The sequence below is a fragment of the Chryseobacterium echinoideorum genome, from assembly GCF_007474535.1.
In the GTDB taxonomy this organism is placed as follows: domain Bacteria; phylum Bacteroidota; class Bacteroidia; order Flavobacteriales; family Weeksellaceae; genus Chryseobacterium; species Chryseobacterium echinoideorum.
Map to the genome: position 1 here is coordinate 1 of NZ_VKNW01000011.1, position 57671 is coordinate 57671.

A 57671-nucleotide genomic window follows, 5' to 3' on the forward strand; every position below is an offset into this window, starting at 1 on the left:
TGAGCCTGCGATACAGCCATGGTGCATACAAGAAATGCACCCGAATAGAGTTTTTTCATAGCCGTGTTTTTTTAATAGTTTATTTTTTTAATTTTTCAAATATAAATGAATTTTTTGAATGCATAATTCACCGTTTTTTTTACTGGTTTAAGATTATTTCACGCAAAGATTTATTTCAAAACGTTTTGTTTTAAGATGCAAAGGCAGTGAATTGCGTTGCAAAGCGTGAAAATATTTTGCGTTTAAAATATCGTCATTAAGTCTCCATATAATAAGTTTTTATTGTTACCTCTGCAAAGCTAAATCCTTAATGCGACAAAACTTGACGGGTTTGGAATGAAATTTAGAATTTTATTCAATAAAAAAAACTTCTCAAAAAAATATTCTGGTGAATACTGATTTTTGAGAAGTGCAGATATTTTTTCTAGTGGTTTTTGTGTTTGCTCTGCTGCTTGTAATTTAAACTTTGCTACAGAAGATTTTATTGTATTGCACAGAGTAGTATTTGGTATTCGGTAAAAGATTTAGTTCTATTCCACAAGTTTTTATTTTACTACACAAGATTCATAATATAAATTTTCGGTTTTTTTTACTTCTTTGGAAGGAAAACTTCGGCAAGCATACATCTTGCACTTCCGCCGCCATTCACTTCAATGGTATTTAGGTCTGAATAAATAATTTCACAATATTTTTCTATACTTTCAACCTGATTTTGGTTTAAAGCTCGATAAGCGGTCTGGCTCATTACCAGAAATTTTTTACCTTCTGTATTCTGTACCTGAAGCATATTTCCGGCAAACTGCTGCATTTGTTCTTCAGTGATTTCGATGATTTCTTTACCTGAGTTTTTGATGGTTTCTATAACTTTACTTCGTTCTAGTTCATCGTCAATACACTCTAAACAAATCACAACAAATCGGTCTGCAACACACATCATTACATTGGTATGATATATGGGAAGTCTTTCGTTTCCAACTGTTTGAAAAGAGTGAAACACAATAGGTTGAAATTCATACTTTGCACAAAACTCTCTGAAAAGATTTTCATCCAGCCTCAAAGAAATAGAACCATAAGCAATTTTGTTGTCATGATCGAAAATCATACTTCCTGTTCCTTCCAGAAAATGTCCCTGAGTTTCAGGTAGAGACCAGTCATCTAATTCGCTTACCTCAAAACCTTGTTGTTTGATGGTTTCAATAATGTCTTCTCTTCGTTCCACCCGTCTGTTGGAAGCGAACATCGGATATAAAACAACTTTTCCGTCTCTGTGAAAGCTGACCCAGTTATTTGGAAAAATCGAATCCGGAGTATGCGGATCTATAGTATCTTTAATGGTGATAACATTAATTCCCTTGTTTTTCAACTTTTCAACAAAAACTTTAAATTCTGCCAAAGCTTTCGACTGAATATCTGCTTCTTTTTGTTCGATCTGAAAATAGTTGTTCTCTGCCGTTTCTGCATTATATCCAAACGCAATCGGCTCTATCATTAGTACGGTATCTGTTGTCTGCATTTTTTTATTTAAAATTTGAATTATAAAATAGTAAGCAGTCTTCAATTATTCTCTCACAAGCGGAAGTGTAGAACATCTCAGCAAGCCGCCCATTTTAGAAATTTCACGATATGGAATTTCCTCAACAGTCATTCCCCATTCGTTTCTCAGGTGATTGTTCATCCTTGTAAAAGCTATGTCAGATACAACAACTTCAGGGGAAATAGAGAAGATATTCGGGAACATTTCAAACATTTCTTCATCTGTCACATGAAAACAGTTTTCTTCCCCAAAAATATCAATGATTAAATTGTAATCGCTTTCATCTACAAAACCATTTTTGTAAATAATACATTTATCATTTCCAACGGGGTTAAAAGTACAGTCCAGATGCAAAATTCCCTGATAAGGTTCCTGATCGTTTTTTTTCAATTCCAGATCTATAATTCTCTTTTTTGGAAAATATTCCTTAAGAATTTCGATGGCATATTCGTTGGTTCTCGCAGTTTTATAATTTCTGTAATCTTCACTAAAGCATGTTCCTACGAAGAGAAAATCGTTCCAGACAATTACATCGCCTCCTTCAATGTGAGCTGTTTCCGGCAGATTGATGATTTTTCTCCATTCTACCTCTTCAAAAACTTTTTTGTAGGCATTCTGCTCATCTGCTCTGTCTGCAATTACATTGGAAATAATCATCTTATCGTCAATCACAAAAGCAACGTCTCTTGCAAAAACCTGATTGTAATCTTCAATAATTTCTGGACGAAAAACCTGCACATCATATTTTTTCAGCACTGCTTCAAAAGCATTCATTTCATTGATGATATCTTCTTCTTTCGGATAGATATTGTGCTGTATTGTATGATAGGATTTTGCGTCATAACTTTCTTCCAGAGTAGGAATCATCCCCATAGAATTGGGCTGTCCCAATACAACGGATTTCAGTCTTCCTGTTTCGTTTTTGATGTTTAATTTCATAAATAATGAGAATTAAGCAAATATAAACAAACGCAGGCGAAGGGAAAAGTTTTTGTCATCCTCAAAATTAAAGAATGTTTGTTGTGTTTTGTGAATGCTGATATTTTTGTTTAATTCATCTGATGTATGTGGAAAATTCAGATATATTTAGTGGAATGATCGGTTTTTGTAAGGATAAAATCTTTTAAAAATACTTGTTAAAACAGTCTATTCTCTGTCAAAACGAGCCAGTTTTTTATCAATCCATATAGTGGCAAACGGGAAAAATGCAGAGATGATCGTAAATACAGTGTCCTCGTCATCCCATTGGTAAATCTTTCTCATCGAAGGAAGAAATAGCAGATAAAGTGTAAAAAATAGCCCATGAAGATTCCCTATTATAATGATATAGATCGTTGGTAAAATACTTTCTTTATCAGATCGGATCCAGATCATAGCGGTGAATAAAAAAAACCATGAAATAGCTTCGGCAAGACAAACTTGCTTAAACCATCTGATCATCTGCTCTTGAGAATATTTTGAGAAAAATTTTTCTATAAAATTCATTATTCTAAATTAAGAATTAAGTTTGCATCTAACATCTAACATCAAGACTTGTAAAAGCTGCTTCCATCCAAATAATCAAAAACTTCCGGCGGAAGCATGGGTCTTACGTTTTTTCCTTCTTTTATCATGCTCCTGATTTCTGTAGCAGAAAGTTCAATGACAGGTGCTTTTATCAATGAAATGTTTTCATGCTGAGAAATTTCATTTTCTTTGTTGGGTTCATTATTAATTCTCGGATATACAATGATATGGTGGTTTTTGATCAAAACATCAGCGTTTTTCCACTTATGAAGACTTTGCAGATTATCTTCACCCATGATAAGACTGAATGAATAATCAGGATGTTTTTCTTTAAGATAAGTAAGCGTATCAATGGTGTAACTAGGCGTTGGCAGAGCAAATTCTACATTAGAAGCCCGCATAGACGAGTAATTTTTGATCGCAAGCTCAACCATTTCGAGACGGTTGTGATCTTTAAGCAAAGATTTTTTTTCTTTAAAAGGGTTTTGAGGACTTACAACAAACCACAATTCCTTCATGTCAGAGTTTTCCAGAATATAATTCGCCAAAATCAAATGACCAATATGAATAGGATTAAACGAACCGAAAAATAAACCGATTTTTTTCAATGTTATGGGATTTTATTGCCAATTATTATATAAAACAATTGCTTTACAATTTGATACTTATCCTTAATTCAAAATTTTACTTTCTAGTAAATTTGTTACTTAATTTTCATGAAACTTCACATCTTTAATATTCAGACAGTGGGTTACATTTCCTTTCCAGTGATTTTCTTCCAGAGTAAAGGCAATGTCAAAGCTTTTTGTTCTGAAATCATCTGCAAACTGCCCCAGTTTAAAACCAATACATTCCACATTTCTTCCTGTGGATTCTTGCTTGATGTAGAATTTCAGATGATTATTATCTTTCCCCATCGTTTTCACATATCCCGAAATTTTCTGATTTTTTAAAACCAAGTTAGGCTTCATGTTTTGAGGTCCGAAAGGAGCCAGTTTTCTGTGGAAATTGATAAAATCACGATTGATCTCGTCAATATGCACTTCAGAATCTATGGTAATTGATGGTTCTTTCTGATGATCCTGAATTTTTTCGGCAACTATTTTTTCAAATTTAATTTTAAATTCCTCAAACTTGCTTTTTTCCATAGAAAGCCCTGCTGCAGCATGATGCCCGCCAAATTTCAGGAAATATTCCGAACACATATCAAGCGCTTCATGCACATCAAAATCTGAAACTGATCTGGCCGATGCAACCATTTCGCCATTATTTCCGTCGGTAAAAACCAGAGTAGGCTTGTAATAGGTTTCCGTAAGACGGGATGCGACAATTCCGATCACTCCTTTGTTCCATTCCGGATGATAAACAATGGTAGAAAATTTTGTTTCCTGTTGAGATTCTATAATCTGATTAAGTGCAGAAAGAGTAGAGTTCATATCCAGTTCGCGTCTTTCATCATTCAGATTCATGATGTCACTTACAATTTGGTGCGCATGTTTCAGATTGTCAGAAACCATGAGTTCAACAGCTGCTTTTCCATGAGAAATTCTTCCTGCCGCATTGATTTTAGGAGCAATTTCAAAAACGATATTCGAAATTTCAAAATGGGAAAGTTTATCTTCAGGAATGAGCAGTCTCAGTCCCATATTTCTTGTTTTGCGCAGTGTCTTGAGCCCCATTTTGGCTAAAACGCGGTTTTCTCCGGTCATCGAAACAATATCTGCAGCAATAGAAATTGCTAAAAGATCGGTGAGTTCAAAAAGCTCAGCTTCAGGAATTTTATAAATAGTATTAAGCCCTTGGCAAAGTTTAAAACCTACACCGCAGCCCGAAAGTTCTTTGAAAGGATATCTGCAGTCACTTCTTTTAGGATCCAGAACCGCAGCGGCATCCGGAATTTCCTCACCAGGTAAGTGGTGGTCACAGATAATGAATTCTATATTTTTGCTTTTGGCGTAATTAATCATGTCAATTGCTTTTATTCCGCAGTCTAAAGCAACAATTAATGTAAAGCCGTTTTCTTTGGCAAAATCTATACCTTCGGTGGATATTCCGTATCCTTCAGAGTTTCTGTCGGGGATGTAAAAATCAAGGTATTTTTTCTGAACTATCTTGCTCAGATAAAGGTACATCAGCGCAACGGCAGTGGTGCCGTCTACATCATAATCTCCGTAAACCAATATTTTCTCACCATTTTCGATGGCTGTTGCAATACGCTCTACAGCTTTTTGCATATCTGCCATCAGAAACGGACTGTGAATATCGGTCATATTTGGTTTGAAAAATTCTCTCGCCTTCTGATAATTGTCAATTCCTCTGAGAACTAATAGTTTGGATTCAAAAGTTCCGAAACCAAGCGACGAACTCAATCCATCAACAATTTCTTCATCAGGTTCTGGTTTATAAATCCATTTTTGACTCATTTCACAAAAATAGGCAAAATTTATTTTAAAATCCATTGAAATTTTAAGTCTTGATAAAATTACTTTTCATCATTGAAGGGTTTATTTTTAACATAATCTATTGAATGTGAATAATATTTTAATAAAATTTAAAAAAAATTAGCATTTATTAAATCCAAACAAAATCATGCTTCGTAAATGATTATAAATACTAAACCTATTTTAAAATAATATTATGAAAAAAACAATTCAGGTTTCCAGTAAGGGAGCGACCCTAGACACAGGAAGACGAAACTTCCTAAAATTGAGTGGTATTGGTATTGTTGCGGCAGGTCTTACATTAGTAGGCTGCGATGACGACAATTTTGAGTTTGTAGATAATAAGGTATTCGATTTGGGTACGGGTGATGTAGGTGTTTTGAACTATGCTTATGCATTAGAACAGCTCGAAGCAGATTTTTATACTAAAGTGGTTAATAACTTTTATTCAGGGATTTCATCGGTAGAGCAGCAGATTTTCACAGATTTGTATCATCATGAAGTAATTCACAGAGATTTTTTCAAAGCGGCTATTTCTGGAGCAACGTCTAATGTTCTCCCAACCTTGGAATTTCAGTATCCTAATGTGAATTTTAATGACAGAAATTCTGTTTTGGCAACAGCAAAAGCTCTTGAAGATACAGGTGTAGCTGCTTATAACGCAGCTGGAAAGTATATCTCTAATCCTGATTATCTGGTAATAGCCGGTAAAATTGTGTCTGTAGAAGCAAGACATGCTGCGGCAATCAGAGATTTGATTAATCCGGGTACAGCAGCGTTTTCCGGAGATGATGTGATTGATGCCAACGGACTTGATGTTGCCAAAGAGCCATCTGATATCGTCATGGCAGCAGGCGGATTTATTAAAACCAAATTTACCTGGAAAGAGAGAGGCATTAACTAAATTATCAAATTTCAAAATCTTATTATTATGAACATTCTTAAATTATTAGATAGATTATCAGACGATTCTTTTTTTACAAAACAAACGTCCAGATCAGAAACGCTTTCAGACCTTTCGGCTTTTGGTAAAAAGGCAGCAGTTGCAGCTTTACCGTTAGGATTAGGAAGCTTCATGGCCACATCGGCAAAAGCTGAAACTACGAATACAGAAAACCCGACATTTGCAATGAAGAATGCTCTTACTGATGCTCTTCAACTGGCATTGACTCTGGAGTATCTGGAAGATGAATATTACAGAATCGGACTCAATTCAGGAACTTTGATTCCTAATGCAGATCGTGTTGTTTTTCAACAGATATCTAAACACGAAGCGGCTCACGTAACTTTCCTTAAAAATACACTTACATCGTTGGGTGTAACTCCGGCTGCAAAACCAACTTTTGACTTTACAGCAGGTGGGAATTTTACACCTTTTACCAATTATCAGCAGTTTTTAATCTTAGCACAGGCCTTTGAAGATACAGGAGTGAGAGCTTATAAAGGTCAGGCTGGAAACGTAATGTCAAATAAAACGGTTCTTCAGGCTGCTTTGCAGATCCACTCTGTAGAAGCAAGACACGCTTCTCAGGTAAGAAGAATGAGATCAAATAAAGGCTGGATTGAAAATGCAGACGGCGGAAATATGCCTGCAGCAACCAATCCGGTATATGCAGGAGAAGGGGTTACTTTACAGGCAGGATTTAATACGGCCTCTGCATTTGGTGCGGCTGCAGGATCAGCTGCTTATGATGAGGTTTTAAGCGGATCAGATGCAACTGCTATTGCATCATTGTTTATCGTGTAGTATTATTATAAATAGAAATGTTTTTCGATCCTTTTCATGTATGTGAAAAGGATTTTTAACTAAAAATCCCTAAACTGACTAGCTTAGGGATTTAGATTTTAATCAAGAATTAAAAAATTAAGAATACATTTTTTCTCTTAATTCTTTTACTTTTTTATCAGCAAGATATTCATCGTAAGTCATCTCTCTGTCGATGATTCCTGTTGGAGTCAGTTCGATGATTCTGTTACAGACAGTAGAAAGCATTTCGTGGTCATGTGAAGCCAATAAAATGTTCCCCTTGAAGTTAGATAATGAGTTGTTTAAAGTTGTAATACTTTCAAGGTCTAAGTGGTTAGTAGGCTCGTCCAGTAAAAGAACATTAGCCTTTTGAAGCATCATTCTGCTGAACATACATCTCATTTTTTCGCCTCCGGAAAGTACTTTGCATGATTTTAAAGCTTCATCACCTGAGAAAAGCATTCTTCCTAAAAATCCTCTTACGAATTCCTCGTGACGCTCTTCATCATTTTTGGTGAATTGTCTCAACCAATCAACTAAACTTAAATCTTCCTGAAAGAAGTTGGTGTTATCTAAAGGCATGTGAGACTGGTTGGTAGTAACTCCCCAGGCAACAGTTCCTTTATCTGCTTCTGTATTTCCGGCTAAAATTTCGAAAAACTCTGTGATTGCCAATGAATTTTTAGAAAGAACAGCAACTTTATCTCCTTTTTTAAGATTTAAATCAATGTTTGAGAACAATAATTCTCCATCTTTTGTTTTTTCAAGACCTTTTACATCCAAAATCTGATCTCCAGCTTCTCTTTCCATTTCGAAAATAATCGCAGGGTATCTTCTTGAAGAAGGTTTGATATCATCAATGTTCAGTTTGTCGATCATTTTCTTTCTTGCAGTCGCCTGTTTAGCTTTTGCAACATTTGAGCTGAATCTCGCAATGAAATCCTGAAGTTCTTTCTTCTTTTCTTCCGCTTTTTTGTTTGCCTGTGCTCTTTGTCTTGTCGCTAATTGGGAAGCTTGGTACCAGAAAGAGTAGTTACCTGTATAAAGATTCAGTTTTGCGTAATCTAAATCACCGATGTGCGTACAAACCGTATCTAAGAAGTGACGGTCGTGAGATACAACAATTACCGTGTTTTCGTAGTCTGCCAAGAAATCTTCTAACCAGGAAATTGTATCAATATCAAGGTCATTCGTTGGTTCATCCAAAATCAACACGTCCGGATTTCCGAAAAGTGCCTGAGCCAAAAGAACTTTTACTTTGTCCTTGTTCTCAAGTTCGCTCATCATTTGCCAGTGCATATCATCTTTGATTCCTACATTGGAAAGCATGGTCTGTGCATCAGATTCTGCAGTCCACCCTCCCATTTCATCATAGATCACACCCAATTCTCCTGCTTTGATACCGTCTTCATCAGAGAAGTCTTCTTTCGCATAAAGCGCATCCATCTCTTCTTTTATCTCGAATAATTTTTTATTACCTCTCAAAACCGCTTCAAGTACCGTATACTGATCGTAAGCAAAGTGATCCTGCTCAAGAACTGACATTCTTTTTCCAGGCTCCAAAGATACGTGTCCTGTTGTTGGGTCTTGTTTTCCGGTCAATATTTTAAGGAATGTAGACTTTCCTGCACCATTTGCTCCGATAATTCCGTAGCAGTTTCCTTTCGTAAACATAATGTTTACTTCGTCAAAAAGAACTCTTTTCCCGAATTGTAAAGATAAGTTAGATACTGTTAACATATAAGTTTGTAAATTTGGCGCAAATTTACGAAAATAATCCCCACTATGCAGACACTCTTTAGCAAAAAAGGAAAAGTATCAACATATTGATAGTGTATGTCGTACTAAATTTTAGTTAAAGAAATCCATAATTCAGCCATTAGAGACTAAAACAATGTTTTTTTGTGGTGTTTCTTATGGGTTTTTCCAAAATTTTCCGTAATTTTTTACGAATATTTTAGTTAGTATTTTATTAAACACAAATAATTATTGATGAAAAAGATTTTTATTATCTATAAGCATATACTCTCAAAAAACATCCCTCTCAAAAGAGGAGCTGGAGATTGATAAGCTTATAAAACAAGATCAATGGGAATTGGTGCATTTTAAATTGCTTAATAAAAATAATATCAGTTTAATAAATGTATCGAAATACCCACTGCAATATCAGCTTTTGCTAAAGCTTAATGATGCAAATTATTTATACAATAATGGAAAATATCAGGAAGCAAAAAAAGCTGTTCTGTCTTCCTTAGCCCTAATACAAAATAATAAAAAAAACCTTCGCTTATATCAATATGAGTCATTGAAACAAATAGCTATATCAAGACTATTCTATACTGAGAAAAGACTGGGAAATATTGCCGAAGGATTAAAGCAAGTGAATGTTTTTTCTAAAGATATGAGTGTAGGATATAAGAAAAAGCAGATGATATTCTTTGCCGTTGCTTATATAGAATTGGGGAACTATAAGAAAGGAATTGAAATACTGAACACCCGTCTATATGATCTTCAGCATGACCCAATAGTAATTTGTAATAAATTGTCAGAAGAACTAGAAACAGCAGCAACATATAATACCAAAGGAGATACATTTATTAAATGGTACAAAAATATAGGCAAGCAAAGTTTTTTAGACTCTGCCTATTATAACTACAAGAATGCCTATCATGTCATAAAAGATGTACCTGATTTTGCTGAATATTCTAAATCTCTCTATCATGTAAGGAATGCCAATATAGCTCTTCTTAAAAAACAATACAGCTATGCTTTGTCTTTATTTAACAAGTGCGAAAAAGATTCGGTTCTAATGAGTAAAGTTCTTTCCCGAGAAACAGTCTGGATGGGAAAGTCGGAAATTTATACAACTTTAAAAAAGACAGATTCTGCATTTTATTACATCGGTAAAATGTACAAAGGCAATGAAAAAATACAATGCACCTATGAAAATTTATTGAAGATATACCATTTATTAAGTATTAATTATGAAAATACGGGTAATGATAAAAAAGCATATTACTTTGCTAAGCTTAGTTTGTCAGAAATAGATAAGGTAAAGTCAGAGAATGTATCCGGTAACTTTTTATTAGGATTATATGAAAAAAAAGAAATAAAATCATATTCAGAAGAAATGATCAAAAAGCATACACGAAAAGCATTTTTCAAAGTATTCTTAATCGTGTTTTTTCTTATAATAATTGCCTGTTTTTTCTTTTTGATAATAAATAAGCGTAAAAAGAATACCTACCTCGGGTTGCGAATAGAAGAGATACCACAAGCAAAAGACAGTCACCCTGTAATAGAAACAAATCTCAGCGCTTCAGTTATTATAGAAGAGAAACTGGTCACCCAAATTCTTTCAGAATTACAACAATTGGAAAATGGAAAAAGATTTCTACATCATGATTTCAAGCTTATTCATATAGCTAAAGAGCTTAATACCAATACGACTTATTTATCTCAAATAATCAATGAGTATAAAGGAAAGTCATTTTCGGAATATGTTCATGATTTAAGAATCAATTATGTATTAAAAGAGTTACAGGAAAATTCTATATTTAGAAAATATACCATTCAGACAATTTCCGAAGAAATCGGATATAAAAGTGCGACCACTTTTGTTAAAGCGTTTAAAGAAAGAGTACAGATAACCCCATCTGATTACATCAAACAGCTGACAGATCAAAACAGGTCATCGTAAAAGTAGCGTTTGACCAGTCTTATTCTCCTTCATTTTATAAAATTGCGAAACTTCTTCTTTCTTTAATAATTGACAGAAAGATAACGTGTACCCAAATGTTTGATTGTCTATGTATGGCATCTTAGCACCTTATTTACGAATAACATAATACCATAAATTATAAATTTTAGGGCATTAAATTTATAAAATTGGGGAATATTATATTTTTATCTACGTAAGGATTAAATAAGTTTGAAGAGTGAAAAACCTTAAAAATTCAACTTATGAAAAAAAGAATCTTTCTTTTTCTGCTCTTTTGCACATTAATTGTTAATGCGCAAACTCCCGTAGTAATAGATCTAAGTACGGGAAGAAATGATAATGACTCTTTAATGAATGCTCCCCCTCCTGATGTAACAGGCGGATTTTCTGTACCAGATCCGGATTGGTCTGTATTGCGTCCGGGAGAAACTACCCCGGTGAGCACGAAGACGAGACATACCTATCCTGGTTGGTCTTACCCTCAATTATCCATAACAGGAAGCTCTTTAAGGAGCCGATGGATCACTGACAAAGATGGGTGGTTCTACGTGGGAGATGGCTATTACTATTATTATAGCAAAAGTTTTACAATACCCAATGGGGTAACCGATGCGGTTCTTAATCTAAGGGCGTTAAGCTTTGTAAGAAACTGGACCTATCTGGTAAGAACTGATGTATCTCCCAACACGGAAGAACAAATCACCCGAACCTTATGGCTAAGTGATGGGGCTATAGGATGGTTAAACTCCAGAAACACGGAGGTGATTAATAGACCACTTGCTCCGGGAACATACACGATAAAAGTAAAAATATATACTAATAATGGTAATGTGACTAATGCCATAAATGTCAATAGTCAAGTTCGTTATACACCTGCTGGATGTGTGCCTCCAACAACTCCAACAATAGGTACCATTACCCAGCCTAGCTGTACCACTCTAACAGGAAGTTTTATCATTACAAATTATGATGTTAATAATACCTATACAATAACACCCAGTATTGGTGTAACGTAGTCTGGCAATACAATTACAGCGCCTGCAGGAACTTATATTGTAACAGCTGCTTCAAACGGATGCACATCATCTGAAACCTCTGTGATGATAAATTCCGCCCCAAACTGTAACTGGGAAAAAGCTCCTAACAGTTATATTTTTGACCCTTCAGATAACACCAAAGACGGATTGTATATTCCTGTGAAAAAAGCATTTTCCGTTTGGGGATCTAATGAATATCTTAAAGACGGAGGCGTTAGTACTCCCATCCCTTCAGGGACAGATACTGCGGGATTGGTTTGGGAAGATGTTCCGGGGCTGATAAAATCAGTAACGCTTGAAGGCAACGGAGAAAATGCCAAATTGAAAGTTTTAGTTGATAAAGCCAAAGGCAAAGGAAATGCTTCTGTTGCCTATAAAGTTAACGGTCAAATCTACTGGAGCTGGCACATTTGGGTAACTGATGACCCTACTCAGAATGGTTCCACATATTCACAAGGTTTTGAAACCAATATCAATAATGAACCTACTCAAATAAAATATCTGGATAGAAATTTGGGAGCTACTTCCAAAGAATTCTTAGGGAATGAATGGAATAAGTCCGGCGGTCTTATGTACCAATGGGGGAGAAAAGACCCAATCCCTACATTTGTTTACAAAGATTTTTCTTTTTATGAAATCTATACAGAAAATGGAACGATAAGACATAAGGATACACCTACCGTTCCCAATTCTACAAAATTTATAGATAATACAGCCAGACCTTATGATGAAATTGGTAAAAACATAAGATACTCTGTACAAAATCCTTTAACAATTCTTCACAATACTGACGCTGGAACTTGGTTTTCAAAAAACGAATACCGAAATAGTACTACAGCATGGGATTTGTGGTCAGATAACTATAGAGGAGGAAATGGTAATGCAAGTGCATCTGATCCAGCTGTTAACGCAGATAGTAAATCCTATGAATTAAAATCCTCTTTCGATCCATGTCCAAATGGATGGAGAGTTCCTTCTCACTATGGAAGTAAGACGATCAATAATATGCACAATCCTTTTGGAAGATCTGATAGTGGAAACAGTGATGATCGTTCTGCTTGGGGTACATTTGTCCCGGATACATTAAATAATGTACTCTCTGGTGTTAAAGTATATCCGGGATTAGGCTATGACTTTAGGGGGAACTCAAATAGAGATCTTGGAATTATATCTGTTTCCGGTAATTATGAATATTACTCTGGTAATCCTCATTTAGAATTCCAGGACGAAGCGTCGGATGGTGTGCTTTGGGAAGCAACGTATGGAGAAGGCGGAGTCAAAAGCTTTAAATATATATCTGACCCCTCAAGAAGTACCTATGGTTTACATGAAATCTTTGTTAATGAGCTTCCAGGTTCACAAGAAGGAAACGCTGTAAGGTGTATGAAAGACCCCAATCTTTTCAGCATAGGATCAACTCTGTCAGGCACGTATGGAGTTACTGATTTTCCTACAGAATTTGTCTCCGCTACCGAAGTTCCAAACTATTCTGAAGACGAATTAGAACTACCCAATAGTTACATGATCGCCAATAATACAGCAGATCCAAAAACAGTTAATATACCTGTTAAAAAAGCCTTTGTTGTTAATGCCAAGCATTTTCCGGAGAATTATGCTGCAAATTTCAATTCAAATGTTTTATCTGACTTAAAAACGGCTGTACTATGGACAGATAATCAGCAGCTTATCAGCCAGCTGAGTTTTGATAACTCTACCGTAAGCAGAAATTCTGAACTGGTTGTAGATATTACCCCTCAGCAATATGGAAATGCAGTTGTGGTTTTATATAATGGAAATTTAAGCGATCCTAATGTATTATGGTCTTGGCATATATGGGCTACAGACGAAGAAGTAAGCACGTATACCTATACTAATGATGCTGTTTTGCCGTCCACTTATCATATAATTAATGCAACACCTAGTAAGAAGCCACCTCTTACCACTACATTTATGGACAGAAATTTAGGAGCTGTATCGGCAATGCCAACGGCTCTGAAAGATAATCCTAATGATCCTGCTTTGTTGAATATAGCTAAAGAATCCGGAGGATTACAGTTCCAATGGGGAAGAAAAGATCCTATTCCAAGTTTTGCTAAACCAGGCGGTGAGGCATACTCTATTTATAAAGGAACCACAGAAATCACCCCTTCAAGTACTTCTTCATTAGCTTATACAACAATTAATGGAAGCGGCTATCTTTCAAATTATACAGAAAGTTATAATAATTACAGTACTTCCGCAGGAGTGCTGGCTACGGACAAGAAATATGTAAAAACAAATAAAGTAATGCAGTATTCTGTAAAGAGACCTCTTTCGTTTTTATATCACAGTAATGCAAATGCGACCGGTATTTATGACTGGATATCGGATGAAAACGGCTTGGAGCCTGACAGATGGGGACATGCAGATAAAAAATCAGTATTTGATCCATGTCCGAGCGGGTGGAGAGTTCCGGATGCCTTGGCTGTTTTACAGGAAAAGGGTACTTCTCCGTGGTTTAACGGTAAGATATTAGTAGAATCCCAACAAGGGGTCGAACAACACAACTTCCAATTAATGAGTACGTATTATGGAGGTCTCCCTATCATTAATTCCGGAATAACCTATGGATGGGTGCTTAATGATCCAAGATATAATATAGGAAACTTCCCTAACACAAGTTACCGTGGAGATAATGCTACTAATATCATGTACGCAGGAAAGCCATATACTGGGGTGTGGAGTGCAGGAGCAGCCCAAAGATTGTCTGGTAAATCTATTGCTATGATGATTAAAAATGAAACTAATAATACTGGTATGCTTGCCTCAGGAAATGTAGTATCTCCTCAGATAGCCATGAATGTAAGATGTGTAAAAGATGAACCAAGGTATTTGGGCGTAACTCCGCCTGCAGATTCATATAATGCTTCCGGGTCATCATCGAACAGAATGTCACAAGAAAGCTCTATGATTACATCCAAAAAATCGGGTGAAGATCTTTTCATATACCCTAATCCTGTGATGGATGTTCTCAAGGTAACGACTAGTGAACCATTTGATTATGTGATATACAGTATAGAAGGCAGAAAAGTATCTTCAGGGTACACTACAAAGGCCTCTATAGATGTTAGTAATTTGGTTCAAGGTAACTATATCATTAATATCAACAATAAAAAAGACTCTGTAAAAAGTTTCAAATTCATCAAAAAATAGGAAATTAAATTTTTTATAGATCATAATAGGGCAGTCTTAAGAATTTCTTAAGGCTGTCTTATTATTAATGTTTACTGAAGATGTTCTGCAATTTAACTGTATTCTTCATTGACAATCTTATTAAAGAATAAAGAATGTTTTTTGATTAAATAAAATTCAGACCCCAAAATGCTGATGAATAAAGGATTGGTGTATTGAGAATTTTTGGTTAGATTTGCACTAAGTGTGAGTTACGAAAAAGGTCAATATCCTTTAATTAACATTAGTGCAGGAAATACTTTAAATCGCACAGTCTTAATTAAAAGCACGTTAAATATTAGTTAGCAATGTATCATTTCGTGATTTTTGAGCCAAATTAAAAAGGAAAGAAATTGAACGATATATACATATTATCATATTCCAACTTTTTATCAGAAAGAAGATTTTATACATTTAAGGATTAAAACTATCAAAATGAAGATTGAAAAAACAGTCAGAATTCTAAATAAAAAAGCCCGTTTTGAATATGAAATTCTCGAAGAATTAGAAGCCGGAATGGTTTTAACGGGAACAGAAATTAAATCCTTGCGTTCTTCGAAAGCATCCATCACAGAAGCATTTTGCCAATTTATTAACGGAGAATTGTATATCATTAATATGATGATAGACGAATATAAGCTGGGTACATTTTATAATCATAAAACAAAAAGGGAACGAAAGTTGCTCTTGCACAAAAGAGAATTGGCAAAATTCGAAAAGAAATTAAAGGATGCAGGGAATACTATCGTTCCTTTGAAGCTTTATATTAATGATAATGGTAAAGCCAAGATATTAATAGCATTGGCAAGAGGTAAAAAACTCTTTGATAAGAGGGAAGCCATTAAAGATAGAGAAAATAAAAGAAACCTCAATAGAATATTAAAGAAAAGTTAAAAATCATCCTGAAAACTTTGTTTATAAAGAAAAATTATATTTATTTTGCAATATCAATTATTTAATCATTTAATTCTATGAAAAATCTAAAATTAGGAATTTCAGCATTGGCGCTTACAGTTGCCTCTACTGTTTTCGCTCAGACGACCAACAACCCGTGGTTAATCGGGGTTGGTGCGCATGCGGAAAACCATACAGCACAACGTAGCAATTTCAGCAATACGTTCTCTGCTACTAATTTGACGAAGAACATGTTCAATGTGAACAACTTCTCAATTACACCTCCATTATCAAAATTAACTGTTGCAAGAAATGTTGGTAAAGGTTTGGTAATCGACTGGCAGACTACTGTAGGTAATGTTGAAAACAAAAGATTCAACATGGGTAAGGAGTTTTTCCTTCAAACAGGTCTTGGTTTCCAATTTAAGGCAGCTGGTCTTATTTGGGATGAAGAGTCTTGGTTTGACCCATACTTAAGAGTTGGTGCTAACTATTTAAGACACGACTATACAGGTCTTTCTTTCCCTAGACAGGCTTTAATCAACGGTAACCCTGCTGAGATGATCAGTAATGGGGATAACGGTAACGAAATGGGGAAAGCTAATTTCTTAACTGTTTCTACTGGTGCAGGTCTTAATCTTTGGTTGACTAAAAATTTCGGTCTTGGTGTACAAGGAGATTATGTGTCAACTCCAGGTGATAAATCTACAGTTGCTAACTTCTGGCAAGCTTCAGCGACATTGAACTTCAGATTCGGAAACAGAGACAGAGATAAGGATGGTATCTTAGATAAAGACGATTTATGTCCTGATACTCCAGGTTTACCAGAATTCCAGGGATGTCCTGATACAGACGGTGACGGAGTTCCAGATAAAGACGATCAGTGTCCAGATGTTCCTGGTCCGGTTGAAAACAATGGTTGTCCTTGGCCAGATACAGACGGTGATGGTGTGATCGACAAAGATGACGCTTGTCCTACAGTTGCAGGTCCTGCTGAAAACAACGGTTGTCCTTGGCCAGATACAGATGGTGACGGTATCTTAGATAAAGATGATGCTTGTCCTACTGTTCCAGGTGTTGCTGAATACAACGGATGTCCACCTCCACCACCAGCTAAGCCAATTGATGTAATTGTTACTGAAAATCTGAAAGACATTTTATTTGATTTCAACAAAGCTACAATCAGAAAAGAGTCTAGTGAAAAATTAGATACAGCTGCTAAAATCATTAAAGAAGCTCCGGCTGAAAACTTCTTGGTTGTTGGTATGACTGATAAAAAAGGAAGCGATACTTATAACTTGAATTTATCAAGACAAAGAGCTGCTGCTGTAGTTTCTGCTTTAGAAGCTAGAGGTGTAAATCCAAATACTTTGAAATCAATCGGTATCGGTGAGCAAGAAGCTACAGTTCCTGAAAGTGCTTCTGACGCTGAAAGAATGGCTGATAGAAAAGTAATCGTAAGAGCTATCTCAGGATCTGAATGGGAAACTATGAAGAAAAATGATATGACTGTTACTTCTCCTAAAAAGAAGAGTACTAAAAAAAGAAGATAATTAGTTTCTTTTAAATAATAAATGCCTCCGGTTTTTCCGGAGGTATTTTTTTTATTGCTGATTTTAAGTAATTTTGCTAAAATTTAAAAAAATAAAATGGGAAGAGCGTTTGAATATAGAAAAGCATCTAAAATGGCGCGTTGGGATAAAATGGCCAAAACTTTTTCTAAAATCGGAAAAGATATTGCATTAGCTGTAAAAGCAGGTGGCCCTGATCCCGAATCTAATCCTGCGTTGAGAAGATGCATTCAGAATGCAAAAGGCGCAAATATGCCAAAGGATAATGTAGAAAGGGCAATTAAAAAAGCTAGTGGTGCAGATGCCGAAAACTACGAAGAAGTAACTTATGAAGGTTACGGGCAAGGTGGTGTTGCATTTTTTGTAGAATGTACTACAAACAATACAACAAGAACTGTAGCTAATGTGAGAGCTGTTTTCAATAAATTTGACGGTAATCTGGGCAAAAACGGAGAGCTTGCTTTCATCTTTGACAGAAAAGGTATTTTTACCATTGAGTTATCTAAAATTACAATGGATTGGGATGACTTCGAAATGGAAATGATTGATGGTGGAGCTGAAGATGTTGAAAAAGATGAAGAGGAAGTAATGATCACCACCGCTTTTGAAGATTTTGGTTCTTTATCTCATAAATTAGATGAGCTGGGAATTGAAGCGAAAAGCGCAGAATTACAAAGGATTCCGAACAATACAAAAGAAGTGAGCGAAGAACAGTTTAAAGCCAATATGAAAATGCTTGAACGTTTTGAAGATGATGATGATGTACAGAATGTATATCATAATATGGAAATGACAGACGAACTTCTGAATTCTTTATAAAAATAATATTACATTCATATACAATTCATTTTCAATTAGTTTCTTTGTCTAAAATTATGAAAAGAAACATTGAATTGGTTGTTATTTCGGATGTACATCTTGGAACTTACGGATGTAAGGCTAAAGAACTTTTGAAGTATCTGAACTCTATTCACCCCAAAACATTGGTTTTGAATGGTGATATTATTGATATTTGGCAGTTTAAAAAGTCTTACTTCCCTAAGCCTCATTTAAAAGTAATCAAAAAGATTCTTTCTTTTGCTACAAAAAACACCGATGTATACTATATTACCGGAAATCACGATGAAATATTCCGGAAATTTACCGACTTCGAATTAGGTAAATTAAAAGTCTGCAACAAACTCTGCATGAATATTAATAACAAAAAGACATGGATTTTCCATGGTGATGTTTTTGATGCTTCCGTACAACATTCCAAATGGATTGCAAAACTAGGAGGTAAAGGATATGATCTTCTTATTATCATCAATAATCTGGTCAATTGGATTTTAGAGAAGGCAGGCAAGGAGAAATATTCATTTTCAAAAAAAATTAAAAACAACGTCAAAAAGGCGGTAAAATATATTGGAGATTTTGAACTGACTGCTTCAGAGCTTGCCATTGATAATGAATATGATTATGTAATCTGCGGGCACATTCATCAGCCTCAAATGCGTGAAGTTAGTAATAAAAAAGGATCTTGCATTTATCTGAATTCCGGTGATTGGGTAGAAAATCTTTCCGCTCTGGAATATAATCATGAGGAGTGGAAAATCTTTTATTATGATGACCATAAAGACTCTCTGCAGGAAGATAATTCTGAAGAAATTTATGATATCAATCACTCTGATTTGATGAAACTTGTAACTCAATTTACTTAAGATGAAAGTTCTTTACGCTTTTCAGGGAACAGGAAACGGGCATGTAGCAAGAGCACAGGAAATTATTCCGATTTTGAAAAAATACGCTTCTGTAGATACATTGATCAGCGGTCATCAATCACAGCTAAAAGCAGATTTTCCAATCAATTTTCAACATAAAGGAATTTCATTGTTATACAATAAGCGAGGCGGAATTTCATATAAAAAAATCCTGTTTGAAAATAATTTTTTAGAAGCTTTCAAAACTATAAAAGATATTGATCTCAGTAATTATGATCTGATTATCAATGATTATGAACCCATTACAGGTTGGGCTTGTAAACTTCAAAACCTGAATATGATTGAGCTGAGCCATCAGGCTTCAATGAGCTTTATAGAAACTCCAAAACCTGAAAAAAAAGATTTATTTGGTGAAATGATTCTTAAATATTATGTACCAAGTAAGCGTAAAATAGGTTTTCACTTTGAAAATTATCATCCACAGATCAAAAAGCCTGTTATCAGACAGAAAATAAGAAATCTTAATCCGGATAAAAAAGGATTTTATGTAGTATATCTTCCAAGTTTTTCAGATGAAAATATCATTAAAGTTTTAAATGATATTCCTGTTGAATGGAAAGTTTTTTCAAAAAATACAATGGCTCGTAAGAAAGCAAAAAATGTTGAAGTTTACCCTATTGATGAGGTTGAGTATTTAAAGCATTTTGAAACCTGTGAAGGGATTTTATGCAATGCCGGCTTTGAAACACCGGCAGAAGCATTGTTTATGAATAAAAAACTATTTGTAATTCCTATTCACAATCAGTACGAGCAGGAATGTAACGCAGCTGCTTTACATCAGATGGGAATTCCTAATTCTAAAATCCTTGACAAAAAACAAATCGAAAACTGGATTGATTCTGATCTGCATTTCAAAGTCGACTATCCTTATGATATTGAAGAAATTTTGCTGAAAGAAGTTTTACTGCTGTAAAAATACATCTTCTACATCATTCATTCTTCTCATCACAGCTCTTGCATACGAACAATGCGGATATACTTTCCAGTTGTTTTCACGCGAAAATTTAATGGCTTCCTCAACAAGAAACTTTCCCATTCCCCGACCTTCAAACTCTGGATGCACCAAAACAAAAGAAATAATCAATTTATTATCGTTCGGGAAAATGGTATAGGTAAGTCTTCCCACTTCTTTTATTTCATTATTGAGTGTGATGACCCCGCCGTTTCCTGATTTATTATTTTCGAATTTCATAATCTTTATTTTAATTAAAATTAAAAATACAAAAACTGCACCGTGGAGGTTTGGCAGATGAAGTATCAACTTATTATCAACTGCAAAACTCAAATGGGAGAGTGTTATTAATTTTGTCAGTAAAAAGAAAATCTTCAAAAAAACAGAATATTTTAAAAAGAAAATACAGAGTTTTCCGTTTAATTCTTAAATTTGACTAATGCGAAAGAATTTTTACCTTATAATTATATCATTTTGTCTTATGAGCTGTTATACGTATCAGGTTAAAAAACCGAACGATACGTCAATTAATAATGATCAGGATCCAAAGGAAAGAGAAGCTCTTGCCATGCAAACAAAAAACAATACTGCTGAATCACAAAAGCTGAATTCGCAGCTAACTTCTGCTCCAGTAAATATTCAGGAAAAACTTGCTCCTAATAAAAATTTTAAAATTGACGTTGAGGGAAGGAAATATAAAATCATTGTTGACAGATGGGAGAATGACAGTCTTGTTGCACATCCTGTTGGTAAACCAGATAGAATTCTGAAATTCCACAAGAATCAGATTGATGGAGAAAAAATTGCTGAAAAACGCTTTTCGCAACCTATTGCTGATATTATTACAGTAACCGTCTATGCCGGAATTGGCGTTGCCATATGGTCTCTTCTGCAGTGATTTTTAGTTTGTCAGATTAAGTATAATTGATTACAAATAAATTTAGAATTAACTATCCTTTCCTGTATAATAATTATAGTCTTTGATAATAATCCCGATAAATTGTCTTTCTGTCATTTCTCTGGGATCTACTTCCAGCTTCAAAATGCTTTTAATTTTATCCGAAAGCCTCGAAATGACGTGTCTGTCATCAATTCTCACTGCTTTCAGATAATTGTCTTTAATGATTCTCATATCATTGTCGGTAAGTGCGATTACCTGAGGAAAAGTCGGAATATAATCTTCCTGAATATTTTCTAAAATCGTATGCGAAATATTGATTTGATTTTTCAAAGAAATAACGGCAGTTCCTGAAGCAATATCGCCCAATCTCTGGTTGTTTTTTGAGATAATCATTGAAACTAAGCCTACCAATCCTAATAATGTGGTATCAATTAATCTGAAAACCCAGCGAATAAGATAATCTCCAAAACTTGCCTGATAGCCATCAATTTTTACAACACGGATTTTCATGACTTTTTTTCCGGGAGTCTGCCCTTCCATCAGGCTTTCAAAAACAATAGGATAGATAGAAGCAGGCAATGTCAAAACAATATAAACAGCACCTTGAGACCAGTCATCCATCCCATCTAAAATATAGCCTAAGTTTAAAACGCTAAAAAAAAGATAAAAAATAATGATAAGGTAAGCAATCTTAATGACGCCATCAATCAGGTATGCCAATATTCTTTCCCCAATGCTTGATATAGTGAAATTAATATTTACATTTTGAGAAGTATTTATCGCAATTTGAGACATATTTTTTATTATTTTAGCCTTACAATATGAGAGAAGTTTATTTTATCAAACAAAATAAAGAAAAATGGTTGGGAATTGAGCAGGTTATTCAGGGGAAAATCAAAAAAAATCCTGATGATTTGTCATCTCTGTATATAAACCTTATTAATGACTTATCTTTTGCGCAGTCTTATTATCCTAAAAGCAATACAACGATTTATCTGAATCATTTGTCGTCACAGATTTTTCAGAAGATTTATAAAACGAAACGCATTGAAGAGAACAGACTTCTGTATTTTTTTAAAACCGAAGTTCCGATGATTGTCTTTGAATATAGAAGGTATTTGATGTATTCCTTTATATTTTTCTTTTCCTTTATGCTGATTGGTGTGCTTTCGGCGAGTTACGATAAAGATTTTGTTAAGATCGTACTGAGTGAAGGATATGTGAATATGACGATTGAAAATATCAAAAACGGAAATCCCGTAGGTGTTTACCAGAGCGGATCGACGTGGGGAAGCACCATAGGAATTACCTTCAATAATATCATTGTTGGAGCCAAGCTGTATCTATACGGAATCTTTTTTGGCATCGGGACATTTTATGTATTAATGCAGAATTCTATTATGGTAGGAACCTTTCAGTATTTTTTCTACGAACATGGAGCTTTGGCAGACAGCGCAAGAGGAATATGGCTTCATGGGGCATTTGAGATTTTCAGCATGATTGTGGAAGGGATGTGTGGTTTGATTTTAGGCACCTCTATTTTGTTTCCCAAAACATTCTCACGATTCAATTCTTTCAAAAACGGATTCAAAAATTCATTCAAAATATTTTTAAGCACGATTCCTTTTACAATATGTGCCGGAATTATTGAAGGTTATGTAACGAGACATGCTTTAGATATGCCTTTAGTTTTAAATCTCATCATTATTTTTGGCTGTTTGGGAACCATCAGTTTTTATTATTTTTTTTACCCAAAAATCGTAAACCAGAGAATTAAAAAACAAATTCACAATGCAATTATATAAAAAAAGGGATTTCGGAGCCTTTATCAGTGATACATTTACATTTTTTAAACTTTATGGAAGAAATTATTATAAAAATTATCTTCTGCTCAATGGACTTTTGCTGATTCTTCTTGTTGTACTTTTTATATTCGGTTACAAAGAACTGTTCATGCAGGCTTTCGGATCTAATATCGGCGGGCAGAGTTATTATTTTGAAAATTATTTTCAGGAAAATATAGGAATGTTTATCACGACTGGTATTCTTACATTCATACTTTTTATGGCATTAATGATTGTGAATTACCTGTATCCCGTTTTCTACATGAAAAAACTGAATGAAGGAAAACAAAAGATCAAAGCAGATGATATCATGTCAGAATTTAAATCGAATGCAGGAAAAATAGGAAAATTAATATTGGGTTTGGTTTTTATTGTTGCTCCATTAGCTGTTATCGTTTTAGGAATTTCTTATGCAATGATATTAATTGTCATAGGTTTTTTTATTCTGTTTCTGGTTGCTCCCGTTGTGGTAAATATTGTCAATTTTTTGATGTTTGATTATTTTAACAGTTCAAGAGGTTTTTTCGCAAGTTTAAGCTATTGCATTCGTTCGCAGTTTTCTTATCCGAGTGCAAGAGAAGGTTCTCCATTCTGGAAGTATTGGGGAGCAACATTGGTTATTTACATCATCATTTATGTAATTACCCTAATTTTTACTATGATACCCATGATTCTTTTTATGATTAAAATTACGACTTCTGCACCCGATGGAAATTTTGAGCAAAATCCTTTTGCTGGCGGATTTGGAGTTATTTTATTTGTTACTTATGGTGTGTCATTACTTTTCTCATTTATTCTTTCTCATTTAATGTACGTAAATTCCGGACTGATGTATTTTGACAGCCGCAGAGATCTGCATCAGCAGCTTGATTTGCAGGAAATTGAAACTATTGGCGTTAATGAATAAGTTTTTTTTCTTACTGATCGTTTTTCTGAATCTTGGTCTTGTAAAAGCTCAGGAAGATTATACAGAAGAATATACCGAAGAAATTGTTGTAGATTCTGCGGTAACTTCGCATTATAGAAATATGTATGTTGCAGATTCTGTGTTGAAGACCAATCCTGTTACCGAGAATAATGTTTTTCAGAAAAAATTTAAAGAAAAATTAGGTTCCAGATATCAGGAAAAAGATTTCGATTATACGACTTCCAAGCCAAGAGAATCTTTTTTTGAAAAATTACAGCGGAAAATTGCTGAGCTCATCAGAAGCATTTTTGGAGAGACAAGTATAGAGACATCTTCACAGATTACCGCAGTTATTATCCGTCTTTTTGCGATTGTTTTGGTAGGATTTCTTTTGTATTTTTTAGTTAAATTTTTAATAAGGCATAACGGAAATCTGTTTTTTGGTAAAAAGAACAGAAAAGTAGAAATTAACGAAGAAGAGCTTTATGAGAATATTCACGAAATAAATTTCTCTCAAAGTATCGCCGTTTTTGAAAACGATAGAGATTACCGTTCGGCGGTAAGATACCAGTTTTTATTCATCCTCAAAAAGCTGAGTGATAAAAAACTGATCCAATGGAATCCCGAAAAAACCAACAAAGATTATGTTGCAGAATTGAAAACCGGAAATCTTAAAAATGACTTTGATGAGCTTTCTTATATTTTCGATTATGTGTGGTACGGAGAATTCAGCATTGATGAGGAGCATTATGCAAAATTCAAAAAACAGTTTCAAAATTTTAATGCCTAATTCAGGATGAACAGAACTTTCAAAATATATGCTGTAATTTTCATCATTATCATGGTGATTCTGGCGTTGTTTGAATTGAACAAGAAGGAAGTGGTAGACTGGCGGAAAAATTTTGATGTCAATAAAAAATCACCTTTCGGACTGTTTGTTTTCAATCAGGAGTCCAAAGATTTGTTTAAAAATAAACTCACAAAAGTAGATCTTTCCCCCTATAATTATTACTCGCAAAACAATCCTGCAAAAGATAAAAAACACAATATCTTAATTATAGAAAGTGAAATTGATGCAGAATCTTGGTATAAAATTTTGGAACAGGCAGAGAAAGGATCTAACGTGATGGTTATTGCTGGCAGAATTCCAAAAAAAATTTCAGATTCTATCGGTTTTTATATGTCGCAAATTTCTTTTGAAGAGAAAAACGTATTGAAACTCACAGATAGAAAATACATAGATGATTCTATAAAACTGGATAAGTTTCCTTCAGGAAAAGGCTTTTCTTATATTAAGCCTAAAGTGCAGGTTTTAGGAAAAACAGTTGAGGACGAAAATGATGATCAGGCTAATTTTATTAAAGCTCCTTTTGGAAAAGGTCATATTTTTGTTCACAGTGAGCCGCTTTTTATTACCAATTATTATCTTTTAAAGCCACAAAATTTAAAATACGCAGAAAATATTTTTTCTTATCTGGATGAAAATGAAACTTTATGGTTTACGGAAGCCAATACCAAAGAATCAACTTGGTCATTACGATTCATTTTATCAAACCCGTCTCTTAAATATGCTTGGTGGGTATTCTTAGGAGGTATGGTTTTATTTATATTTTTCAATGCGAAACGAAAACAGCGCATCGTTCCTGTTATTGAACCTCTTAAAAACACTTCGGCTGATTTTGTAAAAAGTATAGGAAATCTCTATCTTCAGGAAGGTGATTTTCATGATATGATGGCAAAAAAAGTACAGTATTTTCTAAATAAGGTAAGGATTGATCTTTTGATAGATACTCAGAATCTGGATGCTGATTTTGCGAAAAAACTTCAGCTGAAAACAGGGAAACCAGTGGAGATGATTGAGGAAGCGGTTGCTTTAATGAAAAAAGCAGAGAATCCTTATGCAAGTGTGATGAAAGAGGATTTGGCAAAAATGAATAGTCTTTTGGATGCGATTTTAAAATAAAGGTTTTATTCAAACAATTAAAAAACAAAACAATATGGAAGATAACAACGAAAATTCAGAATATCAACCTTCTGGAAATTTAGATATACAACAAGAAGAGCAAGAGCAATTTCAGTCAAGAATTGATATGATTGAGCTTCGTGAAAATTTAGATAAAGTAAAAACAGAAATCGCAAAAGTAATTGTCGGACAGGAAAAAATGGTCGAACATCTTTTGGCGGCATTGCTTTCTAACGGTCATGTTCTGATAGAAGGAGTTCCGGGAGTTGCGAAAACAATTACGGCAAAGCTACTGGCAAAAACTATTGATGTAGATTTCAGCAGGATACAGTTTACGCCAGATCTTATGCCTTCTGATATTTTGGGAACATCAGTTTTCAGCATGAAGAATTCTGAATTTGAGTTTAAAAAAGGACCCATCTTTTCAAGCTTTATTTTGATTGATGAAATCAACCGTTCTCCGGCAAAAACGCAGGCGGCTTTGTTTGAAGTAATGGAAGAAAAGCAGATTACCATAGACGGAAAACGCTATGAAATGGAAGAACCGTTTCTTGTGATAGCAACCCAAAACCCAATTGAGCATGAAGGAACGTACAGACTTCCTGAAGCTCAGCTTGACCGATTTTTATTTAAGATCAATGTAGGGTATCCTAATCTGGAACAGGAAATCTCAATCATCAAAAACCAGCACGATAACAGACTGGAAGATAAAACGGAAGCTGTAAACAAAGTTATTACTGCACAACAGCTCAATACTTATCAGAAGTTGGTGAAGGAAATTATTGTTGAATCTCAACTTATAGAATATATTGCAAAGATCATCATCAATACAAGAGAAAACCAATTTTTATATTTAGGAGCTTCACCTAGAGCGAGTTTGGCATTATTAACGGCTTCAAAAGCATTTGCCGCATTAAGAGGAAGAGACTTTGTAACTCCCGAAGACATTAAGGAAGCAAGTTATGCTGTTTTACGACACAGAGTCATCGTTTCTCCGGAAAGAGAAATGGAGGGATTAACTGCAGACGAGATTATCAGACAGATTCTGGAAGGTATAGAAATTCCTAGATAGGTTGAAAGTATTAGGTAAACGATTATAGTTGTAAGTTTTTCAACATGGCACATTTTAAAGAACTTTTAGTTTGGCAGAAGTCTATAAATTTTGTTACAGAAGTTTATAAAGAAACTGAATCTTTTCCTAAAACTGAAGTATATGGTTTAATATCTCAAATTAGAAGAGCTGTAGTTTCGATTCCTTCCAATATTTCTGAGGGAAATTCCAGAAGAAGTGTACCTGATTATTTAAAGTTTTTAAGAATCTCTAGAGGAAGTTGTGCAGAAGTTGAAACGCAATTAATTATATCAAAAAATCTCGGCTTTTTAAATGAGAAAAACTATTTGAAATTGAATCAAGATATTATTGAAATTTCAAAATCTTAAATGGTCTTATTAATTCCTTAAAGCAATAAACAAACCTGACTCCTAAAATCTAAAGTCTACAACCTTGAAATATCTATACATCAATACACGCTTTTTCTTTGCACTTATCGGGGTAGGAATGCTCTATATTTTGGCATTCTTCTTTCCGTTTTTTATGATATTGGGTCATTCGGTCTTACTGCTGGTGTTTTTTGTAATATTTGTTGATTATTTGTTAGTTTTCAGGCAAAAAGATGCCGTTCTGGCTCAGAGAATTTTACCTGAAAAACTGTCGAACGGTGATGAAAACTTCGTGAAGATTGATATTAAAAACAATTATCTATTTAAGATTAATGTCAAAGTCATTGATGAAATCCCTTTTCAGTTTCAGAAAAGAGATTTTTTGATTGCAAAAGAAATTCAACCCGGTAGAAATATTTTTTTTCAGTATTCATTAGAACCAAAAGAGAGAGGGGAGTACAATTTTGGAGCATTAAATGTATATGCTTCTTCACCGGTGGGTTTCATTTCCAGACGTTTTATTTTTCAGAAAGATGCTTCATTGGCAAGTTATCCGTCATTTATTCATCTCAGAAAATACGAATTGATGGCTTTGCAGAACGAGTTCCTTTTAGGCGGAATCAAAAAAATCCGAAAACTCGGACATACCATGGAATTTGAGCAGATCAAAGAATATGTTCCTGGTGATGATGTACGAACCATCAACTGGAAAGCGACTTCAAAAACGAACCGTTTGATGGTCAATCAATTTCAGGATGAAAAAGCGCAACGTATTTTTATGCTGATTGATAAAGGAAGAACAATGAAAATGCCTTTTAATGGTTTAAGCCTTCTCGATTATTCCATTAATGCAACGATGGCTTTGTCTCATATCATTCTGAAAAAAGGCGACCGGGCAGGAATGATGACTTTTTCCAAAAAAGCTGAGAATAAAGTAGCAGCAGATAATAAATCCGGACAACTGAGAAAAATTTCTGAAGCTTTATACAACATCAAAACTGATTTTTTTGAAAGTGATTTCAACAGATTGTATCAGGATGTTAAATATTCGCTTAATCAGCGCAGTCTGGTTCTTCTTTTTACCAACTTTGAAACTTTAGACGGTTTGAACCGGCAAATGAAATACCTTCGTGGAATTGCAAAAAATCATTTACTGGTGGTAGTATTCTTTAAAAATACAGAAGTTCAGAAGATCATTCATTCCAATCCTGAAACGATGCAGGAAATTTATGACGAAATCATTGCCGAGAAATTTGAATTTGAAAAGAAACTGATCATTCAGGAATTGCGAAAATATGGAATTTATTCAGTTTACACACTTCCGGAAAATCTGAATGTTGAGGTAATTAACAAATATCTTGAGATCAAAGCGAGAGGGATTTTATAATGTTTATTGGCAACTCATGAAAAAATATTTGAAACCTTTTTTTCGAATTTTTGTTGCTTGGTTTTTAATTCATTCGTCCTATATTATTTTTGATGGGTTATATGATAAAAACGGAAAAGCAGATGCAGCAATAGTTTTAGGTAACAAAATTAACGAAGACGGAACTCCCTCCGATAGACTGAAAGCCCGCCTTGATAAAAGCATAGATTTATTCAGACAAAGCAGAGTTAAAACAATTATCGTAAGTGGAGGTTTGGGAAAAGAAGGTTTTTGGGAAGGCAATAAGATGAAAGAGTATTTGATTCAAAATAAAATTCCGGTGAATAAAATTGTTGTTGATAGTTTTGGTAATGATACCGAATTGACTGTGAAAAACTCCATCATGATAATGGATAGTCTGAAACTGAAAAGTGCGATCGCAGTTTCACAGTATTTCCATCAAAGCAGAACCAAAGCTTTATTCAGAAAAAAAGGATTTAATAATATTGAAAGTTCCAGCCCTGTTTATTTTGAAATAAGGGATGTTTATTCTTTGTTTCGTGAATTTGTGGCGTTTTATAAAGAGATTTTCTAATTTATTCAAATTGCTGAATTCATTTTGTAATTTTGTGGAAAGCAATAAGCAAAATGAAAATTACCTTAAACCGTATCAACGACGATTATTTATTTGAATGTACCAATGCTCAGGGAAATTCAATTCTTTTGGATAATACAACACAACCCGGAGCGAAAGGCGTTTCTCCAATGGAAAGTGTTTTAATGGCTGTTGCAGGATGCAGCGGGATTGATGTGGTTTCCATTTTGAAAAAACAAAGACAGGAAATTACCGGTTTTAAAGCAGAAGTTGAAGGTGAAAGAATTCCTGTGGAGGAAGCAAAACCATTTAAGTCAATAATGGTGAAATTTTTTATCGAAGGAAATGTAGACCCTAAAAAAGCTTTGAAAGCTTCAGAATTATCTTTCGAAAAATACTGTTCGGTATCTAATACTTTAGAGCCCAACGTAGAAATTGGCTACGAAGTATTTGTGAATGGAGAAAAAGTTGAGGAGTAGGGTGAGAGAGAAACAGAGTTTCAGAGTTGTAGTGTTTAATATTTCTCAAACACTACAACTCTGAAGTCCTGTTGATTATGCCAATCTCGGTTTCAGAAGTTTGGCAACAGTGGCGGTCCATCCTGTTTGATGTGAAGCGCCGACACCACGTCCGTTATCTCCGTGAAAATATTCATAGAATGTGATATAATCTTTAAAATTCGGATCATAATTGAATTTGTAATTTCCTCCGTTAAAAGCACGTTGTCCGCTTTCATCTTTTAAAAATATTGAGCAGAGTCTGTTGCTGATATTGTGGGCAACTTCATCCAGATTCTTTTTTTCTCCGCTTCCTGTTGGGAATTCAACTTTTAAGCTGTCTCCATAATAAAAATGAAATCGCTGAAGGCTTTCAACAATAAGAAAATTTATCGGAAACCAGATAGGACCTCTCCAGTTGCTGTTTCCGCCAAACATTCTGCTGTCACTTTCTGCAGGAGTGTAATAAACAATATTTTTATTCCCGTGAACCGTAAAAACAAAAGGGTCTTTTTCGTAAACCTTAGACATGGCACGAATTCCATATGAACTCAGAAATTCTTTCTCATCAAGCATGCGGTTAAGCACCTTGGTCAATCTTGTTTTTCGGAGAATACTCATCAGGTGTTTTCGTCCACTGCCTTCTTCTTCCCAGTGCGAAACAAGCTTGGTAAGTTCTGGCTTGTTTTTGAGCACCCAATCCATTCTTTCACGAAAATTCGGCATTTTGTCTAAAAGATGATGGTCTATAATTTCAACAGCAAACATGGGAATTAAACCTACAATACTTCTCAGCCTCAAAGAAACACTTTCTCCGTTTCCGAGTTGGAGCACATCATAAAAAAATCCGTCTTCCTCGTTCCATAGCCCTTCCTTGCCTTCTCCCATATTTTCCATAGCCTCGGCAATGTAAAGATAATGTTCAAAAAATTTGATCGCCATATCCTCATATACCTGATAATATTGTGCAAGTTCCATGGCTATCCTCATCATATTCAGGGCATACATTGCCATCCAGCTCGTTCCGTCTGCCTGCTCAAGGTGCTCGCCATCTTTCAGTTCCATATTTCGGTCGAATGCACCGATATTATCAAGACCTAAAAACCCGCCACCAAAAATATTTTTACCTTTTTTATCTTTTCTGTTCACCCACCATGTAAAATTCAGTAATAATTTCTGAAAAACTTTTTCTAAGAAGAGCAAATCGGGCTTGCCATTCATTTTCTCATCAATTTTAAACACCCGAAAGCATGACCATGCATGTACAGGCGGATTTACATCACTTAAATTCCATTCGTAAGCAGGCATCTGCCCGTTCGGGTGCATATACCATTCTTTGGTCAATAAAAGCAGCTGGTTTTTCGCAAATTCTGCATCTATAATCGCAAACGGAACACAGTGAAATGCCAGATCCCATGTCGCATACCAAGGATATTCCCATTTATCAGGCATCGAAATAATATCTTTATTGTGCAGATGTTCCCATTCTATATTTCTTACATAATTGTTAAAATCTCTGGGAGCTTCATGATTAGGGTCGCCTTTTAGCCATTTTCCGACATTATAATGATAAAATTGTTTATTCCATAATAATCCTGCAAATGCTTGTCTTTGCACATTTTTTTCGTCCTCATTATAAATATCATGCTGTATTTCATCATAAAACTCATCTGCTTCTTTAATTCTGGCATCAAAAATTTCATCAAACTGGTAAAAGGCATCGTCCATATCGTAAGGCGATAATCGGAACTCAAAAACTTTGGATTCTTTTGCTCCAATCATTTCATCAATGACGAATGCCGCTTTTGTACCTTTTTGTTCGGGATTAATAGTTTTTTTCTGATGAATAATGTAGTCATTAATTCCATCTTTATAATAGGCATTTTCTACAGTAGGAGTACCATTTAATTTAGGGTTGTTCGTTTCATTTTCACAGAAAACTCTTTCTGCGTTTTTATTTTTAGAATAAAACTTATTAATAGAAATACTGTTATGCAAAATGTTGATACAACCTTCTTTTCCAGCTTCTACCTGACCTTTATACTCATTATATCCCCATTTCCAGTTGTTTCTGTACCATGTTGTAGGTAAAACGACAATAGGAGCCTCAATATCGCTTCGGTTACAAACTGTTACACGGATGAGAATATCATTTGCATCGGATTTACAATATTCAATGAAAATATCAAAGTATTCATCATTATCAAAAATTCCGGTATCAAACAGCTCATATTCAGGTTCTTTTTTAGAGCGACTTGCATTTTCATTGAGGATGTCTTCGTAAGGAAACTCATTGATAGGATATTTATAAACCATTTTCATATAACTATGAGTAGGCGTATTATCCAGATAATAAAAAATTTCTTTAATATCCTCTCCGTGATTTCCCTGCGGATTGCTCAATCCGAAAAGACGTTCTTTTATTCTTGGATCTTTTTTATTCCAAAAAGAAAGGGCAAAACAAAAGAGCTGTTTGGTATCTGAAATTCCTGCAATTCCTTCTTCTCCCCATCGGTAGGTATGGCTTTCTGCAATATCATGGTTGGCAAAATGCCATGCATTTCCGTTGGGACTGTAGTCTTCACGTACATTTCCCCACTGCCTGTTGCTTACGTAAGGACCCCAGTTTTTCCAGTCTATGTTTTGTAATCTATGTTTTTCAGCAATCATTTTCTCACATTTACTCACGAAGTTAGTTTTTTTGGTAAAAAATTCCAACTCAATAAAATTTAATTAAATATAATATGCTCTTTGGATGCCTGTATTTATGAGGGTTTGAGAGATTAAATTAAATTTTTGTAAATATTTAAAAGAATAGTCCTATCTTTGCACCATTCGATCATTCAAATATTGAAAATGTTATCAAGAAAGGTTGAGGGATTAGACCCTGTGAAACCTTAGCAACCCTTTGCGCAAGCAATGAAGGTGCTACGTTCTACCAGAATTATTTTGGACAGATAACTTACTGAAGTTCTTTCAGCCATTTCCTGTGGCATTTTCAATTGTATTATCATAAAGTATAATAGAATTGAAAACAGAACTTAAACATATTAATTTTTCGTATCGTACTGATTCCCAAAAAGAATACAATATCCCGTTGAGCTATCAGCTTTTCGGAAAAGACCTGTTTTCTGCCCCGATCATTTTAGTGAATCATGCTTTAACCGGAAATTCCAATGTTTCAGGAGAAAAAGGATGGTGGAAACAGCTGATTGGCGAAAATCAGGCAATCAATACTAATAAATATACAGTTCTATGCTTCAATATTCCGGGAAATGGATTTGATGATTATTTTATTGATGAATATGAAGATTTCACGCCTTCAGATATTGCGAATATCTTTTTAAAAGGTCTTGAAGTTTTAAATATCAAAAGTTTACACGCCATTATTGGAGGTTCTTTGGGAGGAGGAATTGGTTGGGAAATGCTGGTTAAACATCCGGCTCTTACCGAAATTTTCATTCCTATTGCCTGCGATTTTAAAACCCAAGACTGGCTTCATGCACAATGTCTGGTTCAGGAATTTTTATTAAACCAAAACGATGAACCTCTACAGAAAGCCAGAATTCATGCGATGTTGTGCTACCGAACGCCGGAATCGCTAAATGATAGATTTAAAAACAGATACAGTGAGGAAAAGCGGAAATTAGAATCAGAAGATTGGCTTATCTATCACGGAAAAGTTTTAAACGAAAGATTTAGTTTAAAATCTTACAAACTGATGAATCATTTGCTGATGAACATCAATGCCAATGAAGAACATTTGGAAAAAATTCAGGCACGAATGCACATGATCTCTGTAGATACAGATTTATTTTTTCCCGCTTCAGAAATCCGAATGTGTTTTGAAAAGCTGAAAGAGAAAAAGAAAGATGTTTTCTATCACGAGATCACCTCAATTCATGGGCACGATGCCTTCTTAATGGAATATAAACAATTAAATACGATCATTAAAAATATTTTGAAAAATGAGTAAGATTAATGCTAACGAAATAAAATTTTTAAAAAACAGATCCATCATCAAATTTGAAGGAGAAGATTTCTTAGGTGAAATCGGAATTGACGGACGAATTTTTAAAGCGCTTACTTTGGCGCGAATCAGTGTGGGGGTAATTTCGCAGCAGGCAATTGAAAACGGAATCTCTATTTTAGTTCATGAGAATGATTCCGAAAAAGCAGTCAATTGTCTGATTGATGAATTTGAAGCAGAAAGAAAATCAGGGAAAGTTTCTCAGATTTACAGCATCAATAATGTGTCGGTGTTAGGATTTGTTGCAGAAGACTTTAACAAAGTACTGGCGGAACTCGCAAGAAATAATGTTTTCCCGTTACTTTTAAACCAAATTGCAGCCGAAAAACGTGTGAATATCGTTGTGACTTCTTCACAAGACGAAAAAGCAAAAAATATCATCGAATCTGAAATTTCCAAAAAACCGAAAACCGTTCATCTGGCAATTATCGGTCACGGAAACGTCGGAAAAACTTTAATAGAGCAGGTTTTAGAATCTTCAGAAGAAATTAAAAGACGAAAAAAAATAGACCTGAAAGTAGTTGCAGTCGCCAATTCCAGAAAAATTGCCTTTAACAAAAAAGGATTCGACAGCAATTGGAATGATGAGGTTTTAACGGCAGAAAAACCTTCCGATGTTCAGGAACTGATTAATTTCTCCAAAGAAAATCAGTTGGAAAATTTAATCGTCGTAGATAACACCGCAAGTAAAGACTTCGTAAAAAATTACCACACATTGGCGGAAAACGGCTTCGATCTGGTTTCTTCCAACAAGATTTTCAATACCCTTCCCATTTCAGAATACCGTCAACTAAGATATACGTTGAACAAAAACAACAGACGCTATCTCTACGAAACCAATGTGGGAGCAGGTTTGCCATTGATTGACACCATTAAACTTCTACACCTTTCGGGAGAAAATATTACCAGAATTAAAGGCGTTTTCTCAGGAACATTAAGTTATGTTTTCAATAATTTTTCTTTGAGAGACGATAAGTTTTCCACCATCATCAATGAAGCGTTGGAAAAAGGATATGCAGAACCCGATCCTAGAGAAGATCTCTCAGGAAATGATGTGGCAAGAAAATTATTGATTTTGGCTAGAGAATTAGACTTAATCAACGAATTTGAAGATATTAAAATTCAGAATCTTGTTCCTGAAAGCTTACTTGATGTTTCAAAAGCTGAATTTTTATCAAGATTAAATGAATTAGATGATGAATATCAGAAAATCAAAGAAAATCAGGAAGAAGGACACGTTCTAAGATATGTGGGAGATCTTCACGGAGATTTGCAGAAAGAAAAAGGAGAACTGGATGTGAAATTAATTTCCGTTCCGGCAACTTCCGCGTTAGGACAACTGAAAGGCTCAGATTCAATCTTCGAAATCTACACCGAAAGTTATGGTGAAAACCCGATCGTCATCATGGGAGCCGGAGCCGGCGCAAAAGTTACGGCAAGAGGCGTTTTTGGAGACATTTTAAGAGTAAGTGAAACGAAATAACTGAATAAATATAACAATCTAACAGTTTAACAATTATGTCATGAGCACTTCACTAATTGTTACATTGATAAACTGATAGATTGGTAAATTAAAAATTTTATGGAAAACGAAAATTTTGAAACCTTTGCCATAAGAACCCAGACTGAAAGAACCCAGTTTGATGAGCATTCTACGCCTTTATATTTAACCTCCAGCTTTATTTTTCAGGATGCGGAAGATATGAGAGCGAGTTTTGCAGAAGAAAAGCCAAAGAATTTATACAGTCGATTTTCAAACCCGAATGTAACAGAATTTACGGATAAAATTGTGAAGATGGAAGGGGCAGAAGCAGGTTACGCTTTTGCAACAGGAATGGCAGCGATTTACTCCACATTTGCGACTTTGCTAAATTCCGGTGATCATATTGTAAGTTGTCAATCGGTTTTCGGTTCTACCCATACCTTATTCACAAAATATTTTCCGAAATGGAATATCGAAACATCGTATTTCAAAGCAGAGGATGCCGAAAATGTTGAACAATATATTCAGCCCAATACGAAAATTCTGTATCTGGAAACACCTACCAATCCTGCGATTGAAGTTTTGGATTTAGAGTTTTTCGGGCAGATTGCTAAGAAGCACAATTTGATTTTTATTGTGGATAACTGCTTTGCGACACCTTATCTGCAACAGCCCATAAAATACGGAGCAGACATTGTGGTGCATTCTGCAACCAAATTAATTGACGGGCAAGGTCGCGTTTTAGGTGGAGTAGCTGTAGGAAGAGAAGATCTGATCCGTGAAATCTATCTTTTCGCAAGAAATACAGGTCCTGCCATGTCGCCTTTCAACGCCTGGGTTTTGTCTAAAAGTCTCGAAACACTGGCAATTCGTGTAGAAAAACATTGTGAGAACGCCTTAAAAGTTGCCGAATTTTTAGAAAACCATCCCAATGTAGAATTGGTAAAATATCCTTTCTTAAAATCTCATCCAAGCTATGAAATTGCTAAAAAGCAGATGAAATTAGGCGGAAATATCGTTGCTTTCGAAATCAAAGGCGGAATTGAAGGCGGAAGAAACTTTTTAGATAAAATAAAAATGTGTTCCCTTTCCGCAAACTTAGGCGATACGAGAACTATTGTAACGCATCCTGCTTCTACAACACACTCCAAATTATCAGATGAGGAAAGAAATGAAGTCGGAATTACCGCAGGTTTGGTTCGTTGCTCGGTCGGGTTGGAAAACGTGGATGATATTGTTAATGATTTAAAACAAGCGTTAAGCTAAACCTTGAAGGTTTGAATATTAGATAAAAATGAAAAATTCAGAACAACTATACAAAGCATTATCCGAAAGAATTTTAATTCTCGACGGAGCTATGGGAACCATGCTTCAGCGGTATAAATTCGAAGAAGAAGATTACCGTGGCGAACGTTTCAAAAACTGGGAACATCCTGTAAAAGGAAACAATGATCTGTTATCTTTAACGCAGCCCCACGCAATAGAAGAAGTTCACAAAAAATACCTTGAAGCGGGAGCAGACATCATCGAGACCAATACATTTTCAGGAACAACCATTGCCATGGCAGATTATCACATGGAAGATATCGTTTACGAACTGAATTACGAATCTGCAAAAATTGCAAGAAAAGTCTGCGACGAGTACACCGCTAAAAATCCCCAAAAGCCAAGATTTGTAGCAGGTTCTATCGGTCCAACCAACAGAACAGCAAGTTTAAGTCCTGATGTAAACGATCCCGGATACAGAGCCATTACTTTTGATGAATTGAGAATCGCTTATAAACAACAATGCGAAGCTTTATTAGACGGAGGATCAGATATTCTCTTGGTAGAAACCATTTTCGACACATTGAATGCAAAAGCTGCCCTTTTCGCCATTGACGAAATTCAGGAGGAAAGAGGAATTAAAATCCCGATCATGGTTTCAGGAACGATTACGGATGCTTCAGGAAGAACATTGAGCGGACAGACCGCAGAAGCATTTTTGATCTCCGTTTCTCATTTAAATCTGTTAAGCGTTGGTTTTAACTGTGCTTTAGGAGCCAATCAGTTAACGCCGTATTTGGAGACTTTAGCCCACAATTCAGAATTTGCTGTTTCAGCTTATCCGAACGCCGGTTTACCGAATGCTTTCGGAAAATACGATGAAACACCGGAAGATATGGCAGGACAGATCAAAGAATACGTGGAAAAAGGATTAATTAACATCGTCGGAGGTTGCTGCGGAACAACGCCGGAACACATCAAGGCAATTGCAGATACGGTATCACAATATCCGCCCCGAAAATTGAAAGAATTTGTTTGAAATAATAGAATTTTTTCATTGAATTGATAAGAAAAGGAACGGTTTTTAATATTATCTTTAATTATCACACAAAATTAAATATAATGGAAAAACCTATTTACTTTAAAAATTCAGAGGATGCCAAATTGTTTAATGAACTTAGAAAAAAAGTGAACCAAAGAGTGGAAGCAATTCCTGAAAACAGGGATGTTTATATTCAGATCAAAGCCATTATATTGCCTTTGCTGTATATCGGACTGTATGTTTTTGCATTATTTAATGCAGAAAATTCCGGAGTCTATATTTTAAGTTTTGTTTTGATGGGATTGTCTCTTGTTTTAATTTATCTCAATCTCATACACGAAGCGGCACATAACAATATTTTCAAAAGCAAAAAACTGAACAGTATGGTTTTACAGATCTTCGATTTTGTGGGTGCCAATTCCTATATCTGGAAAAAGAGACATATTGCAAGCCATCACGCTTATCCCAATGTAGACGGGTGGGATACGGATATTGAGCAGAGCGGATTGCTGTTAGTCGTTCCTTGGATCAAAGCAAAAGGAATTCAGAAATACCAGCATCGTTTTTTCTTTCTAGTCTATCCTTTATATCTGTTCAACTGGATGTTTATCCGCGATTTTAGGGATTTTTTTGATAACGAAAGAGTGATCCTGAAAACGCAGGGAGCGATTCCGACAAAAGAAAAAATTAAAATGATTGCTTACAAACTGTTTTATTTTTTCTATCAGATCGCCGTTCCCGTTCTGTTTTTTAAAGTGTCTTTAGGTTTGGCTTTGGGAGCATGGTTTTTACAGGTAATTGCGGCGAGTATTTTTGCACTTTTTGTCCTGTTGCCTTTACATCCGCTTCCCGATAATGCCTTCCCGAAACTGGATGAGAAAAACGGACTTCCTTTTAGCTGGCTTCACCATCAGTTTGAAGTCACCAACGATTTAAAAGAAAATAACTGGTTTGTACGGAATGTTTTGGGAAATTTCAACTTTCACGTTGCCCACCATCTTTTTCCGAATTACAGTTATGCTTATTATAATGAAATTACAGAAGAAATCGAGCAGTTTGCCAAAGAACATGGCTTAGCATACAAAAGATTTCCAATGACCACCGCTTTGGGCAAACATGTGGATTTGCTGAAGCAAAATGCGAATAACGCATATTTTATTTTAGAAGAATAAATTGATGAAATATTTAAGATTATCGGGGCTTGAGCCTTTGATTATTACACCGGAAAGTAACTTTATCAACGTTGGGGAAAGAACCAATGTTGCCGGTTCAAAGAAATTTTTAAGATTAATAAAAGAAGAAAAGTTCGGGGAAGCGCTCGATATTGCACGTCATCAGGTTGAAGGCGGTGCGCAGATTCTCGACGTTAATTTTGACGATGGACTGATCGACGGAAAGGCTTCCATGATTAAATTTTTAAACCTGATTGCTTCAGAACCAGACATCGCAAGAATTCCTCTCATGATCGACTCTTCGAAATGGGAAATTCTGGAAGCCGGATTGCAGGTTGCACAGGGAAAATGTGTGGTCAATTCCATCAGCTTAAAAGGAGGTGAAGAAGAATTCATCAAACAGGCAAAAGCCATCAAAAGATACGGAGCAGCCGTCATTGTCATGGCTTTTGATGAGGTGGGACAAGCCGATACTTACGAACGTAGAATTGGAATATCAAAACGTTCTTATGATATTTTAGTGAATCGTTTAAATTTTCCTGCGGAAGATATTATTTTCGATTTGAATATTTTCCCTGTGGCAACGGGAATGGATGAACACCGAAGAAATGCAATCGATTTTATTGAAGCAACAAGATGGGTTCGTCAAAATCTTCCGTATGCATCCGTGAGCGGAGGAGTTTCTAATGTTTCATTTTCGTTCCGTGGAAATGATACGGTAAGAGAAGCGATGCACTCGGTTTTCCTGTATCATGCGATTCAGGCTGGAATGAACATGGGAATTGTAAATCCTGCCATGTTGGAGGTTTATGATGAAATTAATAAAGAACTTCTGGAACTCGTTGAAGACGTTATTCTTGATAAAAGAGAAGACGCTACAGAAAGGCTTCTTGATTATTCCGAAAAGCATAAATCAGTCAAAAAAGAAAAGGTTGAAGAACTTGAGTGGCGTACAAAACCTTTACAGGAAAGAATTACGCATTCTTTAGTAAAAGGAATCGACCGTTTCATTGAAGAAGATGTGGAAGAAGCAAGATTACAGGCAGAAAAACCACTTCATGTGATTGAAATTAATTTAATGACCGGAATGGGCGTTGTGGGAGATCTGTTCGGAAGCGGAAAAATGTTCTTGCCGCAGGTTGTAAAATCGGCGCGGGTCATGAAAAAAGCGGTTGCTTATTTGCAGCCTTTCATTGAAGCTGAAAAAGACGGGACAAGACCTGCGAATGGGAAAATCTTAATGGCAACAGTAAAAGGTGACGTTCATGATATCGGTAAAAATATTGTGAGCGTTGTTTTGGGTTGTAACAATTATGAAATCGTCGATCTTGGAGTAATGGTTCCTGCCGAAAAAATTATTCAGGCTGCCATTGAACATCAAGTTGATGTTATTGGTTTAAGTGGTTTGATTACGCCAAGTTTGGACGAAATGGTTTATATCGCATCAGAATTAGAACGTCAAAATCTTAATTTTCCTTTATTGATCGGTGGTGCAACAACTTCAAAAGCACATACTGCCGTAAAAATAGATTTAAAATATAAAAATGCTGTCGTTCACGTCAATGACGCTTCCAGAGCGGTAAACGTGGTAAGTTCATTATTGGGCGACCGAAATAAAGAATACGTTGATGACCTGAAAACCGAATATTCCGAATTTCGTGAAAAGTTCCTGAACAGACAGGTAGAAAAAGACTACGTTTCTATTGAAGAAGCCAGACAGAATAAATTTAAAATCGACTGGGAAAATGAACAAATTTTTACACCCAATCAGTTAGGAATTACCGTTGTTGAAAATCAGGATCTGCGAGAATTATTGCCTTTCATCGACTGGTCACCGTTTTTCAGAAGTTGGGATCTTCATGGAAAATATCCTAATATTCTGGAAGATGAAATAGTCGGAACTCAGGCAAAAGAATTATTCAAAGATGCACAGGTAATATTAAAAAGAATTTTGGATGAAAAATTATTAACGGCAAAAGCGATTTTCGGAATTTTCAAAGCCAATTCTAATGAAACAGATGATATTTTAATTTTTGATGAAAACAACGATCAAAAAACGAAGTTTATTACCTTAAGACAACAGGCTCAACGTTCAAAAGGGAAAGATTATCTGGCGTTGAGTGACTTCATCGCACCTGAAAGTTCAGGGAAAACCGATTATATGGGAGCTTTCTGTGTAACAACAGGTTTCGGAACAGATGAACTGGCGCAGGAATATGAAAAAGCGAATGATGACTACAACGCCATCATGGTAAAGGCACTTGCCGACCGTTTCGCAGAAGCCTACGCAGAATTTCTACATAAAAAGGTAAGAACGGAATATTGGGGTTATGCCAATCAGGAAAATTTAACCAATGAAGAATTGATTGCAGAAAAGTATAAAGGAATTCGTCCCGCTCCGGGTTATCCTGCGTGTCCGGATCATTTGGAAAAACACGCAATCTGGGATTTACTGAAAGTGGAAGAAAATATCGGTGTTTATCTGACGGAAAGTTTAGCAATGTTCCCGACTGCTTCAGTTTCCGGATACTATTTCGGAAGTTCCCACGCCAAATATTTTGGATTGGGGAAAGTCGCAGAAGACCAGTTGAAAGATTATTCTGTAAGAAAAGGAATTTCTTTGCAGGAAGCGAGAAAGTGGCTGAATCCTAATTTAGCAGACGGAATTTAGTTTCAGTTTCGGTGGCGGCAAAGCCGCCGCCGAAACTGAAACTTCAAAATTAAAACAGAATTTAAAAATTATTTTATTGATGATAGTTATTGGTTGTTTGATTTTTCAGTATAACCATCAACAAAAAACTTTCAACAAGCAACAAAAAAATGAAAATCACAGACCATATAAAAAACGCAAACGGAAAAACGTTATTCTCCCTCGAAGTTGTTCCTCCACAAAAGGGAATCGGGATTGAAGATTTATACACAAACATCGATCCTTTAATGGAATTTAAGCCGCCCTTCATCGACGTTACGACTTCCAGAGAAGAGTATATTTACATCGACAAAGGAAACGGATTGATGGAGCGCAGAATTACCAGAATGCGTCCCGGAACCTTGGGTATCTGTGCTGCAATTCAGCATAAATACAATGTAGATACCGTTCCGCATTTGCTTTGCGGAGGTTTTACCAAAGAAGAAACGGAATATCTTCTGGTAGACTGTATGTACCTTGGAATTGATAATGTCATGGCATTACGGGGCGATGCGATGAAAGGACATCAGTATTTTGAACCGACTCAGGGAGGTCACGGAAGCGCGATGGAACTGGTTCATCAGATTAATGATCTGGGAAGAGGAAAATATCTCCATAATCAGGATGAGGTTTGTGATGAGCATAATAAATTCTGCATCGGCGTTGCAGGTTATCCCGAAAAACATATGGAAGCTCCCTCTATGAATTATGATCTGAAATGGCTGAAACAAAAAGTGGATGCAGGAGCAGATTACATCGTGACCCAAATGTTCTTCGACAATAAAAAATTCATTGAATTTGTTCAGAAAGCCAGAGAAATAGGAATCACGGTGCCTATCATTCCTGGAATTAAACCAATTGCTACGAAAAAGCATTTAAAGATTTTGCCTCAGATTTTTAAAATAGACCTTCCGGAAGATTTAATAAACGAAGTGGAAAATGCCAAAAATAATGAAGCGGTAAAACAGATCGGAATTGAATGGGCAATCGCACAATGCAGAGAATTGCTGGAATTCGGAGTTCCTGTTCTGCATTTTTATTCGATGGGGAAAAGTGATAATATAAAGAAAGTAGCAGGAGCGCTGTTTTAATAACTAAAAGCGCTATTTCGGATTTCGGCTGCGGCAAAGCCGCAGCCGAAACTCATTAAAGCATAGGATGCCTCTCAAATTCCTTATTCCTGTCAAAAAGATAACGATAAGTAGCTAATTTCCGGGTGACCGTGGTGTCAAGATTTTTCGCAATTTTAATCATTTTAGGATTAAAATCCCCGATCCACTGCATTTCAGTCACTTTAAAATCTGTATGTTTTCTCAAATGTTGGGTTCCTTCCCAAATCATATATCCTTCAAGACCTTTTTTTTGCCATTCCGGAACGACACCGAAAACCAAACCCACCATCTTTTCGTTTTTCTTAAAATTTTTAATCCAGAGAAACTTCAGCTTTTCCCAGATTCCGAATTTTCCGTTCAGATATTTAAACCATTGGTTGGTGTCCGGAAGATTCATCCACATCGCAATCGGTTTTTCATTTTCGTACACAAACCATGAAATATGCTCATTAATGATGGGTTTCATGGTTTTAAACATTTTGAGAACTTTAGATTCCTGCATACATTTCCCTTCACCATGCGAAGCCCACGCTTTATTATAAATTTCCGTAAAATCTCTGGCAAATTTTTCCAGATTGTTTTTGGTCAAGGGTTTGGCGAAAAGATCAGGATTCTTACTGTGTTTGGCATGCATTAGCGTAAAAAGTCTCGAAACTTCAGCAAAAATAGGTCTTGAAAAGCACAGTTGCTCAAAGTAGATTTTGAATCCATAGTTTTCAAAAAGGTCTTTGTAATATGGAAAATTGTAATTCATTCCGTACAAAGGTTCAATAAAACCTTCGATTACCAGTCCCCAGAATTTATCACGTTCCCCGAAATTGATGGGACCGTCCATTGCTTCCATTCCTCTGTGCTGAAGCCAGTTTTTGCAGTGGTTAAAAATATAATTTGCAGTTTCCTGATCGTTGATACAATCAAAAAAACCTATTCCGCCGGTGGGCTGTTGTTGTTCGTAGGTTTCATTGATGAAAACGGCAACTTTTCCTACAGTTTCGTTTTGTTTATTTTTAAACAAAAATCTTTCGCATTCACCATTTTTATAGAATTTATTTTTTTCAGGATTAAAGATAGATTCAATATCCTGATCCAATGGTCTTATATAATTAGTATCACGCTGATAAAGTCTTGCTGGAAACTCCAGAAATTCTTTTTTTTGACTTTCGGTATGTACTTTTTCAACAGTGATCATATTTTACTTTGATTGTTTTAAAAGATAATATTTTCGTATAAATTGAAATTATTTAAAAAGATATAATCCGTATTTTTGTTGCAAATTAAATAAAAATGGTTGATTTTACCGATAACGATGATGATATTTTCACTGGAAAAGAACATACGCCGATTCGTGAAGATGCTTTTGAGAAATCGCCGCAGGAAAAAATAGAAAAAATCACTGAGCTTTTTGGAGAAATTATGCAGACTTTGGGTTTGGATATGACTGATGACTCTCTAAAAGATTCTCCAAAACGTGTTGCAAAAATGTATGTGAATGAAATTTTCGGAGGTCTTCTTCCTGAAAATAAACCCGGAATTTCTACATTTTCAAATAAATACAAATACCGACAGATGTTGGTGGAAAAAGATATCACCGTATATTCATTTTGCGAGCATCATTTTTTACCGATTATCGGAAGAGCGCATGTTGCTTATATTTCGAATGGTGAAGTGATCGGACTTTCCAAAATCAACAGAATTGTGGATTATTATGCCAAAAGACCGCAGGTTCAGGAAAGACTGACAATGCAGATTGTAGATGCTTTAAAACAGGCATTAGGAACAAAAGATGTTGCCTGCATTATTGATGCAAAGCATCTTTGCGTCAATTGCAGAGGGATAAAAGATACGGCAAGTTCTACCATCACGGCTGAATTGAGCGGGATCTTCAGAACCAACCCAATTACAAGGCAGGAATTCCTGCATTATGTAGGAAGCCATGCAAAACTGGATTATTAGGATAAATGATTTGTCAAGTTATAAAATATCATATAGCTTCACTAAACCGAAAGTGGTAAATTTAAACAATGATAAAATTTAAAAAGGTTTCAAATCAAATTTTCATCACGACAATTATTTGTTGTGACAGAATTTGTTATATCTAATTTTTGAATCTTATAATCATTAAATCTTTTAATTAACAATCAATGCAACTAAAAATATACAACTCGCTTGCGGGAGAAAAAGAAATATTCAAACCGATTTTAGAAGGAAATATAGGAATGTATGTCTGTGGACCTACGGTCTACAGCAATGTCCATCTGGGAAATGTAAGAACTTTCCTTTCTTTCGATTTCATTTACAGAAGCTTGATGCACTTAGGCTATAAAGTTCGTTATGTAAGAAATATTACCGATGCAGGTCACCTTACCGACGATGGGGACGTAAATAACGACAGATTTGTAAAACAGACCCGTCTTGAAAAGCTGGAACCGATGGAAATTGTACAGAAATACACAGTGGATTTTCATAAAGTGTTAGAAATGTTCAATTTGCTTCCTCCGAATATTGAACCAACTGCAACCGGTCATATCGTAGAACAGATCGAGCTTACTCAAAAATTAATTGAAAGAGGATTCGCTTACGAAAGCAACGGCTCTGTGTATTTCGATGTGTTAGAGTACAATAGGAGAGGCTTAAACTACGGTGAACTTTCAAAAAGAAATATAGAAGAACTTTTTGCCAATACCCGTGATTTGGACGGACAGGGCGAAAAGAAAAATCCGCAGGATTTCGCATTGTGGAAAAAAGCTTCTCCGGCACACATCATGAGATGGAATTCGCCTTGGGGAGAAGGTTTTCCGGGATGGCATCTGGAATGTACTGCAATGAGTACAAAATATTTGGGAGAAACTTTCGATATTCACGGAGGCGGAATGGATCTTAAATTCCCTCACCACGAATGTGAAATTGCACAGGGAAAAGCCTGCAATGATGCCTCTCCTGTAAATTACTGGATGCACGCCAATATGTTGACGATGAATTCTCAGCGTATGAGTAAATCAACCGGAAATTATATTTTGCCGATGCAGTTGGTGACAGGAGAAAATGATTTCTTCGAAAAACCTTTCCATCCTTCGATAGTCCGTTTTTGCTTTTTGCAGGCACATTACAGAAGTGTTTTAGATATTTCAAATGATGCGATGATCGCAAGTGAAAAAGGATTCACGAGATTGATGGAAGCCATTAAAATTCTGAACAATATCAATCCAAATGACGAAAAACAATCCTGTTTTAGTCTTGAAGAGTGGAAAAATAAAGCATATGAAGCATTAACGGACGATTTCAATTCTCCTGTTTTGATTGCGCATTTATTTGAAGCCGTAAAATATATTTTTGCTTTAAATGATGGTAAAGAAATCATTTCAACGAAAGATTTAGAGGAGCTGAAGTCTACTTTAAATGCTTTGGTTTTTGATGTTTTGGGGCTTCAGAGGATTGAAGAAAACAATAATGAAAAACTGGATCAGACTTTGAAAGTTTTGATTGAGTTGAGAAATCAGGCAAGAAAATCAAAAAATTTCGAGCTTTCTGATCAGATTCGCGATAAGCTTCTTGCAGAAGGTATTGAGTTAAAAGACGGCAGAGACGGAACTACTTATGTCGTAAATTAAAACTCGCAAAAATTTGAATAATCCCGATACAACTAGTATCGGGATTTAATTTATAGCTATGACGATTTCAAAAAAAAATACTTTTAACGATTTTTGCATTTAAAATATCTACAATGAATTGCCCGTGCTGCTCTGGTAAAACCTACGAAAATTGCTGCCAACCATATCATACAAGAGAAAAGAACGCTCCGACAGCAGAAGCTTTGATGCGGTCAAGATTTTCTGCATTTGCTATTCCGAATGGTAAATATTTAATGGAAACTACTGCACCAAGTAAAAGGCAGTTTCATAGTATCGAAGATTTGCAGGAATGGGGTGAAATCAATGAATGGACAAAGTTGGAAATCGTAAATAAACCATCCATAAATAAAGTAGAGTTCAAAGCCTATTATACAGATGAAAAGGGCCAAAAACAAATTCATCATGAGTTGTCTTCATTTAAAATGATTCAGAAGCGATGGTTTTATGTGAACGGTGAGTTTTTAGAGTAAAATAAAACCGAGATACATTCTTTGTTATACTAAAGAGTTTTTTTTGATATTTTCTTTCGATAGATTAATATCAATGAAAATGTCCAACATTTCTGTCGGACATTTTTATATTATTTAGAAGGCTGTTAATGACCTTCGTTTCCGTCAATTCCATGAGCGTGACCATGAGACAACTCTTCTTCAGTTGCAGGTCTTGTATTTAATACTTCAACCTGAAAGTCCAAAACTTTCCCTGCCATTGGATGGTTCAAATCTGCTATCACAACTTCAGGGGTCACTTCTACTACAAATGCCTGAAAATTATTTCCCTGATTGTCAGACAAAGGCAAAATAGCTCCTACTGGTGGAATCCCGCTTTCCTGAAACATATCAATCGGAAGCTGTGCAATCGCATCTTCCTGCTTTTGTCCGTATGCTTCTTCAGGCTGAATGGTGAAATCTGCTTTATCACCCGCTTTAAGACCAAGAATATTCTGCTCAAATTTAGGAATCATCATTCCTACGCCATATAAAAATGTAAGTGGATTTTCTGCTGTAGTTTCTTCTACCAAAACCTTGCTTCCGTCTTCTTCGATAGTGTGAAGAATATACTTTACAGCTACCACATGATTGTTTTCAATTGTCATATTTTTCTTTTTTACGTGAAAATTGATCACGATTAACCCTGCAAATATAATCTTTTTAAAATGATTGCCGGAATGAGGTCACCTAAATCAATCTTGCCTCTTCTCGTCTCTTTTCTTTTGTCTTAAAACATATAAATACAAACTTTCAACTTTCGTTCTTGCCCACGGTGTTTTTCGCAAGAATTTTAATGATGAGCTTATACTCGGATTATCGGTAAAACATTTAATATTGATTTGCTCCCCTAATTTCTCAAAACCATGATAGTATTCTACCAACTCTTCCAGAATGGCGTCAAGTCTTTTTCCGTGAAGCGGATCTTTAGATTGCTGTTCCATAATGATGTAAAGATAAGAATTCATTTTTTGTGAAATCTAACATCTCTTTTACTTTAATAAGTTGTTCAAAAAAGCAAAACGCAAGAAGGAATAAACAGTTTTGCTTTAAATTAAAAGCTCCTGTATTTTCAAGCTCTGCGAAGCAAATTTTATTTGCCTTGCATTCTTACTATTTGCGTTAAAAACTTTGCGTTTAAATTTAAGATTAACATCAGGTTTCATGATAATGTCATCGTAATTTCGAATATAAAACAGTAGATTTTAACTAAGCTCTTATCAATTAATAAGTTTTCTATTCAGAATAGATTAATTTAGCAATACCAATTTTAAGTTGAAATGAGCAGAAATACCGATGCCAACAGAAAACTACACAAAAAGAAAATAGACAATAAAAAACGCAAAATTCAGGAAGCAGAACAGAAAAGAAAATCCCGTTTAAAGAAAATCCGGGAAGATTTTAAAGAAAGAGAAACCAATAATTTATGAAAATCCTCCATACTGCCGATTGGCATTTAGGCAAACGCCTTGACCGTTTTTCAAGACTGGAAGAGCAGATTCTGGTAATGGATGAGATTGTTCAGATTGCTGATGAAGAGAATGTTGATCTGGTTTTGATAGCCGGAGATCTGTTTGATAATTTCAATCCGGGTGTTGAAGCGGTTGAGCTTTTCTATAAAACTTTAAAGCGTTTGTCTTTAAATGGGAAACGTCCCGTCATTGCTATTTCAGGAAACCATGATTCTCCAAATCTAATTGATGCACCCGATCCTCTTGCCCGGGAATGCGGAATTATTCTAATTGGTCATCCGAAAGCAACAGTTCGTCCTTTTGAGATGGAGCATTTTAAAATTTCAAAATCTGTGGAAGGATTTATTGAACTGGAACTTGAAAATCACCCATTTCCTGTAAGAATTCTTCACACGCCTTTTGCCAATGAAATCCGCCTGAAAGAATATTTCGGAGAAAATAAAGAAACCGAACTGAATGCTGCTTTAGCAAAGCACTGGAGAGATACTGCTGATGAATACTGTGACGAAAAAGGCGTCAACCTTTTGGTGACACATTTGTACATGAATAAAAAAGGGAGTCCGATTTTAGAAGAGCCGGAAGGTGAAAAACCCATCAAAATAGGAAATGCAGATCTTGTTTTTTCCGATAGTATTCCGTCACAGATTCAATATACGGCATTGGGACATCTGCACCGTTTTCATAATATCGGAACAGATGAAAAACCAGTTGTTTATTCTTCGTCACCTCTTTGTTATAGTTTTAGCGAGGCAGGGCAGATCAAATATATTTCGATCATTGAGGCAGAACCCAATAAACAGGTTTCATTTGATAAAATTGCTCTTAAGAATGGGAGAATTCTGGAAAGGAAAACATTTGACTGTGTACAAAAAACAGTAGAATGGCTGCAGGAAAACCCAAATTCTTTGGTAGAAATTACTTTAGAAAGCCAAACTTTTTTAAAAGCTGAAGAAAGAAAACAGATTTATCAGGCACACAACGGAATTATTTATCTAATTCCCAAAGTGAAAAACCAGCAATTTGATGAAAATAAACTGAGTGAAATTAATCTCAGTCAGGACATACAAACCTTATTTAGAGATTATTTTAAATCAAAAAATAACGGACAGGAAGCAAATGAAGAACTCATTAATTTGTTTAATGAAATTGCTTCCGAAAAATCTTAATCATTCTTAGCTCTACTCAATGGTTCAAATTGAAATATTTCTCTTATGATTCCAATTCAACTCACAATAGAAGGTCTTTATTCATACCAGAAACGTCAGAAAATAAATTTTGAAAATCTGACAGAAGCCGGTTTGTTCGGAATTTTCGGTTCGGTTGGTTCAGGAAAATCCTCAATACTGGAGGCAATTTCATTTGTTTTGTACGGTGAAACTGAACGTCTGAATTCCCGAGACAAACGTGCTTACAATATGATGAATCTTAAATCAAACAAATCCTACATTGAGTTTGATTTTTTGAATTATGAAAACAAAAAATATCGTGCTGCGAGAGAATTCAGACGTAATTCCAAAAATTTTGAAGACGTAAAAACTCCAACGGTAAATTTTTACGAGTGGAAAAATGAGACTTGGATTCCGTTGGAGCATTCAAATGCTGAGCAAATTATTGGTTTGAGTTATGCGAATTTTAAACGAACCATCATTATTCCGCAAGGTCAGTTTAAAGAGTTTTTGGAATTGGGTGCTACAGATCGTACCAATATGATGAAGGAAATCTTTAATCTTCAGCGTTTTGATCTTCAGAACAATGTTTCTATTTTAAATACTAAGAATAGATCTGAGCTTGATCAGTTGGAAGGTCAGCTTAAAGGTTTTGAAGAAGTGAATGAAGAGCAGATTTCCGCTCAGAAAGAATATTTAAAAAACGAACGGCAAAAATTTGAAGAAATACAGAAAATTTTCAGAGAGACAGAAGAAAAATATGTTAAACTGAAAACCTTAAAGGATGACTTTGAGCTTTTAAGTCAGAAAAAATCAGATTTTGAAAAACTAAAACAAAGAAAAGCTGAGTTTGATGTTCTGGAAGCTAAAACTGAAATTTATGATAAGGTTTTCAGGATCTTTACGCCTTTGCTTTCCGAAAGAAATAAATTAGCGAAAGAAATTTCGGAGCAGCAGACGAGTAAAAGTTTCCAGTCTGAAATTCTGCAAAAAACTGAGCTTCATTTTCAAATGATAAGAAATAAACTTTCTGCTATTCAGCCTCAATATGAAGCTTTGAATCAGTCTAAAATACAGGAAAATGATTTGAGTCTGATTCTTCAGATGCTGAAATTTTCTGAGGAAATTACAACTTTAAAAGAGCGAACAACAAAAGGCTCGGAAAAAGTAAAAGAAGTTGAAGCCAACCAAAAATTAATTCAAAATAAGATTGAAGAACTTTCAAAAAATGCAGAGCTTTTAAAACTAAAAAAATTAGATTCTACTTTACTGCTGAACGTAGGAAACTGGTTTTCAGAAAATAAGAGATTAAAGGAAATTTTGGATATTCAATCAGAGAAAATTCGTTTAAAAAAACTTGAAATCGAAAAGATCTCCGGTGAATTAAAGCCTTTTGAAATTAATCCTGAAACATTTAAAAATGATTTTAAGAATCAGATTGAAGTTTTAGAAAATCAGAAAAAATCGCTATCTGAAAAAAAGAATCATCTTGATGTTCAGCAGAAACTGGCTCATTTTGCCAATGAATTGCACGACGGAGAGTCTTGTCCGCTTTGTGGTGCTTTGGAACATCCGAATATTGTGCATTTTGATGATGTAAATTCAGAATTAAATGAAATTCAGAAGCAGATTGAGCAGGTTGAAATTCAGAAAGAAAATATTCAGAAAAAATCTTTGGAGATTGAAAAAATTCTTGACCGTAAAAAGATTTTTGAAGAGCAGTTGAAATCAGAAAAAGAAAGTTTAAAGCAGATTCAAAATAATATTGATGAGCATTTAAAAAACTTCAGCTGGAAAGAGTTTAACCCAGAAAATCAAAATGATTTTGAGCAAAAAAGACAACATTCTTTCACTATTGAAAAAAAAATAGATGAACTGAATCAGCAAATTTCTTTAGAGCAAAAAAATCTGGATAAAGAAAGGCAAAATCTTGACAGTTACAATAAAGCTTTGGAAAAATTCAGGCTTGATGAGGCAAAAAAGGAAGAGCAAATCAAGACAAATGAAACCAATTTAAAAGCGTTGCAATGGATTAGCTATAAAGAAAAGAACATTGTTGAGGTAGAAGAAATGTACACTAAACTCGCAAAATCAAATCTTGAAACTGAACAGATTTACAGTCAGTTAATTAAAGAAGAGAAAGAAATTTCACCCAAATTAGCCGAGCAAAAAACAATTGTAAGTCAGATAGAAAAACGAATTGTGGAACTTGAAAAAGAAGTTTTTGAGAATAAAAATGTTTTAACGAAATCTTTAGATGATAATAATTTCCACAGACTAAGCGATATTGAAGCTATTCTTGCACAGCAAATGAACATTCATGAAAAAAGAAGTGAGATTCAGCAATTCAGAATTCAGTTTGAAACAGTAAAAAACAGTATTCTTGAATTAGAAAACAAGCTGAAAGATTTTTCATTTAATAAGGAAGAATTTGCGGCTGTCGAATCTCGTTTTACAAATCTGGAAAACGAGTTGAAATTGGCTAACAATTCTGTGGTAAAAATTACTTCTGAAATCGAAAGGCTGGAAAAAGAATTCAAGAGAAAAGAAAATCTTCTGAAAGATTTTTCCCGGCTGCAAAAGCGTGCCGAAAATCTGAAAACGATGACCAATTTATTTAAAGGAGCAGGTTTTGTACAATATGTCTCTTCAATTTATCTTCGTCAGCTGTGCGATCATGCCAATGTACGTTTTCATCGAATGACAAGAAATCAACTAAGTCTACAGTTGAATGGTAATAATGATTTTGAGATTATTGATTATCTGAACGAAGGACGAAGCCGAAGTGTAAAAACGCTTTCCGGCGGTCAGGCGTTTCAGGTTTCTTTAAGCCTGGCTTTAGCTTTGGCAGAAAGTGTACAGAGCAATGCAAAAGCAGAAAAAAAATTCTTCTTCATTGACGAAGGTTTCGGAACTCAGGATGTGGAGTCTGTAAATATTGTTTTTGAAACGTTGATGAATCTTCAAAAAGAAAACAGAATTGTGGGGATTATTTCTCACGTTGAAGAACTCAAAGAAAAGATTCCGGTATCGCTCAATATTACAAAAGATGAACAACGTGGAAGTTTGATAGAGTTCAATTAGAGCATAAAAACCTTCAAGATTTCAAACCTTGAAGGTTTATTTTGTACATTGTTGATATACTTTCCTATTTTTGAATATTAAAAATTATTATGCAAAATTTACCTCTTATTCTAAAACCATCAAAAATAAAAACTATTATTCTTACAGTAATAAGTGCAGGGTTTGTTGGTTTAGGGATTTCACTGCTGGAAAAAAATATGCTGATCGGAATTCTGAACATTGTTTTCTTCGGGATCTGCTTGTTAATTTTCATCATTAACCTGATTCCTAATTCTGCCTACTTGAAAATTGATGAAAGAGGAATAGAGATGAAAAATTTATTCAGGGTGACCTTTATACCGTGGCAGGCTGTAAGCGGTTTTAGAACCAAAAGTATTTTCATTAATACAATGGTGGTTTTTGATCTTGACCAAAAGCTTCTGGAATCTGTTAATATGAAATCGAAAACAGGAGCCTTTCCCGACACTTACGGAATGTCTGCAAAAAAACTTGCTGATCTGCTGAATGAGTATAGAGCAAAATTTATTTCGGATTTTTAAAAATAATATCCGCTGAAAACTAAATTTCAGCGGATTAATTTATTTAACTAATGGAGCTATTTTTTCTCCAAACAATTCGATAGATTTTCTCATCACATCATCTTCCGGCGCACCTACGTCCATGTGACCGATAAATCTTGTAATCCCAAAGAGATCTTTCACATAATTAATTTTGTCAGCCACTTCATTCGGACTTCCGATAAATAGCGCACCATCTTCGCTTCTGCCACTTTCATACTGCGGTTTGGTATAAGGAGTCCAGCCTCTTGACTTTCCGATTCTGTCCATCTGTGATTTATAATTGTAGAAGTATCCGTCAATGACTTTCTTATCATCACTTACAAAGGTATGAGAGTGAATGGCAATCTGCATTTCAGATTCGGGATGACCAGCTTTAAGGTATTCTTGTTTATAAAATTCAATTAAATTCTTAAACTGAATCGGCATTCCGCCAATAATTGCAACCACCAAAGGCATTCCCAGTTGGGCAGCACTCAAAACAGATTGCGGTGTTCCGCCAACGGCTCTCCAGATCGGAAGTTTTCCATTGTTTTTTGCTCTCGGATAAACGGTCTGATTCTGCATCGGAGCCCGAAGTTCCCCGGACCATGAAACATTTTCTTCTGAATTTATTTTTAATAAAAGTTCCAGCTTTTCATCAAAAAGCTGCTCGTAATCGTTCAGAGAATATCCATACAAAGGAAACGACTCAATGAAGCTTCCTCTACCTACATAAATTTCTGCTCGGCCATCTGAAATTAAATCTAATGTTGCAAAATCTTCATATACTTTTACTGGTTCGGACGAGCTCAAAACTGTAACGCCGCTTGCCAATTTAATGTTTTTGGTAACACTTGCAGCTGCCGCTAAAACCATTTCCGGTGATGAGACGGCGTAATCAGGACGGTGATGTTCTCCCATGGCAAAAACATCAATTCCTACTTCATCCATTAGTTTTACCTGTTCAATGATTTCACGGATTTTGGTTCCTGCATCTTTATATTTTCCGGTAGTCTGGTCGAAAGCTAAGTCGCCAAACATTCCTATTCCTAATTCCATATTATTGATTTTTAGATAACACAAATTTAGATGAATGAAAATTCAAAAACATTGATGAATGATAAGAACGAATTGCTCTTTAAACAACTACTTTTGATTTCCCAAAAGTCCATAAAGGATTTTATCTCTGATTTCATCGGTGATTTCCGAGGTGCTTTCGGTATTTCTTTTAAACCAGAAATAAGAATTGTTTAACGTATGAAGAATAAATCTGGTGGTAAAAGCCGGAGACCTCAGTTCCCATTTTTCGGCTGTGTAGATGTCCGAAATCAGTTGCTCTACTTCCTGCTGATAATTTTTTCTGAGCGAAACAAACTCAGGGAGTCTTTCTTCAAGATGTTTCCATTCGTTAGAGTAAATGTGGGTTACATCTCGATTTTTTAAAACAATAGAAAGATGGTTGTCAATAAAAAGATTAAGCTTTTCGTGTGCGGAAACCTCGGTGTTTTTTACTTCTTTTAGCTTCTTGAAAAAATCATGAGCAACACCAAAACATATCCATTCCAGAATTTCTTCCTTTGAGCGGATGTGTGCATACAGTGAAGCAGCTTTAATATTCAGTTTGGTTGCCAAATCTCTCATTGAACTTCCAACGTAGCCCTTTTCCTTAAAAAGTTCTACGGCAACTTCGAGTATTTTGATCTGTTTTTCTTTTAATTCCATGATTTCCTTGCAAAAATATATATTCTTAAGCTAAATACATTTCTTTTTAAACTTGATTTTTGTTCATTGAAATTTTAATTTAACGAATAGAGATCAAATCAAATGCATCAAAGGTGAGGACACTTATTTAGTAGATATAAATTTTAAAACCAATTTCGGAAATTTTGTCTTAGAATATTTAATTTTGATTATGATGTTCGGAAATTTTGTCCGTAATTTTTAAAAATTCAATAAAAGAATGCTTTTTGCGATCAGTGATTTAGAATTAAATGATTGATAAGCATTAAGAAGATGAAGAAGACAACGTATAAACTAAGACTGAATTATTTTCTTAATGTTTTTTTAAAACAAATATCATCTTTTCAACAGTCAGAATTGAATAGAATTTGATGCATATTAAAAAAATCATTTGTCATTAGTTAAACATCAATTATAAACAATATGAATTTAAACCAATATACCGTAAAATCACAGGAAGCCATTCAGGCTGCACAACAAGCAGCGATGGAATTTGGTAACCAACAGATTGAGCCTCAACATTTACTGGAAGGAATTTTCCAGGTGGATGAAAATATTTCGCCTTTCTTACTCAAAAAATCTGAAGCTGATGCTACTTTGGTAAGAGAGCGCAACCGTGAAAATCTTGAAAGACTTCCTAAAGTACAGGGAGGGAACATTTATCTTTCACAATCAGCCAACAAAGTATTGCTGGACGCGCCGAACATCGCAAAAAAAATGGGCGATGAATATGTGACCATCGAACATCTTTGGCTTTCACTTTTGGAGACCAATTCAGAAGTTTCGAAAATGTTGAAAGATATGGGCGTAACCAAAAGTCTTTTGGAAGGTGGAATCAAGGAATTAAGAAAAGGGTCGAAAGCGACTTCTGCAAGTTCCGAGGAAACTTATCAATCCCTAAATAAATATGCTAAAAACTTCAACGAGCTTGCTGCCGAAGGGAAACTTGATCCGGTAATCGGTCGTGATGAAGAAATCCGAAGAGTTTTACAGATTCTTTCCAGAAGAACGAAGAATAATCCGATCTTGATTGGTGAGCCAGGTGTTGGTAAAACTGCGATTGCAGAAGGAATTGCTCACAGAATTATCAACGGTGACGTTCCGGAAAATCTGCAGGACAAAACCTTGTACTCATTAGATATGGGAGCTTTGATCGCCGGTGCAAAATACAAAGGTGAATTTGAGGAAAGATTAAAATCTGTTGTGAATGAAGTCATCAAATCAGATGGGCAAATTATCCTTTTCATCGACGAAATTCACACTTTGGTCGGAGCCGGAGGTGGTGAAGGCGCTATGGATGCTGCGAATATATTAAAACCAGCTTTGGCAAGAGGAGAATTAAGAGCCATCGGTGCGACAACTTTGAATGAATATCAAAAATATTTCGAAAAAGATAAAGCACTAGAAAGACGTTTTCAGAAAGTAATGGTGGAAGAACCGGATACTGAATCGGCGATTTCGATTTTGCGTGGAATTAAAGATAAATATGAAGCGCACCACAAAGTAAGAATCAAAGACGAAGCTATTATTGCGGCGGTAGAAATGTCCCAACGATATATTTCAGACCGATTTTTACCGGACAAAGCGATTGATCTGATTGATGAAGCTTCGGCGAAATTGAGAATGGAAATCAATTCAAAACCTGAAGAACTGGACGTTCTCGACAGAAAACTGATGCAGATGGAAATTGAATTGGCTGCCATTTCAAGAGAAGGACATCAAACGAAAATCGACCATTTAAAAGAAGATATTTCGAAAATTTCTGAACAAAGAAATGAAATCAATGCTAAATGGCTGAAAGAAAAACAAAAATCTGAGGATTTGACCCAGATTAAAAAAGATATAGAATCTTTGAAACTCGAAGCAGAAAGAGCTTCAAGAGCAGGAGATTACGCGAAAGTAGCTGAAATCCAGTACGGGAAAATAAAAGAGAAAGAAGATGCTTTGCAAAAACTCGAACTGGAAATGCAAAACTATCAGAATGAATTGATCAAGGAAGAAGTAACATCAGAAAACATCTCTGAAGTCATTGCAAAATGGACGGGAATTCCTGTTACAAAACTCCTTCAGTCTGAAAGAGAAAAATTATTGCATCTTGAGACTGAACTTCACCACAGAGTTGTTGGTCAGGAAGAAGCTATAGAAGCGGTTGCCAACGCCATCAGAAGAAACAGAGCGGGCTTGAGCGATGAGAAAAAACCAATCGGAAGTTTCTTATTCTTGGGAACAACCGGAGTTGGTAAAACGGAGCTGGCAAAGGCTTTGGCTGAGTATTTATTCGATGATGAAAACAATATGACTAGAATCGATATGAGTGAATATCAGGAGCGTCATTCTGTTTCAAGATTGGTTGGTGCGCCTCCGGGATACGTTGGATATGATGAAGGCGGACAATTGACGGAAGCCGTGAGAAGAAGACCATATTCAGTCGTGCTTTTAGATGAAATTGAAAAAGCGCATCCGGATGTTTTCAACACATTATTACAGGTTTTGGATGACGGACGTTTAACGGATAATAAAGGTAGAGTTGTGAATTTCAAAAACTCGATTATCATTATGACTTCGAATCTCGGTTCGCATATCATTCAGGAAAATTTTGAGAATATCACCGAGGAAAATCAAGACGAAATTGTTGATAAAACCAAAATTGAGGTTTTCGATTTACTGAAGCAGACGCTTCGTCCGGAGTTCCTGAACAGGATTGATGAAACCGTATTGTTCCAACCTTTGAGAAGGAAAGAAATCGGAAAAATCGTTCAGTATCAGTTAAGAGGTTTCAATGATATGCTTGCAAAAAGGAATATCATTATGACTGCAACACAAGACGCTTTGGATTATCTTACCAATAAAGGTTACGACCCGGTTTTCGGAGC

General features: G+C 35.3%; 49 protein-coding genes and 1 riboswitch (1 of these 50 running past the window's edge). Of the genes, 35 read left to right on the forward strand and 14 right to left on the reverse strand.

Annotation, left to right across the window (positions count from 1 at the left end; all coding sequences use genetic code 11):
• Nucleotides 1-589 precede the first annotated feature (589 nt).
• The 5 genes from ctlX to recJ all read right to left on the reverse strand — a co-directional run bounded on the left by ctlX (nt 590) and on the right by recJ (nt 5463).
• Nucleotides 590-1513, reverse strand: coding sequence for a citrulline utilization hydrolase CtlX (ctlX, locus tag FOL89_RS14005; RefSeq protein WP_144283424.1), 924 nt, complete (start codon nt 1511-1513; stop codon nt 590-592).
• A gap of 45 nt (nt 1514-1558) precedes the next feature.
• The gene (locus tag FOL89_RS14010; RefSeq protein ID WP_144283425.1) at nt 1559-2473 is read right to left on the reverse strand and encodes a dimethylarginine dimethylaminohydrolase family protein; all 915 of its coding nucleotides are present in this window, start codon (nt 2471-2473) and stop codon (nt 1559-1561) included.
• Between the two features lie 207 nt (nt 2474-2680).
• Nucleotides 2681-3019, reverse strand: a complete 339-nt coding sequence (locus FOL89_RS14015; protein WP_144283426.1) for a DUF3817 domain-containing protein — start codon at nt 3017-3019, stop codon at nt 2681-2683.
• Between the two features lie 41 nt (nt 3020-3060).
• A complete protein-coding gene (gene nadD, locus FOL89_RS14020; protein WP_144283427.1) occupies nt 3061-3648 on the reverse strand; it encodes a nicotinate (nicotinamide) nucleotide adenylyltransferase in 588 nt (195 codons plus the stop codon).
• Between the two features lie 99 nt (nt 3649-3747).
• A complete protein-coding gene (gene recJ, locus FOL89_RS14025) occupies nt 3748-5463 on the reverse strand; it encodes a single-stranded-DNA-specific exonuclease RecJ (protein ID WP_144283547.1) in 1716 nt (571 codons plus the stop codon).
• 214 nt (nt 5464-5677) lie between these two features.
• On the opposite strand from recJ, the gene FOL89_RS14030 reads away from it, so the two are divergent.
• Nucleotides 5678-6385: a ferritin-like domain-containing protein gene (locus FOL89_RS14030; protein ID WP_144283428.1), complete on the forward strand. Its 708-nt coding sequence runs from the start codon at nt 5678-5680 to the stop codon at nt 6383-6385.
• A gap of 27 nt (nt 6386-6412) precedes the next feature.
• On the forward strand, nt 6413-7228 hold the full coding sequence (locus tag FOL89_RS14035) for a ferritin-like domain-containing protein (protein WP_144283429.1): 816 nt from the start codon (nt 6413-6415) through the stop codon (nt 7226-7228).
• Nucleotides 7229-7345: 117 nt separating this feature from the next.
• Here the strand turns inward: FOL89_RS14035 and FOL89_RS14040 are convergent, their stop codons facing one another.
• A complete protein-coding gene (locus FOL89_RS14040; RefSeq protein ID WP_144283430.1) occupies nt 7346-8968 on the reverse strand; it encodes an ABC-F family ATP-binding cassette domain-containing protein in 1623 nt (540 codons plus the stop codon).
• Nucleotides 8969-9338: 370 nt separating this feature from the next.
• Here FOL89_RS14040 and FOL89_RS14045 point away from each other — a divergent pair, with 370 nt between their 5' ends.
• The 8 genes from FOL89_RS14045 (at nt 9339) to FOL89_RS14080 (ending at nt 20334) form a co-directional block, all read left to right on the forward strand.
• Nucleotides 9339-10928 carry a helix-turn-helix domain-containing protein gene (locus FOL89_RS14045; RefSeq protein WP_144283431.1) on the forward strand — a complete coding sequence of 530 codons (1590 nt, stop codon included), beginning with the start codon at nt 9339-9341 and terminating at the stop codon, nt 10926-10928.
• 263 nt (nt 10929-11191) lie between these two features.
• Nucleotides 11192-11965, forward strand: a complete 774-nt coding sequence (locus FOL89_RS14050) for a hypothetical protein (RefSeq protein ID WP_144283432.1) — start codon at nt 11192-11194, stop codon at nt 11963-11965.
• Nucleotides 11966-12049: 84 nt separating this feature from the next.
• Entirely contained in the window at nt 12050-15178 is a 3129-nt protein-coding gene (locus FOL89_RS14055) for a T9SS type A sorting domain-containing protein (RefSeq protein ID WP_144283433.1), read from the forward strand.
• A gap of 453 nt (nt 15179-15631) precedes the next feature.
• The gene (gene smpB / locus FOL89_RS14060; protein WP_144283434.1) at nt 15632-16090 is read left to right on the forward strand and encodes an SsrA-binding protein SmpB; all 459 of its coding nucleotides are present in this window, start codon (nt 15632-15634) and stop codon (nt 16088-16090) included.
• A gap of 77 nt (nt 16091-16167) precedes the next feature.
• Nucleotides 16168-17643 carry an OmpA family protein gene (locus FOL89_RS14065; protein ID WP_144283435.1) on the forward strand — a complete coding sequence of 492 codons (1476 nt, stop codon included), beginning with the start codon at nt 16168-16170 and terminating at the stop codon, nt 17641-17643.
• Nucleotides 17644-17739: 96 nt separating this feature from the next.
• Complete coding sequence (locus tag FOL89_RS14070) at nt 17740-18480, forward strand: YebC/PmpR family DNA-binding transcriptional regulator (RefSeq protein ID WP_144283436.1); 741 nt, start codon at nt 17740-17742, stop codon at nt 18478-18480.
• 56 nt (nt 18481-18536) lie between these two features.
• Nucleotides 18537-19361, forward strand: coding sequence for a UDP-2,3-diacylglucosamine diphosphatase (locus tag FOL89_RS14075; RefSeq protein ID WP_144283437.1), 825 nt, complete (start codon nt 18537-18539; stop codon nt 19359-19361).
• A 1-nt stretch (nt 19362) separates the two neighbouring features.
• Complete coding sequence (locus FOL89_RS14080; protein ID WP_144283438.1) at nt 19363-20334, forward strand: glycosyltransferase family protein; 972 nt, start codon at nt 19363-19365, stop codon at nt 20332-20334.
• On the opposite strand, the gene FOL89_RS14085 is transcribed toward FOL89_RS14080, so the two are convergent.
• Complete coding sequence (locus FOL89_RS14085) at nt 20323-20613, reverse strand: GNAT family N-acetyltransferase (RefSeq protein WP_144283439.1); 291 nt, start codon at nt 20611-20613, stop codon at nt 20323-20325. The genes FOL89_RS14080 and FOL89_RS14085 overlap by 12 nt on opposite strands.
• Nucleotides 20614-20854: 241 nt before the next feature.
• On the opposite strand from FOL89_RS14085, the gene FOL89_RS14090 reads away from it, so the two are divergent.
• On the forward strand, nt 20855-21271 hold the full coding sequence (locus FOL89_RS14090; protein WP_228444925.1) for a hypothetical protein: 417 nt from the start codon (nt 20855-20857) through the stop codon (nt 21269-21271).
• 48 nt (nt 21272-21319) lie between these two features.
• Here FOL89_RS14090 and FOL89_RS14095 read toward each other — a convergent pair whose 3' ends face one another.
• Nucleotides 21320-22069, reverse strand: a complete 750-nt coding sequence (locus FOL89_RS14095; protein WP_144283441.1) for an RDD family protein — start codon at nt 22067-22069, stop codon at nt 21320-21322.
• Between the two features lie 26 nt (nt 22070-22095).
• On the opposite strand from FOL89_RS14095, the gene FOL89_RS14100 reads away from it, so the two are divergent.
• The 9 genes from FOL89_RS14100 to FOL89_RS14140 all read left to right on the forward strand — a co-directional run bounded on the left by FOL89_RS14100 (nt 22096) and on the right by FOL89_RS14140 (nt 29868).
• The gene (locus tag FOL89_RS14100) at nt 22096-23079 is read left to right on the forward strand and encodes a stage II sporulation protein M (RefSeq protein ID WP_144283442.1); all 984 of its coding nucleotides are present in this window, start codon (nt 22096-22098) and stop codon (nt 23077-23079) included.
• Nucleotides 23066-24025: a DUF4013 domain-containing protein gene (locus FOL89_RS14105; protein ID WP_144283443.1), complete on the forward strand. Its 960-nt coding sequence runs from the start codon at nt 23066-23068 to the stop codon at nt 24023-24025. Before FOL89_RS14100 ends, FOL89_RS14105 begins: the two co-directional genes overlap by 14 nt.
• Complete coding sequence (locus FOL89_RS14110) at nt 24018-24815, forward strand: DUF4129 domain-containing protein (RefSeq protein WP_144283444.1); 798 nt, start codon at nt 24018-24020, stop codon at nt 24813-24815. Before FOL89_RS14105 ends, FOL89_RS14110 begins: the two co-directional genes overlap by 8 nt.
• A 6-nt stretch (nt 24816-24821) precedes the next feature.
• The gene (locus FOL89_RS14115; RefSeq protein ID WP_144283445.1) at nt 24822-25988 is read left to right on the forward strand and encodes a hypothetical protein; all 1167 of its coding nucleotides are present in this window, start codon (nt 24822-24824) and stop codon (nt 25986-25988) included.
• Nucleotides 25989-26022: 34 nt separating this feature from the next.
• Nucleotides 26023-27060: an AAA family ATPase gene (locus tag FOL89_RS14120; protein WP_144283446.1), complete on the forward strand. Its 1038-nt coding sequence runs from the start codon at nt 26023-26025 to the stop codon at nt 27058-27060.
• Between the two features lie 44 nt (nt 27061-27104).
• A complete protein-coding gene (locus tag FOL89_RS14125) occupies nt 27105-27428 on the forward strand; it encodes a four helix bundle protein (RefSeq protein WP_228444926.1) in 324 nt (107 codons plus the stop codon).
• A gap of 64 nt (nt 27429-27492) precedes the next feature.
• Nucleotides 27493-28815 (forward strand): DUF58 domain-containing protein, encoded by a 1323-nt coding sequence (locus FOL89_RS14130; protein WP_144283447.1) that lies wholly within the window; start codon nt 27493-27495, stop codon nt 28813-28815.
• Between the two features lie 16 nt (nt 28816-28831).
• Nucleotides 28832-29389, forward strand: a complete 558-nt coding sequence (locus tag FOL89_RS14135; RefSeq protein WP_144283448.1) for a YdcF family protein — start codon at nt 28832-28834, stop codon at nt 29387-29389.
• A 53-nt stretch (nt 29390-29442) separates the two neighbouring features.
• The gene (locus FOL89_RS14140; RefSeq protein ID WP_144283449.1) at nt 29443-29868 is read left to right on the forward strand and encodes an OsmC family protein; all 426 of its coding nucleotides are present in this window, start codon (nt 29443-29445) and stop codon (nt 29866-29868) included.
• Nucleotides 29869-29943: 75 nt separating this feature from the next.
• Here the strand turns inward: FOL89_RS14140 and FOL89_RS14145 are convergent, their stop codons facing one another.
• Nucleotides 29944-32556 carry an MGH1-like glycoside hydrolase domain-containing protein gene (locus FOL89_RS14145; RefSeq protein WP_144283450.1) on the reverse strand — a complete coding sequence of 871 codons (2613 nt, stop codon included), beginning with the start codon at nt 32554-32556 and terminating at the stop codon, nt 29944-29946.
• Nucleotides 32557-32742: 186 nt separating this feature from the next.
• Nucleotides 32743-32850: riboswitch (SAM riboswitch) on the forward strand.
• 64 nt (nt 32851-32914) lie between these two features.
• Between FOL89_RS14145 and FOL89_RS17830 the strand changes: the two genes are divergently transcribed.
• From FOL89_RS17830 to metF, 7 genes are all read left to right on the forward strand, one after another.
• Complete coding sequence (locus FOL89_RS17830; protein ID WP_144283451.1) at nt 32915-33862, forward strand: alpha/beta fold hydrolase; 948 nt, start codon at nt 32915-32917, stop codon at nt 33860-33862.
• A complete protein-coding gene (locus FOL89_RS17835) occupies nt 33855-35399 on the forward strand; it encodes an ACT domain-containing protein (RefSeq protein WP_144283452.1) in 1545 nt (514 codons plus the stop codon). Before FOL89_RS17830 ends, FOL89_RS17835 begins: the two co-directional genes overlap by 8 nt.
• A gap of 99 nt (nt 35400-35498) precedes the next feature.
• Nucleotides 35499-36665: an O-succinylhomoserine sulfhydrylase gene (locus tag FOL89_RS14160; RefSeq protein ID WP_144283453.1), complete on the forward strand. Its 1167-nt coding sequence runs from the start codon at nt 35499-35501 to the stop codon at nt 36663-36665.
• Nucleotides 36666-36693: 28 nt separating this feature from the next.
• Complete coding sequence (locus FOL89_RS14165; RefSeq protein WP_144283454.1) at nt 36694-37704, forward strand: homocysteine S-methyltransferase family protein; 1011 nt, start codon at nt 36694-36696, stop codon at nt 37702-37704.
• A gap of 83 nt (nt 37705-37787) precedes the next feature.
• Nucleotides 37788-38879 (forward strand): fatty acid desaturase family protein, encoded by a 1092-nt coding sequence (locus FOL89_RS14170; protein WP_144283455.1) that lies wholly within the window; start codon nt 37788-37790, stop codon nt 38877-38879.
• A 4-nt stretch (nt 38880-38883) separates the two neighbouring features.
• Nucleotides 38884-41550, forward strand: a complete 2667-nt coding sequence (metH, locus tag FOL89_RS14175) for a methionine synthase (protein WP_144283456.1) — start codon at nt 38884-38886, stop codon at nt 41548-41550.
• Nucleotides 41551-41699: 149 nt separating this feature from the next.
• Nucleotides 41700-42659: a methylenetetrahydrofolate reductase [NAD(P)H] gene (gene metF / locus FOL89_RS14180; RefSeq protein WP_144283457.1), complete on the forward strand. Its 960-nt coding sequence runs from the start codon at nt 41700-41702 to the stop codon at nt 42657-42659.
• Between the two features lie 55 nt (nt 42660-42714).
• Here the strand turns inward: metF and FOL89_RS14185 are convergent, their stop codons facing one another.
• Nucleotides 42715-43869, reverse strand: a complete 1155-nt coding sequence (locus FOL89_RS14185; RefSeq protein ID WP_144283458.1) for a hypothetical protein — start codon at nt 43867-43869, stop codon at nt 42715-42717.
• Nucleotides 43870-43964: 95 nt separating this feature from the next.
• Between FOL89_RS14185 and folE the strand changes: the two genes are divergently transcribed.
• The 3 genes from folE (at nt 43965) to FOL89_RS14200 (ending at nt 46779) form a co-directional block, all read left to right on the forward strand.
• Complete coding sequence (gene folE / locus FOL89_RS14190) at nt 43965-44633, forward strand: GTP cyclohydrolase I FolE (protein WP_144283459.1); 669 nt, start codon at nt 43965-43967, stop codon at nt 44631-44633.
• Between the two features lie 188 nt (nt 44634-44821).
• Nucleotides 44822-46288: a cysteine--tRNA ligase gene (gene cysS, locus FOL89_RS14195; protein ID WP_144283460.1), complete on the forward strand. Its 1467-nt coding sequence runs from the start codon at nt 44822-44824 to the stop codon at nt 46286-46288.
• A gap of 113 nt (nt 46289-46401) precedes the next feature.
• Nucleotides 46402-46779, forward strand: coding sequence for a YchJ family protein (locus FOL89_RS14200; protein ID WP_144283461.1), 378 nt, complete (start codon nt 46402-46404; stop codon nt 46777-46779).
• 125 nt (nt 46780-46904) lie between these two features.
• On the opposite strand, the gene FOL89_RS14205 is transcribed toward FOL89_RS14200, so the two are convergent.
• Nucleotides 46905-47405 (reverse strand): FKBP-type peptidyl-prolyl cis-trans isomerase, encoded by a 501-nt coding sequence (locus FOL89_RS14205; protein WP_144283462.1) that lies wholly within the window; start codon nt 47403-47405, stop codon nt 46905-46907.
• Between the two features lie 87 nt (nt 47406-47492).
• Complete coding sequence (locus tag FOL89_RS14210; protein ID WP_144283548.1) at nt 47493-47741, reverse strand: VF530 family protein; 249 nt, start codon at nt 47739-47741, stop codon at nt 47493-47495.
• 336 nt (nt 47742-48077) lie between these two features.
• On the opposite strand from FOL89_RS14210, the gene FOL89_RS17600 reads away from it, so the two are divergent.
• The 4 genes from FOL89_RS17600 (at nt 48078) to FOL89_RS14225 (ending at nt 53058) form a co-directional block, all read left to right on the forward strand.
• Nucleotides 48078-48227: a hypothetical protein gene (locus tag FOL89_RS17600; RefSeq protein ID WP_185146987.1), complete on the forward strand. Its 150-nt coding sequence runs from the start codon at nt 48078-48080 to the stop codon at nt 48225-48227.
• On the forward strand, nt 48224-49435 hold the full coding sequence (locus tag FOL89_RS14215) for a metallophosphoesterase family protein (RefSeq protein WP_144283463.1): 1212 nt from the start codon (nt 48224-48226) through the stop codon (nt 49433-49435). Before FOL89_RS17600 ends, FOL89_RS14215 begins: the two co-directional genes overlap by 4 nt.
• A gap of 45 nt (nt 49436-49480) precedes the next feature.
• Nucleotides 49481-52519 carry an SbcC/MukB-like Walker B domain-containing protein gene (locus FOL89_RS14220; RefSeq protein ID WP_144283464.1) on the forward strand — a complete coding sequence of 1013 codons (3039 nt, stop codon included), beginning with the start codon at nt 49481-49483 and terminating at the stop codon, nt 52517-52519.
• 89 nt (nt 52520-52608) lie between these two features.
• Entirely contained in the window at nt 52609-53058 is a 450-nt protein-coding gene (locus FOL89_RS14225) for a PH domain-containing protein (protein WP_144283465.1), read from the forward strand.
• Between the two features lie 39 nt (nt 53059-53097).
• On the opposite strand, the gene FOL89_RS14230 is transcribed toward FOL89_RS14225, so the two are convergent.
• Together FOL89_RS14230 and FOL89_RS14235 are read right to left on the reverse strand one after the other, a co-directional pair.
• Nucleotides 53098-54117, reverse strand: coding sequence for an LLM class flavin-dependent oxidoreductase (locus tag FOL89_RS14230; RefSeq protein WP_144283466.1), 1020 nt, complete (start codon nt 54115-54117; stop codon nt 53098-53100).
• An 87-nt stretch (nt 54118-54204) separates the two neighbouring features.
• Entirely contained in the window at nt 54205-54780 is a 576-nt protein-coding gene (locus FOL89_RS14235) for a TetR/AcrR family transcriptional regulator (RefSeq protein WP_144283467.1), read from the reverse strand.
• Between the two features lie 441 nt (nt 54781-55221).
• On the opposite strand from FOL89_RS14235, the gene clpB reads away from it, so the two are divergent.
• Nucleotides 55222-57671, forward strand: partial view of an ATP-dependent chaperone ClpB gene (gene clpB / locus FOL89_RS14240; RefSeq protein ID WP_144283468.1) — the 5' portion only. 145 nt of this gene lie beyond the right edge of the window; only the first 2450 of its 2595 coding nucleotides appear in the window; it begins with the start codon at nt 55222-55224; its stop codon lies beyond the right edge, outside the window.

What these genes read in the sequence shown, in the direction of transcription:
- ctlX (WP_144283424.1), bottom strand. Translation starts at nt 1,513, where the DNA reads ATGCAGACAACAGATACCGTACTAATGATAGAGCCGATTGCGTTTGGA.
- FOL89_RS14010 (WP_144283425.1), bottom strand. Translation starts at nt 2,473, where the DNA reads ATGAAATTAAACATCAAAAACGAAACAGGAAGACTGAAATCCGTTGTA.
- FOL89_RS14015 (WP_144283426.1), bottom strand. Translation starts at nt 3,019, where the DNA reads ATGAATTTTATAGAAAAATTTTTCTCAAAATATTCTCAAGAGCAGATG.
- recJ (WP_144283547.1), bottom strand. Translation starts at nt 5,463, where the DNA reads ATGAGTCAAAAATGGATTTATAAACCAGAACCTGATGAAGAAATTGTT.
- FOL89_RS14030 (WP_144283428.1), top strand. Translation starts at nt 5,678, where the DNA reads ATGAAAAAAACAATTCAGGTTTCCAGTAAGGGAGCGACCCTAGACACA.
- FOL89_RS14035 (WP_144283429.1), top strand. Translation starts at nt 6,413, where the DNA reads ATGAACATTCTTAAATTATTAGATAGATTATCAGACGATTCTTTTTTT.
- FOL89_RS14040 (WP_144283430.1), bottom strand. Translation starts at nt 8,968, where the DNA reads ATGTTAACAGTATCTAACTTATCTTTACAATTCGGGAAAAGAGTTCTT.
- FOL89_RS14050 (WP_144283432.1), top strand. Translation starts at nt 11,192, where the DNA reads ATGAAAAAAAGAATCTTTCTTTTTCTGCTCTTTTGCACATTAATTGTT.
- FOL89_RS14055 (WP_144283433.1), top strand. Translation starts at nt 12,050, where the DNA reads ATGATAAATTCCGCCCCAAACTGTAACTGGGAAAAAGCTCCTAACAGT.
- smpB (WP_144283434.1), top strand. Translation starts at nt 15,632, where the DNA reads ATGAAGATTGAAAAAACAGTCAGAATTCTAAATAAAAAAGCCCGTTTT.
- FOL89_RS14065 (WP_144283435.1), top strand. Translation starts at nt 16,168, where the DNA reads ATGAAAAATCTAAAATTAGGAATTTCAGCATTGGCGCTTACAGTTGCC.
- FOL89_RS14070 (WP_144283436.1), top strand. Translation starts at nt 17,740, where the DNA reads ATGGGAAGAGCGTTTGAATATAGAAAAGCATCTAAAATGGCGCGTTGG.
- FOL89_RS14075 (WP_144283437.1), top strand. Translation starts at nt 18,537, where the DNA reads ATGAAAAGAAACATTGAATTGGTTGTTATTTCGGATGTACATCTTGGA.
- FOL89_RS14080 (WP_144283438.1), top strand. Translation starts at nt 19,363, where the DNA reads ATGAAAGTTCTTTACGCTTTTCAGGGAACAGGAAACGGGCATGTAGCA.
- FOL89_RS14085 (WP_144283439.1), bottom strand. Translation starts at nt 20,613, where the DNA reads ATGAAATTCGAAAATAATAAATCAGGAAACGGCGGGGTCATCACACTC.
- FOL89_RS14090 (WP_228444925.1), top strand. Translation starts at nt 20,855, where the DNA reads ATGAGCTGTTATACGTATCAGGTTAAAAAACCGAACGATACGTCAATT.
- FOL89_RS14095 (WP_144283441.1), bottom strand. Translation starts at nt 22,069, where the DNA reads ATGTCTCAAATTGCGATAAATACTTCTCAAAATGTAAATATTAATTTC.
- FOL89_RS14100 (WP_144283442.1), top strand. Translation starts at nt 22,096, where the DNA reads ATGAGAGAAGTTTATTTTATCAAACAAAATAAAGAAAAATGGTTGGGA.
- FOL89_RS14105 (WP_144283443.1), top strand. Translation starts at nt 23,066, where the DNA reads ATGCAATTATATAAAAAAAGGGATTTCGGAGCCTTTATCAGTGATACA.
- FOL89_RS14110 (WP_144283444.1), top strand. Translation starts at nt 24,018, where the DNA reads ATGAATAAGTTTTTTTTCTTACTGATCGTTTTTCTGAATCTTGGTCTT.
- FOL89_RS14115 (WP_144283445.1), top strand. Translation starts at nt 24,822, where the DNA reads ATGAACAGAACTTTCAAAATATATGCTGTAATTTTCATCATTATCATG.
- FOL89_RS14120 (WP_144283446.1), top strand. Translation starts at nt 26,023, where the DNA reads ATGGAAGATAACAACGAAAATTCAGAATATCAACCTTCTGGAAATTTA.
- FOL89_RS14125 (WP_228444926.1), top strand. Translation starts at nt 27,105, where the DNA reads ATGGCACATTTTAAAGAACTTTTAGTTTGGCAGAAGTCTATAAATTTT.
- FOL89_RS14135 (WP_144283448.1), top strand. Translation starts at nt 28,832, where the DNA reads ATGAAAAAATATTTGAAACCTTTTTTTCGAATTTTTGTTGCTTGGTTT.
- FOL89_RS14140 (WP_144283449.1), top strand. Translation starts at nt 29,443, where the DNA reads ATGAAAATTACCTTAAACCGTATCAACGACGATTATTTATTTGAATGT.
- FOL89_RS14145 (WP_144283450.1), bottom strand. Translation starts at nt 32,556, where the DNA reads ATGATTGCTGAAAAACATAGATTACAAAACATAGACTGGAAAAACTGG.
- FOL89_RS17835 (WP_144283452.1), top strand. Translation starts at nt 33,855, where the DNA reads ATGAGTAAGATTAATGCTAACGAAATAAAATTTTTAAAAAACAGATCC.
- FOL89_RS14160 (WP_144283453.1), top strand. Translation starts at nt 35,499, where the DNA reads ATGGAAAACGAAAATTTTGAAACCTTTGCCATAAGAACCCAGACTGAA.
- FOL89_RS14165 (WP_144283454.1), top strand. Translation starts at nt 36,694, where the DNA reads ATGAAAAATTCAGAACAACTATACAAAGCATTATCCGAAAGAATTTTA.
- FOL89_RS14170 (WP_144283455.1), top strand. Translation starts at nt 37,788, where the DNA reads ATGGAAAAACCTATTTACTTTAAAAATTCAGAGGATGCCAAATTGTTT.
- metH (WP_144283456.1), top strand. Translation starts at nt 38,884, where the DNA reads ATGAAATATTTAAGATTATCGGGGCTTGAGCCTTTGATTATTACACCG.
- metF (WP_144283457.1), top strand. Translation starts at nt 41,700, where the DNA reads ATGAAAATCACAGACCATATAAAAAACGCAAACGGAAAAACGTTATTC.
- FOL89_RS14185 (WP_144283458.1), bottom strand. Translation starts at nt 43,869, where the DNA reads ATGATCACTGTTGAAAAAGTACATACCGAAAGTCAAAAAAAAGAATTT.
- folE (WP_144283459.1), top strand. Translation starts at nt 43,965, where the DNA reads ATGGTTGATTTTACCGATAACGATGATGATATTTTCACTGGAAAAGAA.
- cysS (WP_144283460.1), top strand. Translation starts at nt 44,822, where the DNA reads ATGCAACTAAAAATATACAACTCGCTTGCGGGAGAAAAAGAAATATTC.
- FOL89_RS14200 (WP_144283461.1), top strand. Translation starts at nt 46,402, where the DNA reads ATGAATTGCCCGTGCTGCTCTGGTAAAACCTACGAAAATTGCTGCCAA.
- FOL89_RS14205 (WP_144283462.1), bottom strand. Translation starts at nt 47,405, where the DNA reads ATGACAATTGAAAACAATCATGTGGTAGCTGTAAAGTATATTCTTCAC.
- FOL89_RS14210 (WP_144283548.1), bottom strand. Translation starts at nt 47,741, where the DNA reads ATGGAACAGCAATCTAAAGATCCGCTTCACGGAAAAAGACTTGACGCC.
- FOL89_RS17600 (WP_185146987.1), top strand. Translation starts at nt 48,078, where the DNA reads ATGAGCAGAAATACCGATGCCAACAGAAAACTACACAAAAAGAAAATA.
- FOL89_RS14215 (WP_144283463.1), top strand. Translation starts at nt 48,224, where the DNA reads ATGAAAATCCTCCATACTGCCGATTGGCATTTAGGCAAACGCCTTGAC.
- FOL89_RS14220 (WP_144283464.1), top strand. Translation starts at nt 49,481, where the DNA reads ATGATTCCAATTCAACTCACAATAGAAGGTCTTTATTCATACCAGAAA.
- FOL89_RS14225 (WP_144283465.1), top strand. Translation starts at nt 52,609, where the DNA reads ATGCAAAATTTACCTCTTATTCTAAAACCATCAAAAATAAAAACTATT.
- FOL89_RS14230 (WP_144283466.1), bottom strand. Translation starts at nt 54,117, where the DNA reads ATGGAATTAGGAATAGGAATGTTTGGCGACTTAGCTTTCGACCAGACT.
- FOL89_RS14235 (WP_144283467.1), bottom strand. Translation starts at nt 54,780, where the DNA reads ATGGAATTAAAAGAAAAACAGATCAAAATACTCGAAGTTGCCGTAGAA.